57 protein-coding genes are annotated in these 57,671 nt (G+C 36.3%); 3 read left to right on the top strand and 54 right to left on the bottom strand.

What is annotated here, in order from left to right; genetic code table 11:
• Positions 1 to 206: 206 nt before the first annotated feature.
• The 3 genes from LJ207_RS06275 (at position 207) to LJ207_RS06265 (ending at position 4,258) form a co-directional block, all read left to right on the top strand.
• Positions 207 to 1,274, top strand: coding sequence for a PAS domain-containing protein (locus tag LJ207_RS06275; RefSeq protein WP_229345243.1), 1,068 nt, complete (start codon positions 207 to 209; stop codon positions 1,272 to 1,274).
• Positions 1,202 to 3,250, top strand: coding sequence for a diguanylate cyclase domain-containing protein (locus tag LJ207_RS06270; protein ID WP_369414166.1), 2,049 nt, complete (start codon positions 1,202 to 1,204; stop codon positions 3,248 to 3,250). Before LJ207_RS06275 ends, LJ207_RS06270 begins: the two co-directional genes overlap by 73 nt.
• 162 nt (positions 3,251 to 3,412) lie before the next feature.
• Positions 3,413 to 4,258: a response regulator gene (locus LJ207_RS06265; RefSeq protein WP_229345235.1), complete on the top strand. Its 846-nt coding sequence runs from the start codon at positions 3,413 to 3,415 to the stop codon at positions 4,256 to 4,258.
• Positions 4,259 to 4,292: 34 nt separating this feature from the next.
• Here the strand turns inward: LJ207_RS06265 and LJ207_RS06260 are convergent, their stop codons facing one another.
• From LJ207_RS06260 to LJ207_RS05995, 54 genes are all read right to left on the bottom strand, one after another.
• The gene (locus LJ207_RS06260; protein ID WP_229345233.1) at positions 4,293 to 6,131 is read right to left on the bottom strand and encodes an S-layer homology domain-containing protein; all 1,839 of its coding nucleotides are present in this window, start codon (positions 6,129 to 6,131) and stop codon (positions 4,293 to 4,295) included.
• Between the two features lie 237 nt (positions 6,132 to 6,368).
• Positions 6,369 to 7,613, bottom strand: a complete 1,245-nt coding sequence (locus LJ207_RS06255; protein ID WP_229345232.1) for a TrkH family potassium uptake protein — start codon at positions 7,611 to 7,613, stop codon at positions 6,369 to 6,371.
• Complete coding sequence (locus LJ207_RS06250) at positions 7,505 to 7,858, bottom strand: hypothetical protein (protein WP_229345230.1); 354 nt, start codon at positions 7,856 to 7,858, stop codon at positions 7,505 to 7,507. The genes LJ207_RS06255 and LJ207_RS06250 overlap by 109 nt, the downstream gene beginning before the upstream one ends.
• A 75-nt stretch (positions 7,859 to 7,933) precedes the next feature.
• A complete protein-coding gene (locus tag LJ207_RS06245; RefSeq protein WP_229345229.1) occupies positions 7,934 to 8,305 on the bottom strand; it encodes a VOC family protein in 372 nt (123 codons plus the stop codon).
• 24 nt (positions 8,306 to 8,329) lie between these two features.
• A complete protein-coding gene (locus LJ207_RS06240) occupies positions 8,330 to 9,025 on the bottom strand; it encodes an aspartate/glutamate racemase family protein (RefSeq protein WP_229345227.1) in 696 nt (231 codons plus the stop codon).
• Positions 9,026 to 9,247: 222 nt separating this feature from the next.
• On the bottom strand, positions 9,248 to 11,089 hold the full coding sequence (locus LJ207_RS06235; protein WP_229345225.1) for an S-layer homology domain-containing protein: 1,842 nt from the start codon (positions 11,087 to 11,089) through the stop codon (positions 9,248 to 9,250).
• Positions 11,090 to 11,444: 355 nt separating this feature from the next.
• A complete protein-coding gene (locus tag LJ207_RS06230; RefSeq protein WP_229345224.1) occupies positions 11,445 to 12,185 on the bottom strand; it encodes an outer membrane protein in 741 nt (246 codons plus the stop codon).
• Positions 12,186 to 12,284: 99 nt separating this feature from the next.
• Entirely contained in the window at positions 12,285 to 14,159 is a 1,875-nt protein-coding gene (locus LJ207_RS06225; protein WP_229345222.1) for an S-layer homology domain-containing protein, read from the bottom strand.
• A gap of 309 nt (positions 14,160 to 14,468) precedes the next feature.
• Positions 14,469 to 14,888: a Holliday junction resolvase RuvX gene (gene ruvX, locus LJ207_RS06220; protein WP_229345221.1), complete on the bottom strand. Its 420-nt coding sequence runs from the start codon at positions 14,886 to 14,888 to the stop codon at positions 14,469 to 14,471.
• The gene (locus LJ207_RS06215) at positions 14,881 to 16,161 is read right to left on the bottom strand and encodes a DUF3084 domain-containing protein (protein WP_229345219.1); all 1,281 of its coding nucleotides are present in this window, start codon (positions 16,159 to 16,161) and stop codon (positions 14,881 to 14,883) included. The genes ruvX and LJ207_RS06215 overlap by 8 nt, the downstream gene beginning before the upstream one ends.
• 15 nt (positions 16,162 to 16,176) lie before the next feature.
• Positions 16,177 to 17,277, bottom strand: a complete 1,101-nt coding sequence (locus tag LJ207_RS06210; protein ID WP_229345217.1) for an LptF/LptG family permease — start codon at positions 17,275 to 17,277, stop codon at positions 16,177 to 16,179.
• Positions 17,278 to 17,292: 15 nt separating this feature from the next.
• A complete protein-coding gene (gene lptB, locus LJ207_RS06205; RefSeq protein ID WP_229345216.1) occupies positions 17,293 to 18,012 on the bottom strand; it encodes an LPS export ABC transporter ATP-binding protein in 720 nt (239 codons plus the stop codon).
• Positions 18,002 to 18,628, bottom strand: a complete 627-nt coding sequence (locus LJ207_RS06200) for an organic solvent tolerance protein OstA (protein ID WP_229345214.1) — start codon at positions 18,626 to 18,628, stop codon at positions 18,002 to 18,004. Before LJ207_RS06200 ends, lptB begins: the two co-directional genes overlap by 11 nt.
• A complete protein-coding gene (lptC, locus tag LJ207_RS06195) occupies positions 18,621 to 19,199 on the bottom strand; it encodes an LPS export ABC transporter periplasmic protein LptC (protein ID WP_229345212.1) in 579 nt (192 codons plus the stop codon). The genes LJ207_RS06200 and lptC overlap by 8 nt, the downstream gene beginning before the upstream one ends.
• Positions 19,192 to 20,349, bottom strand: a complete 1,158-nt coding sequence (gene lpxB, locus LJ207_RS06190; RefSeq protein WP_229345211.1) for a lipid-A-disaccharide synthase — start codon at positions 20,347 to 20,349, stop codon at positions 19,192 to 19,194. Before lpxB ends, lptC begins: the two co-directional genes overlap by 8 nt.
• Positions 20,343 to 21,173: an LpxI family protein gene (locus LJ207_RS06185; RefSeq protein ID WP_229345209.1), complete on the bottom strand. Its 831-nt coding sequence runs from the start codon at positions 21,171 to 21,173 to the stop codon at positions 20,343 to 20,345. The genes lpxB and LJ207_RS06185 overlap by 7 nt, the downstream gene beginning before the upstream one ends.
• A gap of 10 nt (positions 21,174 to 21,183) precedes the next feature.
• Complete coding sequence (lpxA, locus tag LJ207_RS06180; protein WP_229345208.1) at positions 21,184 to 22,008, bottom strand: acyl-ACP--UDP-N-acetylglucosamine O-acyltransferase; 825 nt, start codon at positions 22,006 to 22,008, stop codon at positions 21,184 to 21,186.
• Positions 22,009 to 22,017: 9 nt separating this feature from the next.
• Positions 22,018 to 22,467 carry a 3-hydroxyacyl-ACP dehydratase FabZ gene (fabZ, locus tag LJ207_RS06175; RefSeq protein ID WP_229345206.1) on the bottom strand — a complete coding sequence of 150 codons (450 nt, stop codon included), beginning with the start codon at positions 22,465 to 22,467 and terminating at the stop codon, positions 22,018 to 22,020.
• 1 nt (position 22,468) lies between these two features.
• Positions 22,469 to 23,335 carry a UDP-3-O-acyl-N-acetylglucosamine deacetylase gene (lpxC, locus tag LJ207_RS06170; RefSeq protein ID WP_229345205.1) on the bottom strand — a complete coding sequence of 289 codons (867 nt, stop codon included), beginning with the start codon at positions 23,333 to 23,335 and terminating at the stop codon, positions 22,469 to 22,471.
• A gap of 102 nt (positions 23,336 to 23,437) precedes the next feature.
• Entirely contained in the window at positions 23,438 to 24,502 is a 1,065-nt protein-coding gene (gene lpxD, locus LJ207_RS06165) for a UDP-3-O-(3-hydroxymyristoyl)glucosamine N-acyltransferase (protein ID WP_229345203.1), read from the bottom strand.
• Between the two features lie 16 nt (positions 24,503 to 24,518).
• Positions 24,519 to 24,863 carry a hypothetical protein gene (locus tag LJ207_RS06160; RefSeq protein ID WP_229345201.1) on the bottom strand — a complete coding sequence of 115 codons (345 nt, stop codon included), beginning with the start codon at positions 24,861 to 24,863 and terminating at the stop codon, positions 24,519 to 24,521.
• A 14-nt stretch (positions 24,864 to 24,877) separates the two neighbouring features.
• On the bottom strand, positions 24,878 to 25,768 hold the full coding sequence (locus tag LJ207_RS06155) for a hypothetical protein (RefSeq protein WP_229345200.1): 891 nt from the start codon (positions 25,766 to 25,768) through the stop codon (positions 24,878 to 24,880).
• Between the two features lie 31 nt (positions 25,769 to 25,799).
• Positions 25,800 to 26,255 carry an OmpH/Skp family outer membrane protein gene (locus LJ207_RS06150; protein WP_229345198.1) on the bottom strand — a complete coding sequence of 152 codons (456 nt, stop codon included), beginning with the start codon at positions 26,253 to 26,255 and terminating at the stop codon, positions 25,800 to 25,802.
• A gap of 63 nt (positions 26,256 to 26,318) precedes the next feature.
• Positions 26,319 to 28,025, bottom strand: coding sequence for a BamA/OMP85 family outer membrane protein (locus LJ207_RS06145; RefSeq protein WP_229345196.1), 1,707 nt, complete (start codon positions 28,023 to 28,025; stop codon positions 26,319 to 26,321).
• A gap of 46 nt (positions 28,026 to 28,071) precedes the next feature.
• The gene (locus LJ207_RS06140; RefSeq protein WP_229345195.1) at positions 28,072 to 32,511 is read right to left on the bottom strand and encodes a translocation/assembly module TamB domain-containing protein; all 4,440 of its coding nucleotides are present in this window, start codon (positions 32,509 to 32,511) and stop codon (positions 28,072 to 28,074) included.
• A gap of 38 nt (positions 32,512 to 32,549) precedes the next feature.
• Entirely contained in the window at positions 32,550 to 34,529 is a 1,980-nt protein-coding gene (locus tag LJ207_RS06135) for a SpoIVB peptidase S55 domain-containing protein (RefSeq protein ID WP_229345193.1), read from the bottom strand.
• Between the two features lie 24 nt (positions 34,530 to 34,553).
• Positions 34,554 to 35,594 carry a rod shape-determining protein gene (locus tag LJ207_RS06130; RefSeq protein ID WP_229345191.1) on the bottom strand — a complete coding sequence of 347 codons (1,041 nt, stop codon included), beginning with the start codon at positions 35,592 to 35,594 and terminating at the stop codon, positions 34,554 to 34,556.
• 86 nt (positions 35,595 to 35,680) lie between these two features.
• Positions 35,681 to 36,970, bottom strand: a complete 1,290-nt coding sequence (locus LJ207_RS06125) for a cation:proton antiporter (RefSeq protein WP_229345189.1) — start codon at positions 36,968 to 36,970, stop codon at positions 35,681 to 35,683.
• A gap of 83 nt (positions 36,971 to 37,053) precedes the next feature.
• The gene (locus tag LJ207_RS06120; protein WP_229345187.1) at positions 37,054 to 37,521 is read right to left on the bottom strand and encodes a CBS domain-containing protein; all 468 of its coding nucleotides are present in this window, start codon (positions 37,519 to 37,521) and stop codon (positions 37,054 to 37,056) included.
• Between the two features lie 3 nt (positions 37,522 to 37,524).
• Complete coding sequence (locus tag LJ207_RS06115) at positions 37,525 to 38,475, bottom strand: 1-phosphofructokinase family hexose kinase (RefSeq protein WP_229345186.1); 951 nt, start codon at positions 38,473 to 38,475, stop codon at positions 37,525 to 37,527.
• Positions 38,476 to 38,544: 69 nt separating this feature from the next.
• Positions 38,545 to 39,795, bottom strand: coding sequence for a UDP-N-acetylglucosamine 1-carboxyvinyltransferase (murA, locus tag LJ207_RS06110; protein ID WP_229345184.1), 1,251 nt, complete (start codon positions 39,793 to 39,795; stop codon positions 38,545 to 38,547).
• 78 nt (positions 39,796 to 39,873) lie between these two features.
• Positions 39,874 to 40,431: a YueI family protein gene (locus LJ207_RS06105; protein WP_229345183.1), complete on the bottom strand. Its 558-nt coding sequence runs from the start codon at positions 40,429 to 40,431 to the stop codon at positions 39,874 to 39,876.
• A gap of 192 nt (positions 40,432 to 40,623) precedes the next feature.
• Positions 40,624 to 41,055: a F0F1 ATP synthase subunit epsilon gene (locus tag LJ207_RS06100; protein WP_229345181.1), complete on the bottom strand. Its 432-nt coding sequence runs from the start codon at positions 41,053 to 41,055 to the stop codon at positions 40,624 to 40,626.
• Between the two features lie 2 nt (positions 41,056 to 41,057).
• Positions 41,058 to 42,470: a F0F1 ATP synthase subunit beta gene (gene atpD / locus LJ207_RS06095; protein ID WP_229345178.1), complete on the bottom strand. Its 1,413-nt coding sequence runs from the start codon at positions 42,468 to 42,470 to the stop codon at positions 41,058 to 41,060.
• A gap of 24 nt (positions 42,471 to 42,494) precedes the next feature.
• The gene (gene atpG / locus LJ207_RS06090; protein ID WP_229345172.1) at positions 42,495 to 43,394 is read right to left on the bottom strand and encodes an ATP synthase F1 subunit gamma; all 900 of its coding nucleotides are present in this window, start codon (positions 43,392 to 43,394) and stop codon (positions 42,495 to 42,497) included.
• A 2-nt stretch (positions 43,395 to 43,396) separates the two neighbouring features.
• Complete coding sequence (atpA, locus tag LJ207_RS06085) at positions 43,397 to 44,983, bottom strand: F0F1 ATP synthase subunit alpha (RefSeq protein ID WP_229345170.1); 1,587 nt, start codon at positions 44,981 to 44,983, stop codon at positions 43,397 to 43,399.
• 1 nt (position 44,984) lies between these two features.
• Positions 44,985 to 45,545, bottom strand: a complete 561-nt coding sequence (gene atpH / locus LJ207_RS06080) for an ATP synthase F1 subunit delta (RefSeq protein WP_229345168.1) — start codon at positions 45,543 to 45,545, stop codon at positions 44,985 to 44,987.
• Entirely contained in the window at positions 45,542 to 46,042 is a 501-nt protein-coding gene (atpF, locus tag LJ207_RS06075; RefSeq protein WP_229345167.1) for a F0F1 ATP synthase subunit B, read from the bottom strand. Before atpF ends, atpH begins: the two co-directional genes overlap by 4 nt.
• 310 nt (positions 46,043 to 46,352) lie before the next feature.
• A complete protein-coding gene (gene atpE / locus LJ207_RS06070; protein WP_229345165.1) occupies positions 46,353 to 46,610 on the bottom strand; it encodes an ATP synthase F0 subunit C in 258 nt (85 codons plus the stop codon).
• A gap of 37 nt (positions 46,611 to 46,647) precedes the next feature.
• On the bottom strand, positions 46,648 to 47,055 hold the full coding sequence (locus LJ207_RS06065) for an ATP synthase subunit I (RefSeq protein WP_229345164.1): 408 nt from the start codon (positions 47,053 to 47,055) through the stop codon (positions 46,648 to 46,650).
• Positions 47,056 to 47,140: 85 nt separating this feature from the next.
• Positions 47,141 to 47,398 (bottom strand): ATP synthase F0 subunit C, encoded by a 258-nt coding sequence (gene atpE, locus LJ207_RS06060; RefSeq protein ID WP_229345162.1) that lies wholly within the window; start codon positions 47,396 to 47,398, stop codon positions 47,141 to 47,143.
• Positions 47,399 to 47,434: 36 nt separating this feature from the next.
• Positions 47,435 to 48,094 (bottom strand): F0F1 ATP synthase subunit A, encoded by a 660-nt coding sequence (gene atpB / locus LJ207_RS06055; protein ID WP_229345161.1) that lies wholly within the window; start codon positions 48,092 to 48,094, stop codon positions 47,435 to 47,437.
• Between the two features lie 43 nt (positions 48,095 to 48,137).
• On the bottom strand, positions 48,138 to 48,359 hold the full coding sequence (locus LJ207_RS06050; protein ID WP_229345159.1) for an AtpZ/AtpI family protein: 222 nt from the start codon (positions 48,357 to 48,359) through the stop codon (positions 48,138 to 48,140).
• Positions 48,360 to 48,462: 103 nt separating this feature from the next.
• Positions 48,463 to 49,509 carry an MraY family glycosyltransferase gene (locus LJ207_RS06045; RefSeq protein WP_229345157.1) on the bottom strand — a complete coding sequence of 349 codons (1,047 nt, stop codon included), beginning with the start codon at positions 49,507 to 49,509 and terminating at the stop codon, positions 48,463 to 48,465.
• A 44-nt stretch (positions 49,510 to 49,553) separates the two neighbouring features.
• Positions 49,554 to 50,201 carry a uracil phosphoribosyltransferase gene (gene upp / locus LJ207_RS06040; protein WP_439649678.1) on the bottom strand — a complete coding sequence of 216 codons (648 nt, stop codon included), beginning with the start codon at positions 50,199 to 50,201 and terminating at the stop codon, positions 49,554 to 49,556.
• A gap of 74 nt (positions 50,202 to 50,275) precedes the next feature.
• Entirely contained in the window at positions 50,276 to 50,776 is a 501-nt protein-coding gene (locus LJ207_RS06035) for a low molecular weight protein arginine phosphatase (protein ID WP_229345154.1), read from the bottom strand.
• Positions 50,742 to 51,794 carry an L-threonylcarbamoyladenylate synthase gene (locus LJ207_RS06030; RefSeq protein ID WP_229345152.1) on the bottom strand — a complete coding sequence of 351 codons (1,053 nt, stop codon included), beginning with the start codon at positions 51,792 to 51,794 and terminating at the stop codon, positions 50,742 to 50,744. Before LJ207_RS06030 ends, LJ207_RS06035 begins: the two co-directional genes overlap by 35 nt.
• A 7-nt stretch (positions 51,795 to 51,801) precedes the next feature.
• Positions 51,802 to 52,662, bottom strand: coding sequence for a peptide chain release factor N(5)-glutamine methyltransferase (prmC, locus tag LJ207_RS06025; protein ID WP_229345150.1), 861 nt, complete (start codon positions 52,660 to 52,662; stop codon positions 51,802 to 51,804).
• Between the two features lie 2 nt (positions 52,663 to 52,664).
• Positions 52,665 to 53,738: a peptide chain release factor 1 gene (prfA, locus tag LJ207_RS06020; RefSeq protein WP_229345148.1), complete on the bottom strand. Its 1,074-nt coding sequence runs from the start codon at positions 53,736 to 53,738 to the stop codon at positions 52,665 to 52,667.
• Between the two features lie 32 nt (positions 53,739 to 53,770).
• Positions 53,771 to 54,352: a thymidine kinase gene (locus tag LJ207_RS06015; protein WP_229345146.1), complete on the bottom strand. Its 582-nt coding sequence runs from the start codon at positions 54,350 to 54,352 to the stop codon at positions 53,771 to 53,773.
• 140 nt (positions 54,353 to 54,492) lie between these two features.
• Positions 54,493 to 54,717, bottom strand: a complete 225-nt coding sequence (rpmE, locus tag LJ207_RS06010) for a 50S ribosomal protein L31 (protein WP_229345144.1) — start codon at positions 54,715 to 54,717, stop codon at positions 54,493 to 54,495.
• Between the two features lie 127 nt (positions 54,718 to 54,844).
• On the bottom strand, positions 54,845 to 56,104 hold the full coding sequence (rho, locus tag LJ207_RS06005) for a transcription termination factor Rho (protein WP_369414164.1): 1,260 nt from the start codon (positions 56,102 to 56,104) through the stop codon (positions 54,845 to 54,847).
• 227 nt (positions 56,105 to 56,331) lie between these two features.
• Entirely contained in the window at positions 56,332 to 57,351 is a 1,020-nt protein-coding gene (locus LJ207_RS06000; RefSeq protein ID WP_229345142.1) for a sodium:calcium antiporter, read from the bottom strand.
• An 86-nt stretch (positions 57,352 to 57,437) separates the two neighbouring features.
• Positions 57,438 to 57,671: class II fructose-bisphosphate aldolase (locus LJ207_RS05995; protein WP_229345140.1), on the bottom strand; the 234-nt coding region annotated here is incomplete at its 5' end.

Below are 57,671 nucleotides of genomic sequence, written 5' to 3'. Positions count from 1 at the left end.
TAAAATGTTTTATTTTGTCAATTAATCAAATATTTATAATTTTTTAAAGGATTATTGTGGTTTTCATCGAAATAAATAATGTAAGTTCTCTGATAATGTTTAGAAAATTTAATATCAAATTATTTTAATAGTTTTTCAAAAGAGTTTCCAAATATAACTAGCGATTATGCTTCAATTAATATTGCTATTGGTGGTGATCTGTTAAAATGAGTAGATATCAATTATTAACTAAAAAAGCTCCAGTTGGTATAATAACATGTGATTTAAAGGGAAATATAAATTATTTAAATGATCATGTACTAGTACTTCTCGGTTCTCCTGGCAGAGAAGCAAGCAAAAAAATAAATCTGTTGGATTTTTATTTATTAAAAAACACTCAGTTCTCTACAAAACTTAAAGAGTGTTTAAAAACTGGTGAAACAAAAATTTTTGAAATGGAATATGTATCTTTATGGGGAGAACATTTTTGGAGCAAGGTTTTTATTAAAGCTATAGATGAAAAAGAAGAAATTACAGGAGCACAAATAATAATAGATGAGATAACAGATTATAAGCTGATGGAAAAAGAACTTGAAACTTATAAAAAAAGATTTGGCCAAGCATTAAACTTTGCCAATGCTGGACTGTGGGAATATGATGTTATTAATGGATCATTGTATTGGTCTAAAGAATGTGAAGCAGTTTTTGGGCTTGATGAAGGTGAATTTGAAGGTACATTTGATGCTTTTTTAAAAAGAATACATCCTGAAGATAAAGATTATGTAATCAAAAAAAATCAACCTATATTAAATCTACAAAAAGATATTCAACTAAAATATGAGCACAGAATAATTAAAAAAGATGGGACAACAAGATGGGTAAAAGAATTAGCAGGTGTAGTAGATAATGATAGCGGCAAAAAAATAGTAGGTTTCATAATGGATATTACTGACCGCAAAAAAACGGAAACAGAACTAATCTCTACTAAAGAAATGTATGAAAATATTGTGAAAACACAGAAAGAAATGATTTGTAGATTTTTACCTGACACAACTTTAACATATGTAAATGATGCCTACTGTAGAAATTTGGCTAAAAACAGAAAAGAACTTTTAGGCAAAAAATTTCTTAGCTTTATCCCTGAGAAAAGACATGATATGATATTAAAGCATCTTGAAAAGCTTGCCGAAAATGAAGCAGAAATCACTTATCAACACAAATATTGTCTGAAAATGGTAAAAATATTTGGCATGAATGGACTGACTACCCAATCTATGATGAAGAAGGTAATATAAAAGGATTTCAATCTATGGGTTTAGATATCACGGAAAGAAAAGAGCAGGAAAAAGAAATTACTTTTTTAGCTAATGCAATGAAAAATGTATCAGATTCAGTAATGTTAACTGATGATGAATTCAAAATAAAATATATTAATCAAGCTACTGAAAAGCTATTTGGCTATAACTTAGATGAATTAAAAAATAAAACTCCAGATATATTTAATGTTGAGCCATCAGCAGATAAAATCCAGCAAGAACTGTATGATAAAATATCAGCTGGGGAAACTTATAACGGTGAGTATTTAAACAAAAGAAAAGATGGCTCCACATTTGTCTGTGAGTTTAAAATAACACCAATAAAAAATAACCAAGGAGAAATTTATGCCTATAGTGGAATACAAAGGGATATCACTGAAAAGAAAAAACAGCGTAAAAAATTGAATTTTCAACTTCAGTTTCAAAAAACTCTTGCCGAAATATCCAGATTATTATTTGAAGTTAATTCTGCAAATATAGACAGGAAATTAAATAAAGCCTTAAAAAAGATAGCGAAGTTTTTCAATGTAGATAGAAGTTTTATATTTCAGCTTTCACAAACAGAAAAACTTATGTATTATAGCCATGATTGGTGTGCTGAAAATATAAAATCTATTAAGGATGATATAAAAAGTATGCCTCTAGATAATTATTCCTGGTGGACAAAAAAACTATCAAATGATGAAATTATAAATATTAAAGATGTATCTGAGCTGCCAGCTGATGCTAAAGCAGAAAAAGGATTTTTAAAAACTTATGGTATTGATTCATTAATTGTTATTCCAATGTTTATCGATAACAATCTATTCGGCTGTTTTGGCTTCGATTATAAAGTCGAAATGATCAAATTTAGCAAAGAAAATATTCGTTCTTTAAAAATATTTACTGATGTTATTAAAAATGCTTTTGCTAAACATTTAAATAATCAAAGAATAATTGAGCTGAGTTTTAATGATAGTTTAACAGGTCTCTATAATAGACGTTTTTTTGAAGCAGAATTAGAAAGACTTGATACCAAAAGACAGCTGCCAATCAGCTTTATTATGGCAGACATCAATGGCTTAAAACTTATTAATGACTCTTTAGGCCATGAAAAAGGAGATCAGCTGCTTATCAAAAGTGCTGAATTACTAAAAGAAGAAACAAGAGATGAAGATATAATAGCTCGTTATGGTGGAGATGAGTTTGTAATATTATTAACTAAAACAAAAAATGAAATTGCTCAAAAAATAATAGATAGAATCAAAGCAAAAACAAAAGAAACTGCAGATGATGAATTAACAGTTTCAATAGCATTAGGTACAGCCTCTAAAACTAAATCAAGTCAAAATATAAATAGTGTTTTGAAAAAAGCTGACGATAATATGTACCAAAATAAATTATTAGAAAGCCGCAGTACTAAAAGTAAAATAGTTAAAGGGCTATTAAATAGCCTGGAGGTAAAAAGTAATGAAACAAAAGAACATACTTTAAGGATGAAAGAATTAGCTGCTAAGTTTGCTAAAAGATTGGGTTTAAGTAATCTAAAATTAAACAGATTATCTCTGCTTGCTAGTTTACATGATATTGGCAAAATTACTATAGATAAAGAAATATTAAATAAAGCAGATTCTTTAACAAATAAAGAGTGGGAAATAATGCAATCTCATCCTGAAACAGGTTATAAAATTGCAAGCTCTTCAAAAGAATTTTTTGTAATAGCCGAAGAGATATATGCTCATCACGAAAGATGGGATGGAAGTGGTTATCCCAGGGGCTTAAAAAGAAAAGAAATCCCATATTTAGCCAGAATAATTTCAATTATAGATGCTTATGATGTAATGACTAATGAAAGGCCCTACAGCAAGGCCATAACTAAAGAAAAAGCCCTGGCAGAAATAAAAAAATGCGCGGGCAGCCAATTTGATCCAGAACTTGCTGAAGAATTTACTCTAATGATGCAAAATAATTCTTAAAATTAAGCTAATAAAGAACAAAAAGCAAATATCTGTTATTAAATATAACTCTAGCTCTTCTAAACTGCTCTAAGAGCTTATAATAAGCTTTAACTCTCATAAATAATTTACGATAATATTTATGGATAACAATAAAAATAAGCTGAAATTAAGGAGATAATTATGGCTAATATTTTAATAATTGATGATGCAGCACTGATAAGAAAAAGAATAAAGAACATTTTATTTTATGATAACCACAAAGTTTTTGAATTAGAAAGTGCTAAAACTATTAGAAACAATTCTTTTTTAGAGAAGTTCCCTTTAAATAAGATAGATGTCATATTTTTAGATATTTACCTAAAAGAAGAAAACGGTTTAGATGTCTTAAAATATTTAACAAAAAACTATCCTGAAATCGATGTAATTATTGTGAGTGGAGAAAACAAAATAAGCACTGTTACTACAGCAGTTGAATTAGGAGCAAAAGACTTTATAGCAAAACCTTTTGACAATCAGATGCTTTTAAAAAAATTAAGTAAAATTCTTGAGCAGCAAGATAAAGAGGGAAAAGAAAAAGGATTAAATGAAAATTTAACTAAACAGCTAAATTCATTCAACAGAGATTTAAATCTAGAATTAAATAGAACTTTAAGGTCTGCTCTAGCATTATCTCTACTCAAAATTAGTTTTAAAAATATAGATGATAAAAATACTATCATTGAAATAAAAAATGATATCACAAGCAGTATCAGAGATATAGATCGAGTATATTTTCTTGGTCATAAAGAATTATGTTTTCTGCTGCCTTTAACTGATAAAGAAGGCAGAAAAGTTTTCCGCAAAAAAATTGAAGAAATAATCTTAAAAAAAGAAAATAATAAAACAAACAAAGATCTTTTGATTCATGATATTACCTTTCCGGTCGATATTAAAGATGATTCTTCAAATTTAGATTTTGCTGAGCAAAAGAAATATCAAAAATTAATTAGAGAAAAATTAGAAATAAAAAAACCACCTGGGAATTAGCTCCAGGTGGTTAATTTTTTCTTGATTGTTTTAATTAAAAGCTAACTGCTAGAGAAGTAGTTAGTGAACTTGAATCTGCATCTACATCTTCATATTCTCCATCTATCCACTTAGCTTCTACATTCCAAACTGTGTTTTCTGATAGTTCTCTGTTTAAATGACCTTTGAGATAATTATAATTTATTTCAGTGCCTGTATCAGTATCAATATCTTTATTTACCCAACTTGCACCTAGAGTAGTAACTTCATCCCAGCTATATTCGGTACCAAGTTCAATTACTCTCACATCACGGTCATCTACAAAACCATCATTTTGAGTAAACTCTAAAACTGCATGATTTAAGAAATCACCATAAACATTTTCTAAAGCTAGCTCAAAATTATTCTCATCTTCATCATTAACTGTGTAATTATCACCTGCTTGAACCAGACTATAATTAGCAGTTATAGTATTATTTGCATCTAGCAGATATTCTGCTCCCAGATCGAATTTATCATAATCAACATTATTTGCTTCTTCAGTCCCGGCTAGATCATCTTTAAAAGCATAGAAATCTTCACCGACTGTTTCAAAACCAGCAAATACTGTTAAATCTTCACTTGCTGCAAATTCGCCGGCCAGATTAAAGAGAATATCGTTCTCATCTTCAGAATCATTAAAGACCAGTTCTCCACCTAAAGTTATAGCTTCTGTTAAAGCTATCTCATCAAGTGCTAGAGCAAAGTTTGTTGTTTTACCATCTGTACCTCTTAGATGATATACACTAGCAGTAACTAGAGCAAAATCAACTGCAGTAGTAGTACTTATACCATAGATATCATCAACTTCATCATCACCAAAACCAGCAGTTAGGAATGTCCAGTCAAGTCCATAATAATCAGCTGTTACTTCTACCCCCTGCAGGTCTTCATCATCTACAAAATAAGGAGCAATACTATAATCTAAAAGATCTCCAGCTCTTAATTGATTAAAAAGTTCTCCCTCATAATCAACTTTTAAAAGAGCAGTATCCATCAGAAAATCTTCCTGATCATTTTCTTGATAGTCAAATGCACTTTTTTCTTCAGTAAATACATTCATAATAGTATCGAGTTCTAAATGAAAGTCAGCTCTACCTAAATTACCATAAACATCAAAGCCAACTTCCTGCCAGAATCTCTTTTCAGAAGGAAGGTCATCTCCATCCTGCCAATCAAAATCATCGGCATCAGGATCAAAATTTGTATCACCAGGCAGAACTATATCTCCATCATAAGTTGGCAGATCCAAATCTAAAGCATCATCATCAGCCCATAATCTCATTGCTGCAGCTACTTCTTCATCTGTATCTGGATAATCTGCAACCTCAAAAATGCTCTCTACAGTTACAGCAAACTCTATGTTATCTTCAGGAAGATCCATAGCATCCACTCTAGCCTCTAGAGCATCTAGATCTTCAACTAAGACATCTATATCTGCCCCTAATAATCTCATTTCATTTCTAAGCTCATAGACCAGAGCTTCGGTCATTTCACTAACTTCTTCCAGCTGCTCATCTGTAAACTCTTCCGGCATATTTGCTTCTAAATAAGCTTCTACCATCGAGTAAATTTCTTGAGCCTGCTGATATGTTAAACCATCATCTCTACCTTCGATTTCAGCCATCATATTATCTAAGGCTCTATTTACCATAACTGCCATTTCATAACGAGTCATAGCTTCCTGACCTTTGTATTCCCCATCAGGATAACCTTCTATTATACCTGCAGCTGCTAGAGTATCGATGGCATCATATGCCCAGTGATCACTTGGCACATCAGAAAATGATGCTGAGACCGGTAAAGCTAAAGCAAATACCAAAAGCAGAGCAGTTATCAGTGTTAATTTCTTCATTTTTTTAACCTCCAGTTATTTTTCTTTAAATTAAACTTAAGCACTTAATATAACCATTACAAACAGCGAAAATGAGTTGCCTAGTTACCTCATCTTCTGTTTAAAAAGATTATATTGATTAAGTCTACTTATGCCATCCCCCCTTCATATATTGATGCTGATATTTTATTTAGAAATATAATACAATTACTAAAACTTATTATACCAATTATATTTTAAGATATCAAAAAACAATTTTTAAGACTTCCATGCTCTTCTTGAAAATAGGATGATCAGCGGTAATATTTCTAATCTACCTGCTAACATAGCAATAATATAGAGAAACTTAATCAGAGGTGAAAGAGAAGTCATTCTTTCAACCGAAACAAAAGATGGCCCAATATTCCCTAGAGCAGAAAACATTGTAGAATAAGCTTCCAGACCATTTAAATCAGAAAATAGGGCTGTAATAATCCCTCCAATAACTATCAAAATCAACCAAAAAGTCACAAGACCGGTTAACCTATATATCTCATCTTTAGATAATATTTGTTTATCTACAGTTACAGGTAAAACAGCATGTCTGGGATAATAGATCTTTTTAACCTCTCTTTTAAATAGGCTCCGCAAAATATTAAGCCTCATAATCTTTATTCCTCCAGAGGTAGAACCAACACTACCTCCAATCAACATAAATAATAAAAATAACTGTCTGGCTGCTACAGGAAAAAAAGAAGAATTTATAGCTTCTGTGCTAAAACCAGTTGTAGTTATTATAGCAGTAACCTGAAAAAAGCTTTTACGAAAAATCTCTTCTACAGAACTATCAACTGCAGTATTCAATATTATAATAATCACGCTAATAAATATTGTGCCATAAAAGATTAATTTAAGCAGCGTTTTAAACTCAGAATTGTTTTTTATTTCTTCATAATCTTTAGTAAATAATCGAAAATGTAGTAAGAAGTTAACACCACCTAGAAACATAAAAAAGATAATTATATATTCTATCATTCTAAAATACTGATAGCCATTTGCAGCAAAATGACCTATGCTTTGATCATAATGTGAAAAACCACCGGTTGAGATAGTGGCAAAACTGATTGTTAAAGCATCAAAAAAAGAAAGCCCCAATAAATTTAAAATTATTGTTTCAGCTATAACAAAAATAATATAGATTGACCATAGTATTTTAACTGTCCGATAAATATTAGGTACAGGCCTAGAAAAATTATATTTATGTCCTTCAGCACTAAAAAAATGCCAGCTTTCTCCTCCTGATCTAGTAGAAATCAATAAAAAGAAAGTTAAAATTCCAAGACCACCTAAAAACTGCATTAAACTCCGCCAAAAAATTATTGAATTCGGCATATAATCAAGACCGGTGAAAACTGTTAGTCCAGCAGATGTAAAAACTGCTGTTGACTCAAAAAAGCATCGATCAATGATTTTTCTAAAGCAAATACAAAGGGAAAAGCACCAAAAAAAGAAATTACAATCCAACTAATTGCACAAAGCTGCATAGCTGTAGTTAAATTAATTATTTTATTACCTCTGTTACTCACCACTTTTAAAAGCAAAGCACTTAGCAAAGATAATATCATAGTATAATAATATGACTGATAAAGACCACTACCCTCACCATATACAAATGAAAGTATAAGAGGAAAACTTAAAATAGCTGCTAAAATGAATAGCAGATAACTTAAATAATGGATTATTGTATTTAATCTAGCCGACTTAATCATCTGTCTTCCTCCTAAAATTAACAATTTGAAAGGACCCCACTAAATAATTAAAAGTGAAGCCCTTTGAAAATTAAGCTATTTATTTTCTTCAAATAAACCTATTCTAACTCCATCTGGATCTTCTATTGTAATAAATCTGCCTGTTTGGATATCAACCGGGCCTCCAACAATTTCTATAGATTGTGATGCTAAAAAACGCATTGTTTTCTCTAAACTCTCAACTTCATAACCAAGCTGGACTTTTGAAGCCCTAGCTTCAATATAGTTTTTGACATCTTCCTCTTCAATCAGCTCCAATTGGTTTCCCTGGCGATCTTCTAAAAAGATGATCTCAACTCCTTCTCTAGGACTGAACCTTCTCACAAGTGAAAGATCTAATACATCAGTATAGAACTTAAAAGATTTCTCAATATCCTTGACCTCAATAGTGGCAAATTTAAATCTCATTTAAGCTCCCCCCCAATAAAGTAATTAGCTTTTTAAAGCAAATTCCACTGCTTTTTGAGCATGTAATTCAGAAGTAGAAAAAACAGGAATGCTGAGATCTTCATCTTTTATCAAAAGTGGTATCTCTGTACAACCCAAAACAACACCTTCTGCACCTTGACTTCTAAGAGCTTCAATTATTTTTTTAAATTTTTCTCTTGATTCAGCTCTGATAATACCTGAAATTAGTTCCTTGTAAATAACCTGATGGATAATCTCTCTTTCTTCAGCCTCAGGTATCAAAACATCCAGCTGATACTTAGCTTTTAAACGCTTTTTATAAAAATCTTCTTCCATGGTAAACTTGGTCCCCAACAAAGCTACTTTATCTAAATTCATTTCTTTTATCTTTTCACCAGCACTATCTGCAATATGCAGAAGTGGAATATTGATAGCTGCCTCAACTTCAGCTGCCATCTTATGCATGGTATTTGTGCAGATTAAAAGTATATCTCCACCTGCTTTTTCTAGTTTCAGAGCTATTTCTATCATCTTTTCGCTTAAAAGCTCCCATTCTCCCTGATGCTGAAGCTTTTCAAATTCGGCAAAATCAACAGAATACATAATAATTTCTGCAGAATGCGGCTCCCCCAGCTCTGCTTTAACAAATTGATTGATCATCCTATAATATTCAAGTGAAGATTCCCAGCTCATCCCACCAATTAAAGCAATAGTTTTCATCAATATTCCCCCAAGTAAATATATTCTTATCTGTATTTATATAATTCAATATTGATTAGAATTTTCCTGTTTAAACTACCAATTAGAAAGAATTTTAAATCCCAAAAAATCTAGTTAATTCATTAAAACTAGAAAAAAACGGCTTAAGTCTTTAAAAAACAAAGACCTTAGCCGTTTAGATAATTTTATATTATTTTAACTTTTGTAGCTTTTAAACTATAGTTAGAATTTAACTGTTAGAGAAGTAGTTAAAGCACTGCTTTCTCCTGTAACTTCTTCTAGTCCAACATCACCTTTAATCCATTTACCTTCTACATTCCAAACTGTGTTTGCAGAAAGTTCTCTGTTCATATGGCCTTTAAGGTAGTTGTAGCTGATGTTATTTGTACCATCAGTTTCATCGTTTTTGTTAACCCAGGCTGCACCTAAAGTTGTAACATCATCCCAGGCATATTCTGTACCAAGCTCGATTACTCTAACATCTCTATCTGCTGTAAAACCATCATTCATAACATACTCTATTGAAGCATAGTTATTGAAATCACCATAGAGATTATCTAATCTTACTTTAGCTGTCATTTCGTCTTCTGCCTCTAAATCTGCATCAACAAATTTATAGGAACCACTGATACTATTATTTGCATCTAAAGCAAATACTGCACCAACTTCAACTTTATAATACTCTTGTTCAGTTTCTAGATCATCTTGCCAGAATTCGAAGTCTTCACCAACCATTTCAAACATAGCTGTTACTGTTAAATCATCACTAGCCATAAATTTACCATCTACAGCAAATAAATAGTCAGTTTCATCTAAATTAGTTATCGCAACTTCTCCACCAAGTATTACAGTATCTGTTAAAGCAATATCAGAAACTGCTAAACCTAGAACATTAAGTTGATCTTCAGGCAGTCTAGCTTGATAAGCTCTACCAGTAACAGTACCGAAATCCATCACTTTTGCTGCTGTTACTCCATAGATATCCTCATCATCATCTTGACCATAACCAGCAACTAAGAATGTCCAATCGATATCTAAATAATCTTTATGAACTGATAGACCCTGCAGATCTTCTTCATCTACAAAGTAACGAGCTATACCATAATCTAATAAGTCACCTAATTTGATTGTGGTATCAGCATACTCAACAGTTAAAAGTGCATTATCCATCACAAAATCATTTTCATCATTTTCTGCATAACCAAAAGCACTTTTCTCTGAAGTAAAGACATTAACTAAGGTATCCATTTCTAGATGGAATCTAGCATCTCCTACATTACCATAAACATCGAAGCCAATTTCCTGCCAGAATCTCTTTTCAGAAGGAAGGTCATCTGCGTCTTCCCAGCTGAAAGTATCAGTAGTCCAAGTATCACCATTAATACTAATATCAGATTCAGATAACTCTGCCCAAGCTTCTACAGGAACTTCTTGTTTTTCACCATTTAATTCTGCAGTCGGCAGATCTAAATCTAAAGCATCACCATCAGCCCAAAGAGCTACAGCTGCAGCCAAATCTTCTTCATAACTTGCAACTTCGAAGATTGTTTTAACTGTTACAGCAAATTCGATGTTATCTTCTGGAATATCCAAAGCATCTACTTTAGCTGCTAAGGCTTCAACATCTTCATAAAGTGCATCTAAGTCTGCACCTAGGACTTTTAACTCTGCTCTTAATTCAAATGTAAGCGCTTCTACTATATCAGCAACTTCAGAAGCCTGTTTTTCTGTTAAAGTATCAGGCATATTTCTTGCCATTAAAGACTCAACGATTGCAGTTACATCTGCTGCCTGACCTTCAGTTAAACCCTCAGCCATTGCTTCTTGTTCTGCAATGATATTATCTAAAGCACGACTAACCATAACAGCCATTTCATAACGTGTCATTGACTGCTGACCTTTGTACTCTCCATCTGGATAGCCTTCGATTATACCAGCAGCAACAAGTGAACTAATTGCATCATAGGCCCAGTGATTTGCAGGTACATCAGAAAAAGAAGCAAATGCTGGAGCTGCTAATGCAACAACCAAGATTAAAGCGATTGTAATTATTAATTTTTTCATTATTTTTATCCCCCTTGATTTTCCTAATTCATCAATTTAAGTTCTAAATACTTAAATTATCTCAGAGGACATCAGAGCGAGTAACCTAGTTTCCTCTTCATCTGTCCAATAATCAAAGCTAAGTTTTAGAACTATTATAACTCTCAACAGACGTATCGGGGGCACCTCCTTTCCTACGTAAAATAGCTAAGAGAATATAATCTAGATTTAAAAATTTAATTCCATGATTCGAAATTATATCACCATTTTTAATATTTAACAATAGGATTTTTTTGTCCAGATAAATAAAAAAAGACTCCTTCTTATGACTGACATAGAGGGAGTCTACTAGAAAATATTTGTCTTTATATTTGATTTAAAAATCATATCCTAAACCAATAGTATAGGAAAAACCACGGCTGTAAATGTTTCCTGATTGTTCGTCTTCAAGCTCAATATATAGGTAATCTATTTTAGCATTTACATCCCAGTTATCAGCAAAATCTCTAACATAACCTACTCCAGCTCTAACACTGATACCATTACTGAGATCATAATCATTTTTCCCGGCCTCTAAATCACTATCTGGAGAAACATCTAAGGCATTATAAACCGCACCTTCAAAATCTGTAGTTTTAGTTCCCCAATGATATCCTAAACCACCACTCAAATACCAGTTTTCATCAATATTATAATCTGCTAAAAAAGTTAAGCCATGTAAATCTACTGCTATTGAACCTTCGTGTGGCCCTTCAATACCACTTTCATTAACTTCAACAGCATTATAACTCTGCTCTACTTCTCCAAAAATATATTCATATCTAATATTTAAGTCCCAACTATCATTAATAGGTCTTTTAACACCTAAATAAAGTAGTGGAACTCGATCAATATTATCCATTTTATCTAAATTAGATGAAGTAAATAACTGATTAACACCTACAACACCTGTCTCTGCAACAGTATTTAAACGATCAATAGTATTATTATAAGTATCTAAGGTAACATTAGTAATATTAAAACCACCAATGATTTGCCAATCAGAAGCAGCTGCACTGCCCGACAATAAAGCTGCAATAACTAAAGCCATCACCAACAAAGATATTTTAATTTTCAATTCTAATCCTCCTCGTATAAATAACAATATTTTCCTATGAATATAAAAAACCCGAGGGACAATCCCCCCGGGTTGTTTTTATTTCTTTATAGTCTATATTTAGAAGCTTACTGTTAGAGAAGTAGTTAAAGAACTAGCTTCGCCTTCTACTTCAGCTGCACCAACGTCACCTTTGATCCAGTTAGCTTCAACGTTCCAAACGGTGTTTTCTGAAAGTTCTCTGTTCATATGACCTTTCAGATAGTTATAACTAATTACGTTATCGTCACCATCTTCTTCGCTTTTGTTAACTAATGCTGCACCAAGAGTAGTTACTTCGTCCCAAACATACTCGGTACCAAGTTCGATTACTCTTGTATCATAGTCATCAGTATAGGTATCATTCATAATGTACTCAACTGATGCATGGTTTGTGAAGTCACCATAAACATTTTCTAACATAACTTCAACAGTGTGCTTATCTTCAGCACCTGGAGCATAGTCTACCCATGTATATGATCCACTAACTGTATTGTTTTCATCTAATACAAAAGTAGCTCCTACACTTGCTAAATCATAGTCATTTTCTTCTTCTAAGTCGCCTTGCCAAGAAGTGAAATCTTCACCAACAGTTTCGAACATAGCAGTAACTGTTAATTCTTCGCTTACAGCAAATGATCCATCTACAGCAAATAGGAAGTCACTATCATTATTAAATGGAGCATCTGTACTATCAGTAAATGCAACTTCTCCACCAACTGTTACAACATCAGTTAAAGCAACATCAGAAACAGCTAAACCAAGAACATTAAGCTGATCTTCTGGTAATCTTGCTTGATAAGCTCTAGCTGTAACTGTACCAAAGTCCATATCAGTTGAAGCAGTTACACCATATAAATCGATATCATTTTCAAGATCATCGCCTTCACCATAACCTGCTACTAAGAATGTCCAGTCAATATCTAGATAGTTCTTAACAACTGCTAATCCCTGTAGATCTTCTTCATCTACAAAATAGCGAGCTATATTAGCATCTAAGTGATCTCCAACAATGAAAGTAGTATCAGCATAATCAACAGTTAAAAGAGCATTATCCATTACGAAATCACTCTCGTCACCTTCTGCATATCCAAATGCAGACTTCTCATTAGTAAATACATTTACAAGTGTATCTACTTCTAAGTTAAAGTTAGCATCTCCTACATTACCATATACATCGAAGCCAATTTCCTGCCAGAATCTCTTTTCGGAAGGAAGGTCATCTGCATCTTCCCAGTCCCAATCTACACCTGCATCTACTAAATCAGATAAATCATTGTCTTCACCAGCTAAAGCTTCTTCTAATGTATTATAGGGTGCAACATCAGTATCCCAAGTTGGCAGATCTAGATCTAAAGCATCACCATCAGCCCATAATCTCATTGCTGCTCCTACATCATCACCATAATCTGCAACTTCAAAGATAGTTTCTACAGTTACACCAAATTCAATGTTATCTTCTGGTACGTCCATTGCGTCTACTTTAGCTTCTAAAGCTTCAACATCGTCATAAAGAGCGTCTAAGTCTGCACCTAGTACTTGTAATTCTGCTCTTAATTCAAAAGTAAGAGCTTCTACGATGTCTGCTACTTCTTCTGCCTGCTGATCTGTAAGACTTTCAGGCATGTTTCTTTCCATTAAAGACTCAACGATAGCAGTTACGTCTGCTGCTTGACCTTCAGTTAGACCTTCAGCCATTGCTTCTTGTTCTGCAATGATGTTGTCTAATGCACGGCTAACCATAACAGCCATTTCGTAACGTGTCATTGATTCTTGACCTTTGTATTCGCCATCTGGATATCCTTCTACTACACCAGCAGCGACAAGTGAATTGATAGCATCATATGCCCAGTGATCACTAGGTACGTCAGAAAATGAACCATGACCTGCACCAAGTGCTGGAACAGCTAATGCAACGACTAGCATTAAAGCTATTGTTATTGTAAGTTTTCTCATTATTATTTATCCCCCTTGATTGTTTACGATCTAATTTATATAAGTTCTAAGTGACTTATATAATCTCAGAGGACATCCGAGCGAGTTGCCTAGTTTCCTCTTCATCTGTCCAATTGATATAAGTATAAGTTTTAGAACTCTTATATCTCTACCACTCCGCAGCTTCGGGGGGCACCTCCTTTCCACCGCATTTTAGCTTCGAGATTATAAGCATAATTAAAAAACAAAGATAATCAAAAAACGAAGAATTAATTCAAAGATATTTCATAAAAACTTCAAATTTTGGCTATCCTATAGTCTATTTTAAGGTTATTTGTCCTCTTTGTCAAGTTTTTCTAGGTATTTTTCGGCAATGATTAGAGCGGCATAGTCATCTAAGGGTTTTTTTACCTTCCAGGAAATAAATTTCCTTAAAAGTTTTTCATATCTTGACATGGGCTTTTCCCTTAGATAGCGGGCCTGAGCTTCTTCTGTGCTGAATTTTTCATCAACTACAGTAATCTTTTTATTTGTTTTTAATTTTTTAATCTTTTTTATAATTTTTTCTGCTCCAGTACCATTGCCGATTATAATTTCATCTATTTGATATTTATTGAAAATCTCATTTAAATGAGCTTCAAGTTCTTTAAGACTCACTATTGTCTTTTCTTTTTCTTCTTTATCTCTGCTTATTACAGCAGTTCCAACTTTATTTCTACCTGGATCTAAAGATAGTAATTCTTTAGTCATTATTGTTTATCTCCTCTATTTCGAAGCTTAAATTATTTGTCAGTCTATCTTCACGCCAGATATCAGAAAGAGCAAAAACCTTAAGTTCTACTTCACCACTATAATCTCTGACCTGATTTACAATATCATAGAACATACTGAAGTTAATACTGCCTACCTGGCCTGAATCATCAGGTAAAAGCCCTCTATTAATTGCTCTCTGGTTGACAGATCTCAGCAGGCTTTCTAATTCCGCCTCTATTTCTTCACTGCTTTGTTCAGCATCTATGACTCGGGAATTAATCAATTCTCCCTCTTCAAAGACTATGAAGTCCTGATTAAGCTGGAAGTTAGCATAAAGCCAGTCATTTTTGGGTACATTAACCCTGGCTACTAAGGTTACTATAACCTTGGAGCCTGGATCCATATTATAGATTATCCGGGCAGCATTTAAAATATCTTCTGTCTGCAGTCTTAAGGCCATTCCGGTTTCTTCATTGACCTCTATCTCTCTTTCTTTGGCAACCTCATTTGCTGCCTGTAGATAGCGGTTTAATTCAGAAATGGTTTCCTGTTCACTGCGTCCACCCTCTATTACATCACTGTAGATTACTTCACCTCTCTGATAAACCATATCCTCACCCATATAATAGATCACACCGGCCTGGAGCTGATTGGCCAGATCTCTTAACTGATCATAGTCATCCTCTAAGGCTGCTATTTCTGCTTCTAAAGCATCTATTTGAGCTTCTAAGTCATCACGCTGGGCACTTAACTCATCTACTCTTTCTAAAAGTTGATCCCTATTTTCTGTTAAATCAGCCAGTTCTCTTTCTGTTTCTGCAATTTCTTGATCTCTGGCTGCTATTTCTCTTTCTTTTTCAATGATCTCAGCTTCTTTGGCAGTTATTTCTGCCTCTCTTTCTTCAATTGTCTGCTGGAGAGCACTTAATTCTTCATCTCTTTCGGCCAGCAGCAAATCTCTTTCTGCCAACTCTTGGTCTCTTGCTTCAAGCTCTTCATCTAAATATTCCAATCTGCTTAAAACATCATTAATATTAAAAAGGGCCTGTCTTAACTCAGAATAAACCCCTAATAATACTGTGATCGAAAGTACGGCGATCAGAACACCGGTAATAATGGTAATTATTATAGAAGAATAGCGGGGGCGGAGACCAAATAAAGAGACTCTTTTTTTACCCATCTTCATTCCAATTTTATCACCTAGATAGGCTATTAAACCACTTAAAAACACCACTGAAAAGATAATTACAAAAGCGTTAATAATCTCCACCTCCTAAAATTTAAATTATTGTTTTGCCGTCTTATATAAAAGTCCTGAACCTACTATAAAGATTATTATATTCTGCAGCCAGGCTCCAAGCCAGGGTTCAATTGTTCCCTGACTACCCAAAGCATCACCGACAGTCATCAGTACATAATAGATAAAGATAATTATAATACTGATTCCAAAACCTGTTGCAGAGCCAGCAGAGCGCTGGGGTTTAATTCCCAGGGGTGCTGCCAGCAGAGCAAAGATAAAGCTGGCTAAAGGAACAGAAAAACGGTGATGAAGTTCAACCCGCTCCTCATAAGCTGCCCTTCCCTGCTCTTCTAAAAGTACGATGTGTTCATTTAATTCTCTAATATTCATCTCATCTATATCTTTACCAAGTTTACCCGCCTGAGCCGGAGAGTGAATATCCTCTCGGGAGCGGTACTGGCTGAACTCTAAAGATGGTGAACGGTCATCTCTATCCAGAAAATAGACTGTGCCATTAAAGAAATTCCAGCCATCTCTAAGCCAGAGGGCTTCTTCTGCCTCAAGCACACTTCTGGGACTGCCATCTTCAAAACTCTGTAAAACAACATCTGTCATCCTGCCATTTTCTGCGTTAAAACTTTTAGCATAAAGAATATAGTCGGGCCTTCTGGTCCTGCTGTCTAAAGGGGTTAAGAAGAGATCATACTGGGTATCAGGTCTTCTTTCCCCGTGTTTAAACTGATGGATTATCTGTTCTGCCTGATAATTGGCACCAGGAACTATAAATTCTGTAATAGCAATTGTAATCCCACTGGTTAAAAGGCCCATAATCAAAGCAGGTAAAACTATGGAGATAATACTGATTCCTCCTGCCCTCATGGCAGTTATCTCACTATCACCTGAGAGCCTATTATAGGCCATAATGGTTCCTAAAAGGGCTGCCATAGGGAAGGTTAAGATAATAATCTCCGGCAGGCTCAAAAAGAAAAGCCTGAGCAGAGTTAAAACATCTACTCCCCATTCTATATAATATTCTGTCATCTCAAAGATTAGATCTGTACCGATAAAAATACCGGTAAAAGCTGCCACCCCGAATAAAAAAGGTGCGATCAATTCTTTGTAGATGTATTTATCAACTGTTTTCAAAAAAGATGCACCTCACTAAATTTGAAATTTATCTCCTAAATAGAATTTACGGGCCAGCTCATTTTCTGAAATCTCTTCAGAGGTCCCGGAAAACAAGATCTTTCCCTCATGCATAATATAGGCTCTATCGGTAATCGAGAGGGTTTCCCTAACACTGTGGTCTGTAATCAATACCCCAAGTCCCCTTTTTTTAAGGTAGCGGATAATATCCTGAATATCATTAACCGCAATCGGATCTACCCCGGCAAATGGTTCATCAAGCAGGATAAAATCCGGATCAGCTGCCAGAGAACGGGCGATCTCCACCCGGCGTCTCTCTCCCCCGGAAAGCTGAAAACCCTTTCGATCTCTAAGCCCTTCTATATGAAATTCTGCTAAAAGTTCTGTAATAGTCTCTTCTATTTTTTGCTTGCTGTAGTCTTTGTTTTCTAAAATAACTTTCAAATTTTCTCCAACCGTCAGTTTGCGGAAAATAGAGGCCTCCTGAGGTAAATAACCGATTCCCCGTCTAGCCCTTTTAAAAACAGGCAGCTCAGAAATATCGTCTTCATCGAAAAATATCCTACCTCCATCAGGATTTATCAAACCAAGGATCATATAAAAGGTGGTCGTTTTACCGGCCCCATTGGGACCTAAAAGACCTACTATCTGACCTCTTTCTACCCTGATATCAACCTCATTTACAACCCGCTGTTTATTATATACTTTAATCAGGCCTTCTGCCTTAATTGTCATCGCTTGCTTCCTCCTCGGGTAGACTCAATTTAGCCTGGCCCCTCAGCCTTACCTCATTTTCAGCCTGATTTATTTCTGCCGTATCAGCTGAAAATCTTTCTCCATTTCTTTCCCCACGAACATTACCACTTAGGTGGGTTATCTCTCGGTCCAGATAACTGATGATCTGATCTGCTTCAGCCCAGAAATTCTCATATTCCAAATAGGCATTACCATGACCTTCTATTCTTTCTTCGGCCTGGTAGATCTTTATCCTGTCAGCCTCAAGGTAGCTAGCTTCAGCTTCTAAAACCGCATCTTCTTCTAAATAGAAAACTTCTTCTTCGATGTTCCCCTGCAGTTCATAAGCCCTACCCTGATAGTCCTGATAAAAAAGTTCCACATTATATCTAAACTCTATTTCTCCACTGTAGCGGTGGTAAATACCTAGATCTTCTGCAGTTATTCTCAGCTCATCATAGAGCAGCTCCACATTTCTGCGGGCCTCGATGATCTGACCGGCTTCACTTTCTTTAAAGTCAAGCTCATCACCTGTTAACTGCCTGGCAGCACCTAAACTGCCGCTAATGGTGATCACTATTAAAATTAATAAAATTATAATAAATTTTTTATTCATCTTCCTGCTCCTCAAAATATACTCCTGCCCTCTTTTCATTTTCTTCGGCATAGAGTCTTAAATTTCTTAAATTCAAGTCAGAATCAAATCTTTTTGCCCTGGAGGTGAAATCTCTGCCTTTGATCAGCACAGAATCCCTGCCTTCTAAAAAGTCCTCATTCAAAAAATAGTCGAGTTCATCAGTCTCGATAAAATAGCGCTCACTCTCTATTTCTACATTACCCCTCAGTTCAAGGTAATCTTCCTGGCTGAAATACTGACCAAAATCTCCCTCTATGGTATAGAGGAGTTTGCCATCCTGACGATCATAAACCTCTATTTCCACCGGATAGAGTTCCATCCTATTTTCAGCCTCATAATTATCCACCCGCTCACTAACAAGCCATAAGATATGGTTTTGATTTCTATTGAGAATACTGAATCTAACATCTTCTAATTCTTCTTCCGGCCCCTCTTCTACTTCATTAAGCTCGTTAGGTTCTAAAAAAGGAGCCTCATCAAGGGTTAAAAAAAGCGAAATTGCTATTATCATAAAAATAAAGAGCCCCAGAAAAATATATTTTTTATCCATTTCCTTTGAGCCCTCCCTCAGTTAACAATAATTCTGCTGTCTTTTTAACCGCACCTCCACCTCCAAGTTTTTCTTTCACTTCGCGGAGTTTTCTTTCTGCTTCTACTAAAAGCCCCTTATAATTAAGCCATTCTTCTGCCTGAGCATAGATATTTTCTGCTTTACACTCTTTTTGCAGTAGTTCTGGCAGTATTTCTTTACCTGCAATAATATTTGGTTTGCCGATAAATTCTATCTTAAAAAGATATTTGGCCAAAAGATAGGTACTTAAACTTGATTTATAGACTATTATATGGGGTGTAGTTAAAATAGCTGCCTCTAAAGTCGTTGTTCCTGAGGCAGTAATTAAAAATTCGGCTGCTTCCATCAGCCTATAATTATTATTTCTTACTATCTTTAAATCAAAATTATAATCTGCAGTAAAATCTGTTAAGAATTCATCTTTTACCCCTTCTGCTGCAGCCAGGACAAAACTGAGGTGGTCAAAGTTTTGAGCCAGCCTCTGGGCTGCCTTTAAGATTTCCGGCAAAAGAGCTTTGATCTCTCCTTTGCGGCTGCCGGGGAAAAGGCCAATAATTTTTTTCTTTTTTCTGATTTTAAAATCTGCTTTAATAGAGTTTTTATCACCTTCAACCTTGACCAGATCTAAGAGTGGATGACCGACAAAGGTGACCTCTGCTCCTGCTTCCCGGTAAACATCTCTTTCCATCGGTAAAACAGCTGCAATATGGGTGCCATAATCAGCTAACTTCTTTGCCCGCCCCTTATTATAGATCCAGGCGGTTGGTGGAAAGTAATTAACAGCCTTGATACCTTCTTCAGCACAGGCTTTGGCCAGCTTCAGATTAAAGCCCGAATAATCAACCAGAAAAACAAGCTCAGGTTTTCTCTCTTTTAAAAGCTCTTTCATTTTTTTTAAATGCTTAAAGTGAGTTCTAAGATTTTTAAAAGCCTCCAGATAACCGATTGTACTGATCTCTGTGGGATCGATAATTATCTCTGCCCCTGCTTTTTTTAAAGCAGTTGAACCCATACCAAAAACATTGAGTTCTTCACCTAAAGCAGCAGTTTTTTCTTTTAACTCTTTTATAACTGCAGCAGCATGCATGTCTCCAGATACTTCTCCTGCAGAAACCATTATATTTAGCAATTTAAGATCAATTCTCCTTTGACAAAAGAAGCAGCTGCAACAACCAGCCCTTCTTTTTCTGCTCGCCGGCAGAATTCTGCCTGATCAAGCATAAAAGTTTTTTCGGCCTCGATTACCAGACCAGCTGCCTGATGTTCAAGCAGAAGTTCTAGGGTATTAAGACCTACAGTAGGTATATCAAAACGAAAATCCTGTTCTTTTTTACTGCATTTTCCCATTACAAAACCAGGGCCACCATATTTAGCTGCCCTTTTAATCGCCTCATCTGTACCTTCAACTGCCTCTAGGGCCATAACGGCTCTATCCTTAACCAGAGCTGTTTGCCCGATATCAAAGCGGCCCAGATTATAGGCTGTTTTAAAAGCATAAGCCAGTTCTTTTTTTAGCTCAGCTGAAGGATTACCGGCTAAAATACCTCTTTTGGCTAATAGCTCTTCTAATAGATAATGCTGAGGTAGTACCTCTATTCCCAGTCCTTCAAATTGATCAACAAGAGCTTTTAAGATAGTATCATCATTGAAGTTGGGCAAAGAAGCTAAAAGCATTTTAAGCTTCAGATCAGCTTCAAAATTTTTAAAAAGCTGTTCTTTGTGGATTTTACCCAAAAGAATCAATTTTTTTACCTCATCTTTTTTTAAAAGCTCAAGTAAGAGATTAAAATCTGCCAGGTTAATAGTCTGCTCTTTACAGTCCAAATCAGAGAAGTCAGCGGTAATTTCTTCAGCTATTTTGATCACCATAAAGTCTTTTCCCTGGGCCTCCGCTCTTTCTGCCCAGAGCCGAGGTATATCTCCCCAGCCTGCCAGCAGTGCTATTTTTGCCATCTAAATCAACCTACCTGCAGATTCCGCGGCTGGCATTTCTTAAAAAGCGCAGAAAATGTTCTATCTCTTGACTTGCATCAAGTTCTTGATCCATCTTTTCTATTGCATCGGCAATATTTAATTTAGATCTATAAAGTATCTTATAAGCTCTTTTAATTTCTTTTCTTAGTTCTGGAGAAATACCATTCCTTCTTAAGCCAACAACATTGATTCCATTGACTCCAGCAGGATGTCCATCTACCAGAATATATGGTGGAACATCTTTTACCACCTTAGAATGGGCACCAACCATACTCATCTTACCAACTCTAACAAATTGATGGATGCCTGTCATTCCGGATACTACCGCACTATCTTCTATGGTTACATGGCCAGCTAAATTTGTGCCATTTGACATCACAATATTAGAGCCAAGATGACAGTCATGTGCTACATGACAGTAGGCCATGATCAAATTATCGTTACCAATTCTTGTCTCCGCTCCGCCATCAGCGGTCCCCCGGTGAAGTGTTACATATTCTCTAATAATATTGTTGTCACCAATAAATAGATAAGTTTTTTCTCCATTGAATTTTAAATCTTGAGGTTCAAAGCCAATTGAAGCTCCATGTGAAATTTCATTATTTTTCCCGATTGTAGTCCAACCTTTAATAACTACATGGGGTCCAATAACAGAACCTTCACCTATTTCGACATTTTCGCCGATAATAGAATAAGGTCCTACTTTAACATCTTTTGCTAGTTTGGCTCCATCAGCCACAATAGCTGTTTCATGAATATTTTGATTCATATGGAGCACTTTCCCCTTTTTCTTTTCAGCTGCCAATACGATCATTCCCCTTCCCTATTTGTCCTCAAATGTGAACATCATTTGGGCTTCTGCAGCAATTTGATCTTCTACATAAGCCTTTGCTTTAACCTTAGAAATTCTTTTTCTAAGTCTTACTATTTCAACCTTTATATTTAATTGATCTCCTGGTGTGACTGGAGTTCTAAATTTAGCTTTATCTATGCTTGTAAAAATAGGCAGCTTATCTTCCATATCATCAAAACTATAATAAATTAAAATACCTGCCACCTGGGCCATCGCTTCAATTATTAAAACTCCGGGCATAATCGGTCTTTCCGGATAATGTCCCAGAAAAAACTCCTCATTTATGGTTACATTTTTTATTCCTAGAATAGACTCACCCTTTTTAAGGTCTTCAATCCTATCTACCAGCAGTAATGGATAACGGTGAGGTAGAATAGATCTGATTGTATTAATATCAATTATATCATTTAACTCACTCAAATTAATTTTCCTCCTCAATCATATTTTCCCTTATTTTTTTAGCCAGTTCAACATGTAATCTATGACCTGACTTAAAGGCTTTAATATGGCCCATAATTCTTCCGTTTAAAGCCATATCACCAATAACATCAAGAATTTTATGTCTGACAAATTCGTTTTCAAATCTGAGTGGATTAACTGTTCCTTCTCTATTTATTAAAACAGCATTATCTAAGCTTCCACCAAGGGCCAGTCCCTGCTCATGCAGTTTTTCTATCTCTTCTGCAAAGCCAAAGGTTCGAGCCTGAGCAATTTTAGCTGCAAAATCATCTTTTAAAGCATCAAATTCAAAAAAGCTTTTCCCCACTACAGGATGATCATAATCAAGTGTATAAGAAATTTTAAAGCCTGTATAGGGTGAAATAGTAATCGAAGCTGAATTATCGCGCACAGAAAGTGCTTTTTGAACTAGATAAACATTTCTTTTTTCTGTCTGTTCTTTGATTCCAGCTTCTAATATTTTTTGATAATATGGGTAAGCACTACCATCAATAACAGGTATTTCAGGCCCAGATACTGCAATTTCTGCATTATCTATTCCCGCCCCCCAGAGTGCTGCCATAAGGTGTTCGATTGTACTAATACTTGCCTTATCATTTTCTTTATGACCGATAGTTGTATTTCGCTCTAAGTTAACAACCGACTCCGGTCGAGCTTCTATCAGATCTTTTGACTCCAGATCATTTCTATAAAAAACTATCCCTGTTTGAGAAGCTGCCGGTCTGATAGTTATTGCTGCTTCTTTACCTGTATGAAGTGCTATCCCTTTTAACTTTATTTCTTTATTAACTGTCTGCTGTCTGCCTTTTTTTATAAACAACTCTTTCATCCTCTCGCTTAAAGCCTTTCAATAGTATATTATATATTTATTAACTGAAGAATTCAAGCAAAAAGCAAAAATAGGCAGAATAGCTAAAATTAAAAATATTTGCTATTCACTTTCCAATTCGGCTATTCTTTTTTCCAGCTCTTTAATTTTTTTAATATATTTAGGCAGACGACGCAGATAAGCCTGTTCTTTTAAGGCTTCTTTATGGTCATGAGCAGGTGCACCTGAAATAAAATCACCTGGCTTGGTTTTAGATGTAACCATGGCTCTAGCAGCTCCGGTAGTATTTTCAGCCAGCTTGATATGCCCAACCACTCCGGCCTGCCCACCAAGGGTTACTCTTTTTTCCAGGGTTGTGCTGCCGGCAATCCCTACCTGACCGACCAGCATTGACTCTTCTCCTACTTCAACATTATGAGCGATCATAACCAGATTATCTATTTTGGCACCTTTTTTGATCACGGTTGCCCCACTAGCACCCCTGTCGATAGTAGTGTTGGCACCTATCTCAACCTCGGCTTCGATGATCACATTTCCCTGCTGAGGTATTTTGTGATGACCTCTTTTATCACTTGCATAACCAAAACCATCTGAACCTATTACCGCTCCTGACTGGATTATCACTTTTTCGGCGATTTCACTATCCCGCTCGATTATGACACCGGGATGAAATAAGCAGTCAGAACCGATTTTTACATTTGGTCCGATTATAACCCCTGGAGCTAAAATAGTATTATCAGCAATTACTGCATTTGCGGAGATAATAACACCTGGATGAACAGAAATATTCTTGCCCAATTCTGCTGAATCAGCGATTACGGCTTTTTTTGAAATCTGAGCTGTATAATAGGGTCTATCGGTTAAAAGCTGAGCTGTCTGGGCAAAAACCCGGCGGGGATTATCATTAAGCAAAAATGTTTTATCAAAACTTTCTAATTCTAAGTTATCTAATAGTTCTGCTTTGGTAATTATTAATGCAGCTGCTGAATTTAAAGCTCTGCTTAAATATTCACTGCTGTCAGCAAAGGTTGCCGAATGCTCTGTGCATTCTTTGATCCCCCGGGCAGAATCGATTAAAAGTTCGGGATCACCTCTGAGCTCGGAATCACTATAATCTGCCAGTACAGCAGCCTTTATTCTAGAATCTTTAATCTTTTCTTCCTGCATTAGATCTGCCTCCTACTTAAAACCCATTATTTCTATCTATTTCTTTAATCAGATTTTCTGTAATATCTTCTCCACCTTTGTAAATGGGGTGTTTTAAAACAACCGTTTGATAATTTTTTCTTTCGGCCAGTTCTGCAGAACTTTCTTTAACAAGCTGCATGATCTCTGCCTCCAGCTCGGCATTTTGCTCAAACTCTCCCCCATTATTTTCTTTTAAATAATTTATATAGCTGCTTTCTGCAGTTACATGATCTAAATCAACAACAGCTGTAATCTGGCTTTCTTTTAAAGCAAAAGGGAGTATTAAGGCCAGCACAACTATCAGCACAGCTGCTGCTTTACGGTAATATTCCATCTTCAATCAAAGCCTCCAGATCAATAATATTTTTGCAGACTTTCTTCAATTAATGCTTCAATTCTTGCTGCTTTGTTTTCTCTTTCTCTGTCCATTTCAGCCCTAATCTCTGCTCTGATTCTTTCTAATTCTTCCAGCATTTTTTCTTCTTCAAGGGCCAGCATCTCATTGTGCTCATCTCTGATCTGCTGTCGATAAGAATAATATTCCTGGTTGAACTCTAAAATCAGGGTTTGGGTACGGGCAGAAATATTCATGTTCTCCTGTTCTCTTCTTTCTGCCATCAGTTCTTCCTGTTCTGCCAAAACCTCTTCCAGCTCGGCTTGATAGGGCCTTCTTTCTGCATCACTTTCTGCAACCTTATCAATTGCCAGGCGCAGATTTAAGATCCGCAGGTAATTATTTTTGATCTGCCTTTGATTATAGTCGGCATATCTTTCTCTAATTTCACGCCTCATAGCCTGCAGCTCTGAACTTAAATTTGCTTCAAGTTCTCTTCTTTTTTCCCGCATCAGCCTTGTTTCTCTGGCTTCAAGTTCAGCTCTAAACCGATCCAGCTCTCTCAACATCTCTTCTCGCAAACCATCCATTCTTTCTAAACCACGGTTGGTGATTACTGCCAGAGAGCTTTCTTTAGCGGACTCCATCAGCTCTGAACTCCTATTTCTAAATTCCTGTCGGAAACGCTGATGTTCTGCTTCCTGTTCAGCAAGTAGTGCCTGCAGATCTTTTTCAATTACCTGAACCTCCCCGGCTAAAGCTATACTTTCTCTTTCCACTTTATAGGCGGGATAATCTTCTCTGGGCTGTGGTGTGAAAACAAAAACAAGCAGAAATGCAAACAGCAGGCCCATGATTATAGCTGTTAAAAATTTAATAGATATCTGATGTTCATCAGGTCCTTCCACCATCAGCACCTCCGTTTTTTAAGTTGATAATTATTTACCACTGAGCCTCTATTCTTTCTAATACACTCTCGGTTAAATTATAGCCTCCATAGAGTATATATTCTTCTTCCAGCACAAATTTAAGCTCTTTTTCGGCTGCAGTTTCTTCTATTACTGCTAATAGCTCATCAATTACCCCAGCTAAAAGTTCTGCTTCCAGCTCCTGCAGCTGCTCTTGGTGTTTTTGAATAATTTCTTTTTGTTCACTACCACCGGCATCAGCATATTCACTTTCTATCTGCTGCTGGTATTCAGCTGCTTTTTGATTTAGGGTGTTCTCAGCAGCCAGTCTGGCCGGATGCTTTTCAAAGATCCTTTGTAAATTTACATAAGCCACACTATCAACACTCTGATCATTACTAAAAATACCGAGTGCTATCAAGGCTGCCAAAATTGCCAAGAGCAGCAGCAAAACTGCAATTTGAAATTTATTATTTTTCCAATTCATCATTTATCTGCCTCCAGATCAACTATATGCTCTATTTTATCTGCTTTTATTTTTTAACTTTTTTAATTAAAAGGTACTACCTATACTGAAGTGCAGCTGTCCTTCTCTATCTTCATTCCAACCATAATCCAATCTTAGCTGGCCAACAGGAGTATTCATTCTCACTCCCAGTCCATAACCATAATTTAAGTCACTGATTGAAATTTTTCCTCTTTCATCCCAGACATTACCTGCATCTGTAAATAATACTCCACTAAAACTATCATTAAAGGGAATTCTGTATTCTGCATTGAAAAGCAGCAGATTATTATTATCTCTATCTCTGAAATCGAAGTCACTTCGCTCATAACCGCGCAGGGTATCTGCCCCACCTAAGTTATACTGTTCTGAACGAGGTAAGTCTGTTCTGGGATAGCTAATTCCTGCCTTAGCTCTTAAAGCAATTGCATGGTCACTAAAAGCCGGGAAATATTTTCTGCTGTCAAGATTGAACTTGGTAAATTCTACATCTCCACCGATAAAATCTCCAGCATGTTCTATATTAAAGTTATTGACTGAACCACTACGGGGGTGAAAGCTACCATCAGCAGTATTTCTATTAAAACCTAAGGTTAAAGAACGCAGACTTGTTTCAGTATCATCATCATCAACATCATCAAGCCATTCGATTTCTGAATCTTCCAATCTATATCTGAGTGAGGTTCTCCAATTACGGGGTAGGGGTCTACCTAAGGTAACACTACCACCACGTTTTGATTCCTCATATCTTTCATCATCAATATTGGTTCTTTCAGTTGTTGTGTCATAAAGACTGAAGCCAAATGAATACTGGGTATCCCATAAATATGGTTCATTAAAGTTTAGTGAATAGGTTGTTGTATCACCAAACTGCCATTTAGCAGCAATTCTCTGCCCTCTACCAAAGAGGTTTTCTTCACTGACATCAACAAAACCTAACCAGCCATCTTTAGAACTGTATCCACCACCAAAGTTAAGCCTTCCTGTTTGGGCTTCATCAAGTGAGATCACAAGTTTAGCAGTGTTTTCCTCGGGATCTACTCTTTCTAGTTCAGGACTGATATTTTCGAAATACTGCAGCCTAAGTAGGTTTTGATAACCCTGCTGAATATTTCTGATATTAACTACATCACCCTCTTTAATCGGTAGTTCTCTTAATATTACCTTGTCCTGGGTTTTTTCATTACCTTCGATTTCTATGCCAACAAGATAACCGGGGTTGATTTCTATATTAAGTACCCCTTCTTCAGAAACACTAACATCTTTATAACGGGCTAAAATATAGCCGTCATCCTGAATTTTTTCCTGCAGCTTTCTCAAATTTTCATTCATTTTACGGGCATTTAAAACCTTATCTACTTCAAGATCGAGAATTTCCAAAATCTCTTCTTGACTGTAAATCTCTTCATAGCCGCTGAGATTGATCTCATTAATCACCGGATTTTCTACAACTTCAAAAATCACATGGAGTCCATCCTCATAATTTTCAAAAACTATATTTACATCAGCAAAATAGCCGAGATCATAAATGGCCTGCATATCATCTCTTAGTGCATCCTGATCGGTCTGTTCTCCAACCTCGGTTTCAACCTGAGATAGGATATCGAAATCACTGACATAATCATTGCCCTCAACCGAAATTTTTGTTATCTCATCGATCGGAATCTGCTGGGCAGAAGCAGAGACCGTTACAAATGCAAATAGAATTAAACTTAAGATTAAAATCGTCTTTATTGACAGGGATTTTGCTTTCATTATATTCCTCCTAAAATTATATCTTTATTTTTCAAACTTATGATCATTAAAATCCAAACTCAGTTTCAATACTGATTTGATATTCATCATCTCCAACATAGCTTCCTTTAAGAGATGTTATATCGGTTAAACGGTACTGAAAAGAAATTTCACTTTCTCTGTCTTCACCCTCAGCAAAAAAGTTTGCATATTCTAGATAAAAGCTATCGGTAATATTTTTGCCGAGATAAATTGCAAATTCTCTTTCTAATCCATACTGAAAAGCATCTATTTCTATTCTATCCAGGGCAAAAGCCCTCTGGAAATCACTTTCTATTTCACTGATCACATCTTCCTGTAAAAATACATTCAATAGTCTAACCAGTTCCTGGAAGATGATATTCTCTATTCCTACCTCTTCATCACCTAAAATGGCAGAACCTAAGGCACCTCTTGTTGTCAAAAGATGTAATATCTCTTCTTCTGTCATTTCAGGAGTAGAGGTTAAGGTAATCCGCATATTATCTGCTGGTCCGGTTAAATTAATATTGATCTCCCTACCACCGGCATAGGTAACCGCATTAACCCTTAAGGTAGGTATGTTATCCTCATCAACCGGAGTGAAAATTGCCTGACCATTAACCAAATTAAAACGGGAATTATAGTAATTAAATACTCCCTGGTCACTGCGCAGCCGACCTTCCATTTCCAGAGCATCATCTCTTGTATTATCAAAATTAATATTTAGGCTCCCACTTTGAACCAGAACATTCATATTAGGATTACGAACTCTTACCTCATCTAAAGGTACAATATCTATATCAACCCTTGGTATAAAATCATCTTCATCAAACTGGGGCTCTGGCCAAACAAAGGGTATGCCAATCTCCATATTAAATGCTTCTAGGTCACCTGTTAGAACCGGATCTAATAAAGGCCCGGTAAATTCTCCCTCAAGATTAAACTCACCATCAACTGAACCCCTCAAGAAATAGAGCCTTTCTCCTTTAAGATCCAGATTCCAGGCATTCTCTTCTGCAAAAAGATCTATATTTCCCCTAACATCAAAATTACCATCTGCAAAATATCCATCCAGTCTCTGCACTATAACATTAGAGCGCCTTAATTCTATTAAAGCATTATAATCTCTGATCTGATGGGATAATCCAATATCAAGACTGCGGCCAGCAATCCTGATTTCTCCACCTAAAATTGCTTCTTCTATACTGCCATCAACCCTAACATTACCATCTATTTGCCCATCAGCTGTCATGTCTTCTGAGAAAAAGGAAAGTAAAAAGGCTATCGGCATTTCATTTATTTCACTATTTAAATTAAGCTCATCTTCTAAAATGGAATAACTACCCTCTAACTGCAGATTTCCACCCTGGGGAAACTCTATTCTTTCTTGAAGAGAAATAAAATTACCATCTGCAAAGCTAAGTTCACCTTCTAAAGATTTTACAGCTATTTCATTAAGAGTAATCTCTGTCAGACGGTGTTCTAGCTCCACTAATGGGGCATCTATACTACCACTAATACCACCCTCACAGGCAAAATTAGCGATCAAACTCAGATTATAATCGAACTGCTTGTAGACAAAGTCAATCGGAATATCAGCAGAACTGAAATTCAAATCAAGTTCTCTACCTGCTTGACCACCCAGTTCAAAGCGGGCGTTTTGATTTTCACTAAAACTCCCCTCGATATCAAGTTGGGCACTGATATCCTGGCCTTCTCCGGTGATTAAAGCCTGGCCATTTAAGATCATATCTTCGGCCAGCGGATAAAAACCGGCAAATTTCTCGGCAGTGTTTTTAACTGGAACATCTAAAAGCTCTAACTCCAAATCTGCTTTTTGACTGGTTCTTAGATCTGCTAACTCTCCACTGAGATCATAACTCCCCTGATCAAGCATAAATTCAAAGATCTCAACTTCCAAAATATCCTCTAATATTAAATAGCTAAAACTGTTATCAATAAATTCTATTTCTAAGTTTTGATAACGCAGAGAATCAGAAAAAAGACTAAAATTCAGCTGGGGTGAAAAGATATCACCTCTTAGTTCACCCTCCAGATCTATAACTCCACTTAAAGTATCAGCTCTTGGAATCACTTCCCCTAGGTACTGATTTAGCTCAAAATTATTCAGCTGATAATCGATTGCAAAACCATCCTGTTGATCATAGCTTCCAGCAGCATTAAAGACCAGATCCTGATGAGCTAAATTTAATTCCTCCAGTTCAAAACGGGAATTTTCTCTGCTTATTCTAGCATTAAAAGTTGAAAATTCAAATTCCTGAGCTTCAGCCATAAAAATAGTATTATCTGCCTCTAGAAAAAGATTAATATCTGGATCAAGCAGAGTACCAGCTAAAGCAAGTTCAATATTAACCGCTCCAGCTAAAGGTAGTTCCCTATCAATAATCTCAGCAAGATCATTATAATAAAAATTATCTGTATTAAAACTTAGATCTATTTCTGCTTCTGCAGCTTGAACTAAATTATTAATTCTACCTGAACCCCTCAGTTCTCCCTGATTAAGGTCAGCTGAAAATCTCTGCAGCTCCAGATTATGGTCTTCATAAACAGATCGCAAAGTTAAATTTTCTAAATGATAATTCTGATAACTAAGATATGACATTTCAGCAGTTAAACTGGCTCTAGGATTATTAAAACTACTGCTGATTGAACCTTCAAGATGGTCAAAAACCGTATTTAAATCAGCTAAAATTTCCTGCTCAAAACCATTTAAAGTGGCGATTAAAGTGGGATCAATATCCCGACCGGCATAACTTAAATCTAAAATTTCTTCGTTAAAATTAATTTCTCCACTGAGATCTATTCTACCGTAATCAGATTCCATTTTAAAACTGCTCAAATTTAATATTTCTTCATAATACCAGAAAGAAGAAAGAAAAGAAAATTCTTTATCATCGCTGAGCCTTAGATCTAGACTTAATTCTCCAGTTGAAGAAAGGTCTCTATCTCCTGTATAAATCCCAGCAGTATCTATTAAAAAATCAAGCTCTTTAGCACTATCTGCCAGCAGTATATCTAAAGCAGCATTATCTATTTCAAATTGCTCAATTAAATTCTGCAGCTGCTGATTTAATTTAAGCTCTTCAGCTTCTGCTTTTAAAAGATAATTCCTGTTATTATAGTTATAGTTACCTTTTAAGTTAAGCTCTCCACCATCAGCAAAGTTAAATTGACCTGAATCAAGAAATATATTTTCTTCTAAAAGTCTAAACTCAAAACTACTCGCTGCTATTTCAAAATCCAAAGCTGTAGAAAGATTATTGGCTTTTAAATCCAGACTTCCTTTGTCTGGACTATTGTCTTCTCCCTGAACAGCTAAATTAAAATCAAAGATGCCCTCTTCTATATATTCTGCTAAAAAATCATAGTCAAGTCTAAAAGCATCAGCAGAAGCCTCAATTTCAAAACTACCATCTAAACTATATTTAAAAGCAAGTTGAATAATATTATTATCTATATCGATCAAATTCTTAGCAAAAACAGCCCTAAATTCGGGGCCATCTAACAAAAGATCTCCCTGGGCCAGGCTGAAGAGAAAATCTTCTCTCTGCTGACCTGCCTCAGTTTGATATTTATAATTAGCAGGCAGCTTCAGATCTTCCAGCCCTATTTCTGCATTATAGTTTTGAATACTACCCTCTGCTAAAGTGATCTGCCCTTTAAAAGCTGCCCGTCCCTCAAGCTTATCTGCTTCCAATTCTAGCTCAGCTAAATTATAATTTTGAAGTTCGATATACTGCCTGAGTTGGGCTAAATCTATTTGAGAAGTATTTAAATAAAAATCTGTCTGCTGAGCTGACTGTTTTAAATTAAGCTCTAATTTATCTAAATTAAAAGCACTTATATTTTGTCCATCAGGCAGCAGTACTTCTCTAAGCTCAATCTCCGAACCGAAATTAAGTTCAAACTCTTCTCTAGAACTGGCTCTTAAACCCAGATTAAAAGAGCTTAAACTGAAATCATAATCTTCCAGCCTTGAATGGAGAACAGAATCTTCAATATTTAAATCAAAATTGGCCAAAAAAGCAGGTAATTTAAGTTCTGCAGCTCTCTCTGCCAGTTGAGTTTCTAATTCTTCTTGCTCTAAATCATCAGGAGCAGGATCATCGGCAGGCAACTCAAAATCAAGCTGCTCGATCTCAATTACCGCATTTTTTAAACCGATAAATTCGATTCCGATAAAACCATTATCCCGTCTGAAGTTTAAACTGTAATCAAGCTCAAACTCTTCGGCTCTAAATGAATTACCGAGTTCATCACTGTACTCAAATTCTTTAAGGTTAATTCTATTCAGAGGCCATAAAGAAATGGATTCAAAAGCAATATCGCCGCCAATTTCTCTTTCCAGAAGAGCAATAATATCATCTTCAAAAAATCTTGGCAGGCCTGATAAAAGGCTAAAAACATAAGCAGCCAGGATTAAAAATATCAGAACACCAATTAGATATTTAATTTGCTTATCCATTTAAAAACCTCCACTAATCAGAATTCCCTTCCTTTAACCTAATTGTTATCTTCACCTGCTTCTGAGTCTGCCTCGTTTTCTCCTTGGAAATTTTCTTCAGAACTATCTTCTTCATCAACTTCGATTTCTGCAGTTGGCTCAGAATCATCTTCTTCAGCCTCTTCATCTAAAGCCAGAATATCTATATCTAAATTGAGGCTTCCTTCAAGCACATAATCTGTGGCATATCTTTCTCTGATTTCTTCTTCCTCAGCGATTTCTGGATGTGGCTCGACTTCTTCATCATTTTCAGGTTCACGCTCAGGTTCTGGAATCTCATCTTCATCTACTGCTTCCTCACCACCTGGTGCTTGGTCACTACTTTCTAAATATTCTGAGCGGGAAAAAGCTGGATAAAGCTGTAAGATCAGATCATTATTATCTGGACTATCAAGATAGCTCTTAAGCATTGATTCAAAGCTTGTATGACCGGAAATTTCTGCTCTTCCATTTGAACTGCTCTGCAGCTGACTGCTATTTTCAAGCCTGGCAGTTTCCCCTGTAAATCCACCATCTATAAAGAGGGTGGCCAGACCTGGCTCAACATCTTCAGGTATCTGGAGGCTGACAACTTTAGTTTCGGTTCCATCCCGGTAACGATGTAGGGTTACCTCTACCTCAAGTTCATCACCTGGATATACTTCATCATTTAAAACCTCAGCTTCTTGAATTAAAGCAACACTATCTGATTTATCTATGTCAATTTCTAATCTAATATCTATTAGATTGATTTCTTTAAAAGGATTGGTAGTTATTAAATTAATAAGTCCGGCAAAATCATTTAAAGAAACCATCGCAATATCATTGCGGCTGTAATACATATCTGATGACTCTACCTGTAAATCGGGTAAACCTCTCCCCATTATTTTTAAATTAGAGCGAGCTGTTCCAGGACCGATTCTATCCAAAGCGGCATCGATCGACTGAAGAGCTGCACTATTGGCTAAACCTGGGAAAAGAGATTCATCATTGATAATCTGTAAGCTAACTTCTTTTGCTAACTCCCCATCTTCAGTAATTGAAACATAAAGAGGGATTATCCTGGGAAATTGACCTATTCTGCCGGCTATACCAGCCCCTCTATCCTGGGTTATAGAGCCGATTAAAGTCTGATAAGGAGAACTCATTTTAAAAGGTGCCTGCATACTTGGAATTACTTCATGTACAAAGGCCCTACTTAGAAGATAATTTACATCTCCCCGATTTGTAAACTGATGAGCAAAAGCAATAATCTGATTTTCATCTACATAACTAACAGTTCCAGTTGAGCCGACATTGATATCTCCTCTAACAAGCTGAACTGCTATGGCATCTCCTGCTTTAAGATCATCATGTTCCTCTTCTTCATCCATTACGCCGGGACTTACAAAAACATCTAAATCTAATTCTTCCATGTCTTTTTCTAATCTTTTTAAAGCCCGACCACTCATACCACTAACCATCAAAGGTGTGTTTGCTCTAGCGAGATTTTCAGCTAAAGAAATTGATTCACTTCCTAGCTGTTCTTCCTCTTCTAATTTATCTTCGATTTCTCCTTCAAATTCTTCATCAAAAAATTGATCTTCATCAAGTTCTTTATTTTCTAAAAGCTCCAGCATTTTTTCGATTGGGGTTACCAAACCATAGCGGTGGTCACTAAAATTCCAGCCATAACCGATAGCACCAATTAATTTATCATCAACATAGATTGGACTACCACTCATCCCGGAAGCAACCCCACCGGCAGCTTCCATTTTTTCTCCACTTACTTTGATCAAAATTAAATTATGGTCAAAATTTCTGTTTCTAGTTACACTAATGATTTCAACCGGGAATTCTTCAACCTCTGTACCCCTAAAAACTGTTTTACCATAACCACTCATACCTGGTTCTACATCTTCTAAAGGCATTATATCTTCAGCTGCTGCTGCAGCAATTGATAGGCTTAAAATCATTATAGTAGTAAGTAAAAATACAAATAAAACTTTTTTATTCTTCAAAATATCATTCCTCTCCAGATAGATTTAAGAAGAGCTTCCTTTATCTCCCGTACTTAAAACATTAGATATCTTATCCAGTTCTGATAATGCATGACCTGTACCTTCTGCAACACAAATAAGGGGGTCATCAGTTACAAAAGCTCCAACTTCTGTATTGGCTGAGATAAATTTATCTATTCCTTTTAAAAGAGCTCCTCCACCTGTTAATATTATCCCTTTTTCAACTATATCACCAGAAAGTTCTGGTGGTGTTTTCTCTAAGACTCTTCTGGCAGCATGAGCAATATTATCTAAAAGCTCTCTAAAAGCCTTTTGGGTTTCTGCACTAGTAATTTCTATATGGCGTGGTAAACCGGTCATCAAATCCCTGCCCTTAACTTCATAACTCTTTTCAAGCTCAGGATCTGCAGTGCCGATATTGATCTTTATCTCCTCAGCAGTAGACTCACCGATTACAAGATTATAGTGTTCTCTAACAAAGCGAACTAAGGCTTCATTAAATTTATCTCCCCCTACTCTAATCGATTCACCGGTGACTATTCCTCCCAGTGATAAAACTGCAATTTCGGTAGTTCCACCACCAATATCGATTATCATATTACCTTCTGCTTTTTCTATCTGTAGTCCGGAACCGATGGCTGCTGCAATAGGCTCTTCTATCAAAAAGGCCTGTCTAGCTCCTACCTGAAGTGCAGCTTCAAGTACAGCCCTGCTTTCAACACCTGTAACACCTACCGGAATACAAACCATGATCAGGGGCTTAATAAAACGGCTTTTTACCCCAACTTTTTTTAAAAAGCTCTTTAACATTAACTCTGCTACTTCAAAATTTGCTATAACACCATCTTTTAATGGTCTAACAACCTTAATATGATCTGGAGTTCTTCCTAACATCCTTCTTGCTTCTTCCCCAACCGCAATCACACTATCACTTTTAGTGTTGATAGCAACAAAAGAAGGTTCCTGTAGTACTATCCCTTTATTTTCTTCATAAATAATTACTGTAGCTGTTCCAAGATCAATTGCAATTTTTTTGCTGAATTTATTCAAAATTTTTGTAAACATAAATGCCCCTTTCACTAGCTAAAAGCTTAGTTAAATTTATAATCTACCCATTATATTTAATTTCTCTAAAAAAGAGATAATTCCTGCTAATCAAGCTCTGCTTCTCCAGAACGAATCAGTGCTTCTTTGGTTAAAAGCGGGCCAAATATTTCAGTTATGGCAGCAGTTAAAATAACCAAATTAAAAATCATTAAAGCTGTTTCGGGAACCTGAGGAAAGTGTTTTTGAACCGAAAACGCAAGTGCAATTGCTACTCCTCCCTGAGGTATCAATCCCATTCCAATATATTTTTTAACATTGATACTAGCATCTGAGAGTCGTCCTGCCAGATATGCTCCCCCTACTTTGGCCAGAATTCTGGCTGTAAGAAAAACAAGGGCCGTAGAAATAAAAGCCCAAGATGCCATTTGACTAAAACGGATTTCAGCACCTGCAAAAATAAAAAACATTGCGTAAAGTGGGATTGTTAGGGTATCTAGATACTCAGATATCTGGAGATTTTTTTCGGCAAAATTTCGAATGGAAAAACCTACCGCCAGGTTGGAGATCAGAGAAGAAAGTCCGAAAAAAAGACTTAAAGCTGAGCTCAAGACAACTGCAGTTATAATACTGATAACCTTTTTTGTTTTATCATCAACATAGCTAATATAGTGTTGGGCAGCATAACCGATACCCAAACCAAGTCCTGCAGCAGCAATAATTTGCAAAAACGGTATTAATAAAACATCTATCGATAAAATCGCTCCTCCACCCTCTATCATCAGTACAGCCAAAGGGCTTAAAAGACCAAAGATAATCAAAGCTAAAGTATTATCCAGACCAACAACAGCCATCAAAGTAGAACTTAAAGGACCTTCAGCATTATATTCTTTGAGCACCATGACGGTTGAAGCAGGTGCTGAAGCAGCTGCAATCGCTCCCAATAAAATTGCTGCATAAAGTGGTACTCCGATCAGATAAACTGCCAGGGTTGAAAAAATCACCGCAGCCAAAGCTTCAACCAGAGCAATTATATAAATGTTTTTACCCAACCTTTTAAAGGTCCGAATCGACAATTCACTTCCGATGGTAAAGACTATAAAGGCTAGGGCTATCTGGGTAATATAGTCAAGCTTAAAAACCAAAAATTCATACCAGTGATGAAATTCATTTTCTAAAAAGGGCAGCAGCCCTAAAATATCAGGTGAAATTAAAATACCAAATAGAACATATCCGACCACAATTGGTAAGCTGTATTTTTTAGAGACGACCACTGCTAGCAGTGATAAAAACAAAAAGAATGCCAGCAAATATATAGCCCTTGTCTGAAGTTCATTTAACTGTAACCAGTGTTCAAGTTGATAAAGTTCAGAAGAGTTTGCTATTATATTTTCCATTTTCACACCTCATTATATAATATAAATCTTAAAAAAAGATTAAAATTATCTTTTTTACTCACTACCTGGCAAAAATTTTCGAATTATTTTCGCTCCTCTTCTTCAGTTGCTTCATCAAGTAGATAATGCAGCAGCTGTGAACGCTCAATAAAACCCCTTAAATAACCCTTATCATTGACCACAAAAAGTAGAGATTCCTTGTTTTCAAGCATCATTTCTGCTATTTTTTTCATATTGCTCGATTCTCTAACCGCATCCCGATTTTTGGACATATATTTTTCTACCTTCTCATCTTTAACATATTTTAGGTTTTCTACAGCTTCGTTGACCTCATAAAATAGTCTGCTGCTGTCTATAAAACCAAAGCTTTCCGGGATAATATTTTTTAAAATATTGTTGCTGTAAATCGTGCCGATAAAGATGTTTTGATGATCAACCACCGGCAGCACAGACAGCTCCGATTTATACATGTTTTTTATAACTTTATCTATACTATCATCAGGTGAAACAGAATTCATGGTTCTGATCATATATTTTCTAACCCTGCTCAATCTCTACACCTCCAGTTTTTCTATCTTCAATCTCTCAAGACAGTGACGGTAATCATCACGGCTTTCTAAATAGATTTCTCTGTTTTCAGAGATCCATAATGCTGCAGCTCCGGCATGTAAATTGGCTTCAAGAAAATCAAAAGAATTTTTAAATATATAATCTAAAAAGGCAGTGTTATAGGCATCACTGGCCCCAAGCCAGTTAACTATACAGTAATCTTTAGGGCTGAGCTGATAAACATCTCCTTTTTGATCAAAAAGCAGTCTATCACAGTGGAAGGGAATCATTACATATTTGGCCCCTCTGTTTTGAATTTCGCGGCCCATTTTTATATATTCCTCCCTACTTTCTATTTCAACATCTAAAATGCTTTTGTGATGTTTAAAATAGGGGGCTACAATATCAGGCCCTGCTTCTAAAGCCAGTTTAAGAGCTTCTCCACTTGCCTGCAGCATAACTGTTTTATCTTTTTCTTTGGCGATCTCTATTAAGCGCCGATAAATATCGAAATCTACCCCATCAGGTAAAGATCCTGAAATTAAAATATAGTTGCTTTCAGAAATAGACCTTTTAAAACGGATTAAAAGTTCTTCAACCTCTTCTTTTTCTACATGAAAGGTATAGTCATTAAATTGGGTATATGTTGCAGGGTCTTTACCAATGATTTTGACGTTATTTCTGATCTCACTATCTGTATGGATATAGTTGCTGATAACATCATACTTTTGAACCATCTTTTCGAAAAATAAACCCTGTTTCCCTCCGATAAAACCTATGTTTTGCACATCCTTGTAGCCAAGTGCCTTAAAATTAACTGCACTTATTAAACCCTTACCACCAGGATAAATTTTGAGATCTTCGGAATCATAAATAAACTTATTCTGCATCACCTCATGTTTATCAACAAAATATTCTCTATCAATGGCAGGATTTAAGGTCACTGTTGTAATCAAAATCTTCACCACCCTTATATTTTTGTCATATTAAACAGAAAACCGCTGAAATATCAGCGGCAGGTTATCTTAGTCAGATATTTTTTTTATTTCAGCTCCAACCGAACTGAGCTTTTTTTCTATATTTTCATAACCACGCTCAACATGGTAAATATTACTTACTTCTGTTTTTCCTTCAGCAGCCAGTCCAGCCAGAATAAGTGCAGCTCCTGCCCTAAGATCTGTAGCTTTAACCTCAGCTCCGGTCAGACGACCTGGTTTGATTATTGCACTGTGTCCATCAATTTTTATCTTAGCTCCCATTCTCTTCAACTCATCTACATGCATAAAACGGTTTTCCCAGACCGTCTCAATAATCATACTTGTCTCATCTGTCTGGGTTAAAAGGGCCATCATTTGGGACTGCATATCGGTTGGAAAACCCGGATAGGGCAGTGTTTTAACATCAACTGATCTTAAATCACCATTAGCTTTGACCCTCACTCCAGCTATATCTTCCTCAACTATAATCCCCATCTCATGCATTTTAGCAATAAGGGGTTTAACGTGTTCTGTTAAGACATTACGGACAAATATATCGCCTCCGGTAATCGCAGAGGCTATCATATAGGTGCCTGCTTCTATGCGGTCAGGGATGATCCTGTGTTCTACCCCGTGCATTTTATCTACACCTTCTATTTTTATTACATCAGTTCCCACACCTTTTATATTTGCTCCCATTACTGTTAAAAAGTTAGCTAGATCAACTATTTCTGGTTCTCTAGCTGCATTTTCTATAGTTGTTTTACCTTCAGCTCGGCTGGCAGCTATCATAATATTAATGGTAGCTCCCACACTTGGATAATCAAGGTAAATATCTGCTCCCTTTAAATTGTCTGCTTTGACCTCAACAACTCCATGGTCAAGTCTGACATCCGCTCCCAGAGCTCTAAAACCTTTAAGGTGTAAATCGATCGGTCTATTACCTATATTACAGCCCCCGGGCAGAGTTGTTCTGGCATGTCCTTCTTTGGCCAGCATCACTCCAAGTATATAATATGAGGCTCTCAATGTCCGTGCCAAATCATGATCGGCCTCACTTTTATAAACCTTAGTTGGATTAATTTTTATCTGATGTTCTTTTCTTTCTACCTCAGCCCCCATATCTTCTATAATTCTACAGAGGTTGGTTACATCTCTCAATCTCGGTATATCTTCTAAAACCGAAGTTGAATCTGCCAGTAAAGCAGATGCTATAATTGGTAAAGCAGCATTTTTTGCTCCCCCAACTTTAAGCTCACCTTGTAGTGCATTTTCGCCTCTAATTAAATATTTTCCCACCTCTAAAAGCTCCTTTCTGAATTTTGCCTTTAAAGGCCGCCTCAAAAAATCATCTATAATCTATTTGATTTCTATTTTTTACCTGCAGCCTGTACAGCTTGTACCTGTTAATTTATCAAATATACCGGGTTTTTTATAATTCACCTTTTCTTCCGGTGCTTTTTCCATTAATTGCTCCCAGCAGTCCTTACAGAGTGTTGTTCCTGCATTCTTTATAATATTATCAGATACGCCCTTCTTTTGCAACTTTTCTTGGCGATCTTCAATCCTACCAAGCTGGTAGTTTACTGCATCATTTCCAGCAACTGCTAGAGCTACATTTCCCCGGAAATCTGGGGAATTTTTACGGGTAAATCTAACTCCCAGTTCTCTTGCCCATTCTAGATATTTATTTATCTCATTTTTGTCCATATCTCCTCTAATAATCAGTTTTTTAGCTTCTTCTTTTTCTAGAAGTTCTCTGATTTCAGGATAAACTGCATTTTCTTGGAGCTGTTCTTCAACTAAATAGCCCATAATCCGTTCTTCAAACTCACCTAAATAACGAGTTTTTTCTCCCTTTTTTAATTCAGGAGAACCAAAAGCACCTTCCCGGGCGGTTTTTTCTAATTTGCTTTCTCCATTATTGTTTTGCATCTTTAGTACCTCCTTGCTTTATTTTATCATTTATTATTTTTAATTCAAAATTTTCTTTGCTAGGTAATTGCTCAGCTTAAATTATAGTATAAAATAAAGTAAAGATCAAAAGTTTCAGCAAGAAAAAGAACTCCCCTGTAAACAGAGGAGTTTGCTAAAATAACTATTTTAAAAGAGAAGCTAACTTGAAGTTTAAAGACCTGTATAACCATGGTCATGATGACCGGCGGCCTTTAGTCTGGCTACAGCTCTTTCGTAAGCTGCTTCGGCTCTGGCGAAATCAACCTTTTCATGATCTTTTTCCAGCTTTTCTTCTGCTCTCTCTTTAGCTCTTTTTGCTCTTTCCACATCAATCTGATCAGGAGTTTCGGCAGTTCTGACAACCAGATTAATTCTATCCGGCTGGACCTCCATAAAACCATCACTGATCGCGATTTGAGTTTCTTCTTCATCTTTGGAAATCCTTACAACTCCAATTTTCATTGCAGTTACTAAAGGCGCATGTTTTGGTAGAATACCAATTAATCCGTCAATTGCTGGCCCTTCTAACTTATCGATTTTGTCACTAAAAATTATTTTCTGTGGTGTAACTACATCAAGTTGAATTTTAGGAGCTTCAGCCATTTTTATTCACCTTCTTCTAACCTTTTGGCTTTTTCAACTGCATCCTCTATCGTACCTACCATATAAAAAGCTTCTTCAGGTAGATCATCATAACGACCTTCCAGGATTCCTTTAAATCCTTTAATGGTCTGTTCTAACTCTACATACTGACCGGGAGTACCTGTAAACTGTTCAGCAACAAAGAAAGGCTGAGATAAAAATCTCTCAATTCTTCTTGCCCTGTTTACAATTGTTTTATCTTCTTCAGAAAGCTCATCCATACCTAAAATTGCTATAATATCCTGAAGGTCCTTGTATTCCTGCAGTATTTCCTGTACCTGACGGGCTACATTATAGTGTTCTTTCCCCAGAATTCTGGGATCTAAGATATTTGATGTAGAATCAAGTGGATCTACAGCAGGATAAATACCTTTTTCCACAATATCTCTCGAAAGAACCGTTGTCGCATCAAGGTGAGCAAATGTCGTTGCAGGAGCAGGGTCAGTAAGGTCATCAGCAGGTACATAAACAGCCTGTACAGATGTGATAGAACCTTTTTTGGTTGAAGTAATCCTCTCCTGAAGGGTACCGACATCATAAGCTAAGGTCGGCTGATATCCAACAGCAGAAGGCATCCTACCTAAAAGAGCAGATACCTCTGAACCAGCCTGAATAAAACGGAAAATATTATCGATAAATAATAATACATCCTGACCGGCTTCATCACGGAAATATTCAGCCATTGTTAAACCTGTTAAACCAACCCTCATTCTCGCACCAGGTGGCTCGTTCATCTGACCAAATACCATGGCCACTTTATCTAAAATATCGGCTTCCTGAAATTCCAACCAGAGGTCATTACCCTCTCTGGTTCTTTCTCCTACTCCAGAAAATACGGAATAACCACCATGCTCAGTAGCTATGTTATTGATTAATTCCTGAATAAGTACAGTTTTACCAACACCTGCACCACCGAACAGACCTACCTTACCACCTCTTGTGTAAGGGGCCAGCAGATCAATTACCTTAATTCCTGTTTCAAATAATTCAGTTGAAGTTTCTTGCTCATCAAACTTAGGTGCTGGACGGTGAATCGGGTGTCTTTTATCTGTTTTAACCTCACCTCTGTTGTCAATAGTATCTCCAAGCACATTAAATACTCTACCCAAAACAGCCTCTCCAACTGGAGCACTGATTGGATCACCCTGATCAACAGCTTCCATTCCTCTAACGAGTCCATCTGTAGAAGACATTGCAACTGAACGAACTCTATTATCACCAAGCTGCTGCATTACCTCACAGGTTAAATTAATTCCTTTTTCTTCTTCCTTTATAGTTATGGCATTGTAGATTTTAGGTAAATCTCCCCCGGGAAACTCTATATCAACAACCGGACCAATTACCTGAACTACTTTACCAATGTTCTGGTCACTCACTCAAATTCCTCCTTTATTAAAACTTTATTTAAGCGCTTCTGCTCCACCAACAATCTCTGTTATTTCTTTAGTGATTTCTGCCTGGCGAGCTCTATTATATTTTAAAGTTAAATCATCTATCATTTCACTGGCATTTTCTGTTGCAGAATCCATTGCGGTCATCCGGGCTCCAAATTCACTGGCTTTTGATTCTAAAAGTGCAGAATAAATCACATTGATCAAATACTGTGGTAAAATATTATCAAAAACCTCAGTTGGAGAAGGTTCAAAGATATAATCCACATATTTTTTTGTTATTTCTTCTTCATCTTTTTCTTCAGCTTTTTTGCCACCCCGAGTTTCCATTTCTAACTCTGAGAATTTTTCTACCGGTAAAAGCTGCATATTTTTTACCGACTGACTGATTGCAGAATTAAAATGAGTATAAATCATGCTCACTTTTTTTACATCACCTGCTAAAAAATAATGCATAACCTCTTCGGCAATATTGTTCGAAAAACCATAGCCTGGATAATCATCAAGCTGTACATATTCTGCAATTATATCCGCATTTAACCTGCGAAAATAGTCTCTTGCCTTACGCCCCATTACGATTAAAGACGCATCTTCTTTTTTTACAAGTTCTTCTGCCTCTTTAATCACCTTATTATTATAGGCTCCACAGAGTCCTCTATCACCTGTAATAACAATCACCAGATGGCTGCCCTCTTCAAATTCTTCTAAAAGTGGATGGGTTTCTTCTGAGGTTCTGGTGAATACTCCTCTGAGAACCTCAACAGTTTTGTTAAAAAAGGGCCTTGCATCTTCTGCTCTATCCTGAGCATTTTTCAGTTTGGCAGCAGCAACCATTTTCATGGCCCTTGTAATTTTCTGGGTGTTTTTTACACTGCCTATTCTCCGCTGAATATCTTTCATATTCTGCATTGTTATTTCACCTCAGCTTCCTCTGCTTCGGCATCAGATTCTGTTAAAGATTCATCCATATCAACAATCGTTTTCTTTTTAACTTCAAATATATCTTTAAAATCTTTAACCGCTTTTTCAATATTTTCTTTGAGTTCATCTGTCAGTTTACCTTTTTCTTTAATTTCCTGTCCTATTTCTGGCTGGTTATTGGCCAAATATTCCAGAAATTCAGCTTCAAAGCGCTGCAGGTTATCAACAGGTAGATCATCCAAAAATCCATTTACAACAGTATATATGACAATAACCTGATTTTCTACATCCATGGGAGAATACTGATCCTGTTTTAAGATCTCAACTATTCTTTCTCCCCGGGCCAGCTTTTGCTGGGTAGCTTTATCAAGATCAGACCCAAACTGTGAAAACGCTTCAAGTTCACGGTACTGGGAAAGGTCAAGCCTTAAAGTACCAGCAACATCCTTCATCGCTTTAATCTGAGCATTACCACCAACTCTGGACACAGAAATACCAACATTAACAGCTGGTCTAACACCTGAGAAGAAAAGCTCACTCTCAAGATAGATCTGTCCATCAGTGATAGAAATAACGTTGGTAGGAATATAGGCGGAAACATCTCCGGCCTGTGTTTCAACGATAGGTAGAGCTGTAAGTGAGCCCCCACCTTCTTGATCGTTTAATTTCGCTGCTCTCTCTAAAAGACGGGAGTGTAAGTAAAATACATCCCCTGGATAAGCCTCACGTCCAGGTGGTCTTCTTAAGAGAAGTGACATTGCCCGGTAGGCAACAGCATGTTTAGAAAGGTCATCATAAACAACAAGTACATCTCTATCATCTTCATACATAAAGTGTTCTCCCATCGCACAACCTGCATAGGGAGCAATATATCTGATTGGAGCCGACTCACTAGCAGTAGCAGATACCACTATAGTATAGTCCAGGGCCCCTTCTTCTTCCAACCTTTTGGTAAGTTGAGCTACCGTTGAATTTTTCTGTCCAATGGCCACATAAATACAGATTACGTCATTATCTTTCTGGTTAATAATTGTATCAATACCAATTGCTGTTTTACCGGTCTGACGGTCACCGATAATTAATTCACGCTGACCTCTACCAATCGGTGTCATAGCATCAATTGATTTTAAACCTGTCTGCAGTGGAACCTCAACAGGCTGACGTTCAACCACCCCTGGTGCTTCTGATTCTACGGGACGATATATATCACTTTCAATAGAACCCTTGCCATCTAGTGGCTGACCAAGTGGATTAACCACTCTTCCTAAGAGTTCTTCACCAACCGGAACCTCAACAACTCTTCCGGTCCTTTTTACATCGTCACCTTCTTTTACCTTGGTTTGATCACCAAGCAAAACTACTCCAATATTATCTTCTTCTAAGTTCAATGCCATCCCAAAAACTCCATTGGGAAATTCTAGCAGCTCTCCTGCCATGGCATCTTTAAGTCCGTAGACATGGGCAATACCATCTCCAACATCGAGAATAGTACCAACACCCACGGACTCCATTTTTTGTCCATAATTTTCTATTTCTTTTTTTATAATGGAACTAATTTCTTCCGGTCTTAATTTCAAATTAATTCACCCCTAGCTTACTTACTGGAATTGATTCGATTTTCTGCTGTAACCTTTTGAGATCATAAAGCAAACTGCCGTCGATTATGTAATCTCCAACCTTGATCTTAAGGCCAGCTATAATACTTTGATCAACTACATTGAAAATCCTGATATTATAATCTAAAATTTGATCAAGTTTTGCCTGCAGTTTTTCTTTTAATTTCTCATTTAATTCCACAGCAGATGTTACTTCAACATCTAAAATCTTTTCTTCCTGATCAACAAGCTGCTTAAATTCATTAATAATTGACTTTAAATGATACTCTCTTCTTTTTTCAATTAAAATATAAAGAAAGTTGAGAACATCCTGATTTAATTCATCAGTAAAAATCTTTTCCATAACCCGCTTTTTTTCTTTGGGCAGTATCCTCTGGTGGAAAACAACATTTCTTAAATCCTCGTTTTCCTCCAAAACCTGCCAGAATTCTTCTAAAGTTTCTTTAAAATCTATAAGCCTCTCTCTTTCTTTACCCAGAGCAAAAAGACCGCGGCTGTATCTATTAGCTGCTTCGTTTATCATTGTATTTCACCCAGTTTCTCAGCATCAAGCTGGTCGATAAATTGATCTATCATCACCTGGTGCTTGTCTTCATCTAATTGCTCCTGGATTAATCGATTGGTAGCCAAAATTGTCATAGAAGCTACTTTATTTCTTAATTCTGCCATAGTTTCTTTTTTGGCTTTTTCTATCTCTGCCAACTTTTTCTGCTTGATATTTTCTGCTCTTTTTTCTGCTTCTTTAACAATATTTTTAGCCTTTTGATTGGCCCTATCTTCAGCCCTATCAATAATTGACTGGGCTTCATTATGAGCTTCTTTTAATTTATTTTGATATTTTGCTTTTAGTTCTTTTGCCTCTTCGCGCATTTTTTCAGCCTCATCTATCTCACTGTTTACATGGGCTGCCCTTTTATCTAAAATCTCTTTTATTGGTGAATAGAGATATCTTTTTAGCAAATACATTAAAACGAAGAAGTTGAATACCTGCCACAACATTGTAGTGTTAATATTAACCAAGAGAACATTCACCTCCTGAAAGATAATTTGGCTTCAAGCTATACTCAGAATCCTGTATTATTAAAATTACTGCCTTGATTAGCTGAGCATTTAAATCACAACTCTAAATCACAACACTATACACTATCTACATTACTAAAATATATATTTCTAAAATCAGCTGCAGGCTATTTGTCCTGCAGACCAGATAATTTTCTCCAACCCACCAGTAATTTGATGGGCTGTATTAAATAATAAAGATAATTCCTCAATACAGCAAAGCAATATTAAGTCAGGAGAATAATCTCCCGACTTAATAATCTACTAAATACTATATTGTAAAGATTAAAACAATGGCAATAACCAGTGAGTAAATACCGGTTGACTCAGCAACAGCCTGACCTAAAAGCATAGTAGTAATGATATTACCTCTTGCTTCTGGATCTCTTGCTACAGATTCAACGGCTTTACCAGCAGCATAACCCTGACCAATACCAGGACCAATACCTGCAATCATTGCAAAACCTGCTCCTAAAAGTGCTGATGCTCTAATAATAGTTTCAATAACTTCTGGTGAAAATTCTACCATTATAGTTTCCTCCTTTCAGTAATAAAAAAACAAAAAATTATTTATACCTGTCAAATTGACTTTGAAAAGTATCTTTTAACAAATCCTTAACCGACAAAAGCAAAACAGTAAATTTAATCATAAACAAACCTACTGCAGCAGCTAAAAAATTAAGACTGGGATTTCTGGCTGCTGTGAATAAAACAAGAAAATAAAGTCCATATTCTGCAAAATACCTATTCCTAATAAACTTCTCTGCACTTTCCATATCCATGTTAAGTGCCCTTATTATGTTATTATATTTTAATCTTAAAAGAAGGGTTGCAACTACAAGACCAAAGACAAAACCAAGTAAAGATTCCATATCTCCAGCTGCTATGGCCGAGATAATCGGCAAAAGAGCGATCAAATAAGTGGTTTTCAAAATCTTCTTCTGCAGTTTTTTTGGATCTTTAATTTCTTTCATTTATAATCTCCTCAGTCATTCTCAAATGATTTTTACTTCTTTTAAGGATTAAAAACTTAAAAATTAAGCAATAAATTTAGATGTGTTAAATACCAAAAATCAAGAAAATAGCAATAATCAAAGAATAAATCCCAGTTGAACCGGATACAACCTGTCCTAATAACATGGTTGTGATTATTGCACCTCTGGCCTCAGGCTGTCTTCTCACCGCTGTGGTAGCTTTACCAGCAGCATAACCCATTCCTATTCCAGGACCAACACCTGCTATCAAGGCCAGGCCTGAAGCAACAAAAGAGGCTATAGTAATTATACTTTCAGCTACTTCTGGACTAAATTCTATCATATAAAGTTTCCCCCTTTCTGGAAACTAAAAATCTCATTATGTTTTGGCCACTGAAATATATGCTATGGCAACCATACCATAGATAAAGCCCTGAATTAAACCAACAAAAAGGTCAAACCACAAATGCAGTGGGACCGGTATAATCGGTGGAGCAGCCTGATAAATCAAGCTTACAATAATCAAACCACCTATGATATTACCAAATAGACGGAAAGAATGAGAAATTGGCTTTGCCAGTTCTCCAATTATGTTTATCGGCAGTAAAAATATTACCGGCTCAGCATAACTTTTTAAATAACCAAATAATCCATATTCTTTGATTCCCTGCTGCTGTACAACAATAAAGACCACTAAAGCAAGACCCAAGGTTAAATTTAGATCAGCTGAAGGACTGGTTAAACCAGGAATCACGATTATAATGTTGCTTAAAGTAATATAGATAAATATAGTGGCGATAAAGGGCAGAAATTTCCATCCTTCTCCAGGTAACATTGGCTCTATCTGACCGTGAATAGCTTCAATCAATAATTCAGCCACATTCTGCTTTTTATTCGGTCTGATTTCCAACTTAGTTGTCAGATATTTGACCCCGATTAAAATAATGATCATTGTTAACCAACCAACTAAAAGAGTATCAGTAACAGGAAGGTTTTGATTACCAAATATATAAAATTGTACCGCTGGACCTGGACTCAATATAATTCCTCCTCTCCTAATAATAATTTAGTCTTTTCTTTTTTTAGTCATCAAACGTGGAAATAAGCAGTTTATAAACAGTATAAAAACCGGCTCCTAAACCAACTAGAAGTCCAGTTAATTTAAACAATAATTCAAAATTTAAAAGGTAATCGATAAAATAACCAAAAGCAAAACCAATTCCCCCAGATATAATAATGATCAGACCTACCTGGGTTAAAAGTGACAGAGCTCTTAAAATTTGATTCCAATTATTTTTATCCATATAATCTTACCTTTTCAATATTTTATTACAGATTAATTCAATATGCAAGTAACTTTGTGAAAAAAACAACAATATCCTTAAATTCGCAATTTTCTTGCAATTGCTATGTTTGGCTGTCTTCCAGAGAACGCCCGTCTTTAGGGATTTTAACTGAAAAAAGTCCCAGCTTTCTGGCTCCTAAAATAATCATTAAAATAACTGCTGCAAAAATTAAAAAGGCAGAATTGAACTGAAATCCATTAATTATAACTGCTACTGCTCCTAAGACCAGGCTGAGTATATAAACTGAAATTACAGCCTGTTTCTGGTTCATGCCAATTGCCAGGAGACGGTGATGAATATGGCCCTGGTCTGCTTCCCCAATTGGGCGATCATTAAAAACTCGCCTGATTATGGCAAAGGTTGTGTCTAAAATTGGAACTGCTAAAGCCAGCATGGGAACAAAAATTGTAACTGCAGCTGCACTTTTTAAAGCACCGGTAATGGAAACAGCTGCTATTATGTAACCGATAAACATTGATCCGGTATCTCCCATAAAGATGCGGGCCGGATTAAAATTATATTTTAAAAAGCCTAAACAGCTGCCTGCTGTTATCAAAGCTAAGAGGGCTGCAGTTGTCTGATTCTGCTGTAAAGCAACCACAAAAAGGGTTGAAACAGCAATTATTGCAACTCCTGCCGCTAAACCATCAAGTCCATCGATTAAGTTAATGGTATTGATAATGCTGACAATCCAGAAAACCGTAAAGGGAATTGAAAAGATTCCCAGGTATAAGAGTCCTCCTAAGGGGTTGGTAATAAAATTTATTCTAACCCCATAAGCTATCAAAATCAAGGCACCAACAATCTGAGCAGAAAATTTAAGGGGAGCTGAAATCACATATTTATCATCAAGTAAGCCAACTATGAGCATAAAACTGCCCCCGATCAAAATTCCTTTTAAGGTCTCTCCCAAAGGAAGAACAACTAAAGCTGTTATCATAAAGGCAAGATAAATTGCTATCCCACCTGCAGTTGGTACTATTTCTGTATTGATCTTTCTTCTGCCTGGTTTGTCTACTATAGATAAGCTGCTGCTTAATTTAATTATAAGGGGGGTGCTTAAAAGCGAAATTATTAAACTGATTAAAAATGCAGCTAAGTATTGCAATTAACTTCCCTCCCCAAAATATTTTTTGCATAATCAAATTTAAATTATTTAGTGCCAAATAATCTGTCACCAGCATCACCAAGTCCGGGTACTATATAAGCATGATCATTTAACTTTTCATCAAGAGCTCCTACCCATATATCTATATCTGGATGAGCTTTTTGAATTTTTTCTACACCTTCAGGAGCAGCTATTAAAACCATTAACTTAATATTTTTGGGATTTCTATCTTTTATAAATTTAATTGCTTCTAAAGCTGTATTCCCTGTAGCAAGCATCGGATCAATTACCAGCAGTTCTCTCTCTTCAATATCTGTCGGTAATTTACAGTAATATTCTACAGCTTCCAGGGTTTCTGGGTCTCTATAAAGACCAATATGTCCCACTCTGGCTGCAGGCATCAATTTAAGAATCCCATCTAACATTCCTAAACCGGCTCTTAAAATAGGGACGATCCCAATTTTTTTGCCAGAAATCATTTTGAACTTATCTTTTCTAAGCGGGGTTTCTATTTCCACCTCTTCTAGAGGAAGGTCTCTTGTTACCTCATAAGCCATCAGGGTGGCAATTTCGTTGACCAGCTCTCTAAATTCTTTAGGACCTGTATTTTTATCCCTGATAATTGATAGTTTGTGTGTGATTAGCGGATGATCCATTACATGTACTTTACTCAAAGTTAATTCTCCCTTCATTTTTTGTGGAATAATTTGTTAATTGTTAAAAGCGTCTTATTATTATTTATTCTACTTAAATCTGATTAGACCTTTTAATCTGAACTAAAATCCTTTAATTTAAGCAATATTTTTTTCAATTCTTTTTCTAATTCATCTCTGGTTTCCCTATAGACCTCTAAAGATAATCCAAAGGGATCTTCAACATCTCTCTCTTCTTCTTCGGCAAATTCTTTTAGGGTAAATATTTTATCGGCTAAATCTGGATATTCTAAAAGTAGAAAACGGCTGTGTTTACGGCTCATGGTAATAATAATATCTTCTTTTTTTAAATCTATATCTTTGATATTTTTAGAACTGTGTTTAGCTAAGTCTATCCCCAATTCTGACATAACCTTGCTAGTTTTTTCGTTTGCTTGAACACCTTTTATTGCAGAAATTCCTGCAGATATTATCTCCCAATTATCTATGTCAACCTCTTGGGACTCTTTGATCATATCTTTTAAAAGATATTCTGCCATCGGACTTCGACAGGTATTTCCTGTACAGACAAATAAAATTCTATGAATTGTCTCCACCTCCTGGTTGAGCTTCATCTTTTGCTGCTGCTGCCTTATAGATCCTGTTCATCAAAGTCTCTCCTAAACCTTCCTGAGCTAATTCTTCTATATAAATCTCTTCTACCTCAGGATCATTATCAAGTTCTCTTAAAAGAGCAAATAACTTTCGGGCCAGCTCGGCTGGATTTTCCCTATCATAGGCTCTGATGATTTTGAGCTTTTCTTCTTGTTGACCCAGCTCAGTCTGCCGTGAAATTATTAGAGCTATTTTTTTCTCTTCAGCTCGCTTGAAAAGCAAATCTTTTTTTGCAGTTTCAAAAATATATAAATTTTTTTGGGGAGCATAATGTCTATATTTCATCCCGGGTGAAATTACTCCTGCTTGATCATTATCTAAGCTATTATTTAATCTTAGTTCTTCTCCTAAAAATTCTGCCAGTTCCTCTCTGCTGATACCTCCCGGTCTTAAGACAACTGCCTCTTTTTGACTGAGGTCGATAACGGTTGATTCAACACCAACCTCACAATTACCCCCATCTAAGATCAGGGGTATTTTATTTTTGAGATCAGCATAAACATGTTCAGCTGTTGTTGGGCTGGGATAACCCGAAGTGTTTGCACTTGGAGCTGCTAAAACCAGACCGCTTTTCTGCAGAAGAGCCAGTGTTAAGGGATGAGAGGGCATTCTAACCGCAACTGTATCCAATCCGGCTGAAGTCTCAGCTGGAACTAAAGAACTTTTTTTAAAAATTAAGGTTAAAGGTCCAGGCCAGTAATTATCGATAAGTTTTTGGGCTCGTTTGGAAACTATTTCCGAGATTAATTTTTCTAAATCTTTTTGCGCTCCAATGTGAACAATGAGGGGATTATCCTGGGGTCTACCCTTAGCTTTAAAAATCTTTTGAACAGCTTCTGGATTTAAAGCATCTGCTGCCAGACCATAAACAGTTTCGGTTGGTATGGCTACCAGCTCACCTTTTTTAAGCAGCTTAGCAGCTTTTTCTACTGCCTGATCATCATTATTGGTTTTAATAATTTCTGTTTGATAGCTCATCTTTTAACTATTCTCCCTCATACTTAGCTGAAATAATTCTATCATGATCTGCATAGTCTTTTATTAACTCAAGCTGACTCCAATTTTCACCAAAAATATCGAATACAGCCTCTGCCTGTTGTGAAGCAATTTCTAAAAAAAGCATCCCCTCTTTTTTGAGCACTTTTTCTGCCTGGGGAATCAGTTTTTGATAAAAATCTAGTCCCTCTTTACCTGCTGCCAGTGCTGTTCTGGGTTCTTTTTTTACCTCAGGTGGCAGTTCTTCCATTTCTTTTTCCGAAATATAGGGAGGGTTAGAAACTATAATGTCAATTTCACTGATCTCCCGTTTGATAAATTCTGTCAGCAGATCACTGCGGACAACACTTATTCTTTCTTCAAGTTCAAATTTTTTTAGGTTGTGGCGGGCAATCTTAAGGGCATCCTTTGAAATATCAGAACCTACAACCCTGGCACCTTCTAGATAATAGGCCAGACTAACTGCAATAGCTCCACTACCACAGCCCACATCAATGATCTGTGGTTTTTGGAGTTCTTTTTCCCGGCAGTAGCTAATTACCTCTTCAACCAGATTTTCGGTGTCTGGTCTGGGAATCAAAACAGCTTCTGATAGCTCAAATTCTAAAGACATGAATTCTTTTTTGCCAATAATATAAGCCAAAGGGATTCGCTTAGCTCTTTCTTTGACCATTTCCCGATATTTTTTTATCTCCTCTGCTTTTAAGGGGTAATCATATTTAACATAAAGATGGATCCTCTCCATATCAAGCAGTTCTGCCATCAGTACTTCTGCATCAAGGCGAGAACTCTCTATGCCCCTCTGGGCCAGAAAATCGTCTGTTTTATTGAGAAGTTCTTTAATATTCACCCTTATATCTTCTCCAATCTCTTAATATTATCCTCCTCGATTAAGGCATCTATAACCGGTGCTAAATCTCCATCGAGTATTTTATCAAGCTGGTGAACGGTTAAATTAATCCGGTGGTCACTTACCCTTCCTTGAGGGAAGTTATAGGTTCTAATCTTTTCACTGCGGTCCCCTGTTCCAACCTGTGATTTGCGGGCTTCTGCCCTTTTGGCCTGTTTTTCCTGCTCTATTTTTTCCTGAACTCTGGCCCTTAAAATCCGCATCGCTTTAGCTTTATTTTTATGCTGTGATTTTTCATCCTGACAGGACACGGTTATATCGGTTGGTTCATGGGTAATTCTAACCGCAGAGTCTGTTGTGTTTACACTCTGGCCTCCAGGTCCACTGGAACGATAAACATCAATTCTTAAATCATTGGCATCTATATCTATATCTACCTCTTCAGCTTCCGGTAAAACAGCAACGGTTGCTGTAGAAGTATGGATCCTGCCGCTTGATTCCGTGGAAGGAACCCTCTGTACCCTGTGAACTCCACTTTCATATTTAAGGTACTTATATACTTCAGCACCTTCAACTGTAAAGATAATTTCCTTATAGCCACCAACACCAGATGGATTGGCATTCATTACTTCTACCTTCCAGCCCTGGCTTTCGGAATAGCGGCTGTACATCCGAAATAGATCTGCTGCAAAAAGTGCTGCCTCATCTCCACCGGCACCTGATCTAATCTCAACTATTACGTTTTTCTCGTCATTGGGATCATCTGGTAAGAGCATGATCGGAAGCTGTTCTTCTAATTTTTCTTTGCTTGGCTGTAATTCTTCTATTTCCATTTCTGCTAATTCCTGCATTTCCGGATCATCTTCCAGCTCTATCATTTCTTCGGCTTCTTCTATACCCTGTTTAAGCTCTTTATATTCTTTATATTTATCTACAATTTTCTTTAATTTAGCATGTTTTTTCAATAATTTTTGATATTTACTGCTGTCATTGATAACTTCTGGATCACTTAATTTTTTGTTTAAAGCTTGATATTTATCCACAAGTTTATCCATTTTTTCTTCTAAATCGAACATTAATAATCTCACCTCTTCTACTTTAAATAATTTTAATCCGCTTCTTTAACCTGATGACAACTTCTACAGCGAGCTTCATATACTTCTGAAGCAGCAACTAAAATAACTGGATCATCATAAGCTGCCGGTTCTCCATCTATCAAGCGCTGAGTTCTGCTGGCTGGTTCTCCACACTGAATACAGATAGCATGAAGCTTATCTACATATTCTGCCCTGGCCATCAATTCCGGCATTGGACCAAAAGGCTCACTGCGAAAATCTCTATCTAAACCTGCTATAATAACTCTGATCCCACGATCAGCAAGCTTTTCACAGATTTCAATTAAATCTTGACTGAAAAATTGAGCTTCATCGATTCCAACTACATTTACCGTATCATCTATCTGCTCTAAAATCTCATCTGCTTTTTCAATAGGAATTGCCTCTAAACTGTTTCCACTGTGAGAAACCACATCATTTTTATTATATCTATCATCAATTAAAGCTTTAAAAACCCTTATTTTTTGTTTGGCTATTTTAACTCGACGCAGTCTGCGGATCAATTCTTCGCTTTTACCACAGTACATAGATCCAGTGATAACTTCAATCCAGCCGCTTTTTGTAATCTTGTACATCAACTCACCCCAATATGAACTTTTATTTCTTAAATAAATAATGATAAAAATAACTGTGCTTTTACTTGCTTTAAAAAATTTCTAAAAAAAAAGCAGAGCTATTAAGCCCTGCAGCAGAAAAAAAGGATTTCTCTTCCGTTCTATTCAGAATCTTCTTCTGATTCTTCTGAAATCCCATATTTTTTATTAAATCTTTCAACACGACCACCTTTTTTAGCTTTACGCTGTTTTCCTGTATAGAATGGATGACAGCTGGAACATACCTCAACTCTAATATCCTCTTTGGTTGACTTAGTATGATAAACCTCGCCGCAGGCACAGGCTACTGTGGTTTCTTTAACATCTGGGTGGATTCCTTCACGCATCTATATCACCTCTCTTGCATACATTATTATTTTTAACCGATAAATTAATCTAGTTAAATCGGAGTAAAGACATAATTCTCAAGCTAGAGTATATTATAACACAGCACTATTAGCTATGCAAGCAAAATCAATTGCTAAATATCTTATCTAATGTTTTAAGCAGTTCTTCATTATTCTGGGTATTTTTAAGCTGCTTTAAAAAAGTATGACTGAGCTCATAATCTGTTAAATCAGCAGTCTGCTGACGTAATTTCCAGATTATTTCCAGTTCTTTTTCTCCCAGCAGCATTTCTTCTTTTCTTGTTCCAGAACGGTTGATATCAATAGCAGGGAAAAGTCTTTTTTCAGCCAGTCTTCTGCTCAGATGGAGTTCCATATTACCTGTGCCTTTAAACTCTTCATAGATAACATCATCCATCCTGCTCCCTGTATCAACAAGTGAGGTTGCAATTATGGTTAGACTACCACCTTCTTCTATATTTCGAGCAGCTCCAAAAAAGCGCTTGGGAAAATGCATTGCGGTTGGATCAAGCCCACCTGAGAGGGTTCTCCCACTGGGTGGTATTGTTACATTTGATGCTCTGGCCAGTCTGGTAATACTGTCCAGCAAAATAACAACATCATTTTTATGTTCAACCAGTCTTTTGGCTTTTTCTAAAACCAGTTTGGCAACCTGTATATGTTCTTCTGGTGGTTCATCAAAGGTAGAGCTGATAACCTCAGCATCAACCGAACGCCTCATGTCTGTTACTTCTTCCGGTCTTTCATCAATTAAAAGGATCATCATCTTAGTTTCCGGATAATTATGACGGATACTATTGGCAATTTTCTTTAAGAGTACGGTTTTACCGGCTTTAGGAGGAGAAACAAGCAGCCCCCGCTGGCCCTTACCGATCGGAGCAATTAAATCAATAAAACGGGTGGATATTTCATTTTTGTGATATTCTAATTTGAATCTCTCTTCTGGATAAAGTGGTGTTAAATCCTCAAAATAGGCTCTTTCTCTAGCCTTTTCTGGATCCTGATAATTTACAGCTTCGATCCTCAGTAGAGCAAAATATTTTTCACTGTCTTTAGGTTCTCTAACCTGTCCAGAGACAACATCACCGGTTCTAAGATCAAAACGTCTGATCTGCGAAGAAGATATGTAAATATCATCACTGGAAGGAATATATTTAGAAGGTCTTAAAAAACCATAACCTTCAGTGTTGATAATCTCTAAAACTCCCTCAGCAAAAATATGACCTCCTTGTTCGGTCCCTTTTTCCAAAATTGCAAAGATCAGATCTTTTTTTCTCATCTGAGAATAGCCGGAAACCCCCATCTCTTTTGCAATTTCATGTAATTCTGTAATTGTTTTTCTCTCTAGTTCACTGATGTTCAACACATCAAGTCCACCTTTCTAGTATCTTTAATTATATTTAAGTTTGCTCTATCGTTAAGTTATTCATTTAAAATAATTTTAAAATAATTTGTAATTAAAGCAGAGCAGTATTTAAAGCAGTTTTAATTATTTGTTAGCTTGTCCGCATTCATCTAAGAAACACTGATACATTCGGACAAGCAATAATTAAAACAATTTAAATACGTAAGCGAAGCTTTTAACAAATTATTTTAAATAATAACGTTTAGTCCGAGTTGAAATAATATATAAACCCCGGCAAGATAAACTAAAGCTGCCAGGATAGCATCCCAGCCCATAAATAAAAATGAGCGGCGGGAACGATAAAACAGCCCGATCAAAATAATGGTTGTCATAATTATTCCTACTACTGCTGTTACAATATGAATTATTTTTGCATCTACAAGCAGAACTCCCTGCTGATAAAATAGATCGGCAAAAAATATAACTGCCATATTTACAATATTGCTGCCAAATACATTACCTACAGCCAGATTATAGGCATTAATTTTTACAGCTGCAATAATTGCTACCAGTTCTGGTAAAGATGTTGCAGCAGCAACAAGAATAGTACCGATAAAACTCTGATCAATACCTGTCAAAAGGGCAATCTCTTCGGCAGTAGTTGTCAGACGGATACCACTAAAGAGAATGACCACAGCAGCTGCAGCAAAACCAATTAAAGCAGTTTTATAACTGTACTTATGTGTTTTTTCTTTTTTTACCTTATGTTTTTTATCCAGGGGATTTTTTTTGTCATATTTAAAAATTAGAATCATCCCACCTAAATAACTTAAAAGTAAAACTATACTATCTATACCTATTCCGAAAATACTGAGATGAATATTCATGAAGTGGGAGACGATCAAACTGAAAACTACCAGGGCTGAAAGTAGAATGCCCAAAAGGCCGGTGATTATATGACTGTAGTTAACCCGAAGTAAAAGAGGGCCATGTCCCTGCAGAAGATCAGCCAGTGAAAGCATAGCGAGGTTAAAGGTATTACTTCCAAATGCATTTCCAACAGCTATATCAGGTGCACCTACAACAGCAGAAGTAATACTTGTAACAAGCTCAGGCAGTGAGGTTGCTAAAGAGATCAAAACAACACCGATAAAGACCTGACCTAAACCACTTTTATCGGCAATAATTTCACCAAAAAGCGAAATATAAGTGCCTGCCACTATAATAAAAAAGGCCATTACAATAAATGTAAACCAGATCTGTGTCAATTTAAACTCCTTTCTGAAAAAGAAAAAAGAGGAGAAATCACCAAAAGGCAACTTCCCCTCGATATATTTCTCAGATCAACCTTAAATTACCAGGCTTTATCATTGCTGCCCAAGATTTTAATTTTTTCTTTTACTTTCTCAGTAATCGCATCTCTACCTGGGCCGCAGTATTTGCGGGGATCATAAAGTTCAGGCTTTTCTGCATAAACTTCTTTTATCTTGGCTGTAAATGCCTGCTGAAAGTCTGTATTTACATTAACTTTATTAACTCCATAAGCAACAGCAGTATTTAAATCCTCAGCTGAAATACCAGAAGCTCC

It is taken from the genome of Halanaerobium polyolivorans (genome assembly GCF_020711195.1).
GTDB classification, from domain to species: Bacteria; Bacillota; Halanaerobiia; order Halanaerobiales; family Halanaerobiaceae; genus Halanaerobium; species Halanaerobium polyolivorans.
The sequence above is the reverse complement of the archived record's forward strand: the minus strand, read 5'-3'. Positions and strand labels throughout refer to the sequence as shown.

What these genes read in the sequence shown, in the direction of transcription:
- LJ207_RS06275 (WP_229345243.1), top strand. Translation starts at nt 207, where the DNA reads ATGAGTAGATATCAATTATTAACTAAAAAAGCTCCAGTTGGTATAATA.
- LJ207_RS06265 (WP_229345235.1), top strand. Translation starts at nt 3,413, where the DNA reads ATGGCTAATATTTTAATAATTGATGATGCAGCACTGATAAGAAAAAGA.
- LJ207_RS06260 (WP_229345233.1), bottom strand. Translation starts at nt 6,131, where the DNA reads ATGAAGAAATTAACACTGATAACTGCTCTGCTTTTGGTATTTGCTTTA.
- LJ207_RS06250 (WP_229345230.1), bottom strand. Translation starts at nt 7,858, where the DNA reads ATGATTAAGTCGGCTAGATTAAATACAATAATCCATTATTTAAGTTAT.
- LJ207_RS06245 (WP_229345229.1), bottom strand. Translation starts at nt 8,305, where the DNA reads ATGAGATTTAAATTTGCCACTATTGAGGTCAAGGATATTGAGAAATCT.
- LJ207_RS06240 (WP_229345227.1), bottom strand. Translation starts at nt 9,025, where the DNA reads ATGAAAACTATTGCTTTAATTGGTGGGATGAGCTGGGAATCTTCACTT.
- LJ207_RS06235 (WP_229345225.1), bottom strand. Translation starts at nt 11,089, where the DNA reads ATGAAAAAATTAATAATTACAATCGCTTTAATCTTGGTTGTTGCATTA.
- LJ207_RS06225 (WP_229345222.1), bottom strand. Translation starts at nt 14,159, where the DNA reads ATGAGAAAACTTACAATAACAATAGCTTTAATGCTAGTCGTTGCATTA.
- ruvX (WP_229345221.1), bottom strand. Translation starts at nt 14,888, where the DNA reads ATGACTAAAGAATTACTATCTTTAGATCCAGGTAGAAATAAAGTTGGA.
- lptB (WP_229345216.1), bottom strand. Translation starts at nt 18,012, where the DNA reads ATGACAATTAAGGCAGAAGGCCTGATTAAAGTATATAATAAACAGCGG.
- LJ207_RS06200 (WP_229345214.1), bottom strand. Translation starts at nt 18,628, where the DNA reads ATGAATAAAAAATTTATTATAATTTTATTAATTTTAATAGTGATCACC.
- lptC (WP_229345212.1), bottom strand. Translation starts at nt 19,199, where the DNA reads ATGGATAAAAAATATATTTTTCTGGGGCTCTTTATTTTTATGATAATA.
- LJ207_RS06185 (WP_229345209.1), bottom strand. Translation starts at nt 21,173, where the DNA reads ATGGCAAAAATAGCACTGCTGGCAGGCTGGGGAGATATACCTCGGCTC.
- lpxA (WP_229345208.1), bottom strand. Translation starts at nt 22,008, where the DNA reads ATGATCGTATTGGCAGCTGAAAAGAAAAAGGGGAAAGTGCTCCATATG.
- lpxC (WP_229345205.1), bottom strand. Translation starts at nt 23,335, where the DNA reads ATGAAAGAGTTGTTTATAAAAAAAGGCAGACAGCAGACAGTTAATAAA.
- lpxD (WP_229345203.1), bottom strand. Translation starts at nt 24,502, where the DNA reads ATGCAGGAAGAAAAGATTAAAGATTCTAGAATAAAGGCTGCTGTACTG.
- LJ207_RS06155 (WP_229345200.1), bottom strand. Translation starts at nt 25,768, where the DNA reads ATGGTGGAAGGACCTGATGAACATCAGATATCTATTAAATTTTTAACA.
- LJ207_RS06150 (WP_229345198.1), bottom strand. Translation starts at nt 26,255, where the DNA reads ATGATGAATTGGAAAAATAATAAATTTCAAATTGCAGTTTTGCTGCTG.
- LJ207_RS06145 (WP_229345196.1), bottom strand. Translation starts at nt 28,025, where the DNA reads ATGAAAGCAAAATCCCTGTCAATAAAGACGATTTTAATCTTAAGTTTA.
- LJ207_RS06140 (WP_229345195.1), bottom strand. Translation starts at nt 32,511, where the DNA reads ATGGATAAGCAAATTAAATATCTAATTGGTGTTCTGATATTTTTAATC.
- LJ207_RS06130 (WP_229345191.1), bottom strand. Translation starts at nt 35,594, where the DNA reads ATGTTTACAAAAATTTTGAATAAATTCAGCAAAAAAATTGCAATTGAT.
- LJ207_RS06125 (WP_229345189.1), bottom strand. Translation starts at nt 36,970, where the DNA reads ATGGAAAATATAATAGCAAACTCTTCTGAACTTTATCAACTTGAACAC.
- LJ207_RS06105 (WP_229345183.1), bottom strand. Translation starts at nt 40,431, where the DNA reads ATGCAAAACAATAATGGAGAAAGCAAATTAGAAAAAACCGCCCGGGAA.
- LJ207_RS06100 (WP_229345181.1), bottom strand. Translation starts at nt 41,055, where the DNA reads ATGGCTGAAGCTCCTAAAATTCAACTTGATGTAGTTACACCACAGAAA.
- atpG (WP_229345172.1), bottom strand. Translation starts at nt 43,394, where the DNA reads ATGCAGAATATGAAAGATATTCAGCGGAGAATAGGCAGTGTAAAAAAC.
- atpH (WP_229345168.1), bottom strand. Translation starts at nt 45,545, where the DNA reads ATGATAAACGAAGCAGCTAATAGATACAGCCGCGGTCTTTTTGCTCTG.
- atpE (WP_229345165.1), bottom strand. Translation starts at nt 46,610, where the DNA reads ATGGTAGAATTTTCACCAGAAGTTATTGAAACTATTATTAGAGCATCA.
- LJ207_RS06065 (WP_229345164.1), bottom strand. Translation starts at nt 47,055, where the DNA reads ATGAAAGAAATTAAAGATCCAAAAAAACTGCAGAAGAAGATTTTGAAA.
- atpE (WP_229345162.1), bottom strand. Translation starts at nt 47,398, where the DNA reads ATGATAGAATTTAGTCCAGAAGTAGCTGAAAGTATAATTACTATAGCC.
- LJ207_RS06050 (WP_229345159.1), bottom strand. Translation starts at nt 48,359, where the DNA reads ATGGATAAAAATAATTGGAATCAAATTTTAAGAGCTCTGTCACTTTTA.
- upp (WP_439649678.1), bottom strand. Translation starts at nt 50,201, where the DNA reads ATGAAGGGAGAATTAACTTTGAGTAAAGTACATGTAATGGATCATCCG.
- LJ207_RS06035 (WP_229345154.1), bottom strand. Translation starts at nt 50,776, where the DNA reads ATGAAGCTCAACCAGGAGGTGGAGACAATTCATAGAATTTTATTTGTC.
- LJ207_RS06030 (WP_229345152.1), bottom strand. Translation starts at nt 51,794, where the DNA reads ATGAGCTATCAAACAGAAATTATTAAAACCAATAATGATGATCAGGCA.
- prfA (WP_229345148.1), bottom strand. Translation starts at nt 53,738, where the DNA reads ATGTTCGATTTAGAAGAAAAAATGGATAAACTTGTGGATAAATATCAA.
- LJ207_RS06015 (WP_229345146.1), bottom strand. Translation starts at nt 54,352, where the DNA reads ATGTACAAGATTACAAAAAGCGGCTGGATTGAAGTTATCACTGGATCT.
- rpmE (WP_229345144.1), bottom strand. Translation starts at nt 54,717, where the DNA reads ATGCGTGAAGGAATCCACCCAGATGTTAAAGAAACCACAGTAGCCTGT.